At 61.9% G+C, this 55,851-nt stretch carries 59 protein-coding genes (2 of these 59 only partly in view); 27 read left to right on the top strand and 32 right to left on the bottom strand.

Annotated elements, in window-relative coordinates; genetic code table 11:
- Positions 1-555: the 5' portion of an alpha/beta fold hydrolase gene (locus ACN50D_RS09340; RefSeq protein WP_003942939.1), read on the bottom strand. The gene continues 252 nt to the left of window position 1, outside the view; the window shows 555 of its 807 coding nt (coding positions 1-555); its start codon is at positions 553-555; the stop codon falls past the left edge of the window.
- A gap of 75 nt (positions 556-630) precedes the next feature.
- On the opposite strand from ACN50D_RS09340, the gene ACN50D_RS09335 reads away from it, so the two are divergent.
- The gene (locus ACN50D_RS09335; RefSeq protein WP_003943067.1) at positions 631-1,392 is read left to right on the top strand and encodes a DUF2127 domain-containing protein; all 762 of its coding nucleotides are present in this window, start codon (positions 631-633) and stop codon (positions 1,390-1,392) included.
- Here ACN50D_RS09335 and ACN50D_RS09330 read toward each other — a convergent pair.
- Positions 1,376-2,515, bottom strand: coding sequence for a cation:proton antiporter (locus ACN50D_RS09330; RefSeq protein WP_030536077.1), 1,140 nt, complete (start codon positions 2,513-2,515; stop codon positions 1,376-1,378). The genes ACN50D_RS09335 and ACN50D_RS09330 overlap by 17 nt on opposite strands.
- 7 nt (positions 2,516-2,522) lie before the next feature.
- Complete coding sequence (locus ACN50D_RS09325) at positions 2,523-2,885, bottom strand: hypothetical protein (RefSeq protein WP_042446474.1); 363 nt, start codon at positions 2,883-2,885, stop codon at positions 2,523-2,525.
- A 272-nt stretch (positions 2,886-3,157) separates the two neighbouring features.
- Here ACN50D_RS09325 and ACN50D_RS09320 point away from each other — a divergent pair, with 272 nt between their 5' ends.
- The gene (locus ACN50D_RS09320) at positions 3,158-3,604 is read left to right on the top strand and encodes a cupredoxin domain-containing protein (RefSeq protein WP_003943263.1); all 447 of its coding nucleotides are present in this window, start codon (positions 3,158-3,160) and stop codon (positions 3,602-3,604) included.
- An 81-nt stretch (positions 3,605-3,685) separates the two neighbouring features.
- The gene (locus ACN50D_RS09315; protein ID WP_162114107.1) at positions 3,686-5,476 is read left to right on the top strand and encodes a CocE/NonD family hydrolase; all 1,791 of its coding nucleotides are present in this window, start codon (positions 3,686-3,688) and stop codon (positions 5,474-5,476) included.
- A gap of 18 nt (positions 5,477-5,494) precedes the next feature.
- Here ACN50D_RS09315 and paaI read toward each other — a convergent pair whose 3' ends face one another.
- The 4 genes from paaI to ACN50D_RS09295 all read right to left on the bottom strand — a co-directional run bounded on the left by paaI (position 5,495) and on the right by ACN50D_RS09295 (position 8,990).
- Positions 5,495-5,863, bottom strand: coding sequence for a hydroxyphenylacetyl-CoA thioesterase PaaI (gene paaI / locus ACN50D_RS09310; RefSeq protein ID WP_047269444.1), 369 nt, complete (start codon positions 5,861-5,863; stop codon positions 5,495-5,497).
- A gap of 66 nt (positions 5,864-5,929) precedes the next feature.
- On the bottom strand, positions 5,930-6,241 hold the full coding sequence (locus ACN50D_RS09305) for an EthD family reductase (RefSeq protein ID WP_007730606.1): 312 nt from the start codon (positions 6,239-6,241) through the stop codon (positions 5,930-5,932).
- 6 nt (positions 6,242-6,247) lie between these two features.
- Complete coding sequence (gene paaZ, locus ACN50D_RS09300; RefSeq protein WP_211921675.1) at positions 6,248-8,290, bottom strand: phenylacetic acid degradation bifunctional protein PaaZ; 2,043 nt, start codon at positions 8,288-8,290, stop codon at positions 6,248-6,250.
- An 88-nt stretch (positions 8,291-8,378) separates the two neighbouring features.
- Complete coding sequence (locus tag ACN50D_RS09295; protein ID WP_007730612.1) at positions 8,379-8,990, bottom strand: TetR/AcrR family transcriptional regulator; 612 nt, start codon at positions 8,988-8,990, stop codon at positions 8,379-8,381.
- 107 nt (positions 8,991-9,097) lie between these two features.
- On the opposite strand from ACN50D_RS09295, the gene ACN50D_RS09290 reads away from it, so the two are divergent.
- The 9 genes from ACN50D_RS09290 (at position 9,098) to paaK (ending at position 16,765) form a co-directional block, all read left to right on the top strand.
- Positions 9,098-9,826 carry an enoyl-CoA hydratase/isomerase family protein gene (locus ACN50D_RS09290; protein ID WP_007730615.1) on the top strand — a complete coding sequence of 243 codons (729 nt, stop codon included), beginning with the start codon at positions 9,098-9,100 and terminating at the stop codon, positions 9,824-9,826.
- Positions 9,823-10,680 carry a 3-hydroxyacyl-CoA dehydrogenase family protein gene (locus ACN50D_RS09285; RefSeq protein WP_007730617.1) on the top strand — a complete coding sequence of 286 codons (858 nt, stop codon included), beginning with the start codon at positions 9,823-9,825 and terminating at the stop codon, positions 10,678-10,680. The genes ACN50D_RS09290 and ACN50D_RS09285 overlap by 4 nt, the downstream gene beginning before the upstream one ends.
- A gap of 27 nt (positions 10,681-10,707) precedes the next feature.
- Positions 10,708-11,493: an enoyl-CoA hydratase-related protein gene (locus ACN50D_RS09280; protein WP_007730619.1), complete on the top strand. Its 786-nt coding sequence runs from the start codon at positions 10,708-10,710 to the stop codon at positions 11,491-11,493.
- A gap of 92 nt (positions 11,494-11,585) precedes the next feature.
- Complete coding sequence (gene paaA / locus ACN50D_RS09275; protein ID WP_007730621.1) at positions 11,586-12,554, top strand: 1,2-phenylacetyl-CoA epoxidase subunit PaaA; 969 nt, start codon at positions 11,586-11,588, stop codon at positions 12,552-12,554.
- Positions 12,551-12,868 carry a 1,2-phenylacetyl-CoA epoxidase subunit PaaB gene (paaB, locus tag ACN50D_RS09270; protein WP_007730622.1) on the top strand — a complete coding sequence of 106 codons (318 nt, stop codon included), beginning with the start codon at positions 12,551-12,553 and terminating at the stop codon, positions 12,866-12,868. Before paaA ends, paaB begins: the two co-directional genes overlap by 4 nt.
- A gap of 28 nt (positions 12,869-12,896) precedes the next feature.
- Positions 12,897-13,814: a 1,2-phenylacetyl-CoA epoxidase subunit PaaC gene (gene paaC, locus ACN50D_RS09265; RefSeq protein WP_007730623.1), complete on the top strand. Its 918-nt coding sequence runs from the start codon at positions 12,897-12,899 to the stop codon at positions 13,812-13,814.
- A 65-nt stretch (positions 13,815-13,879) separates the two neighbouring features.
- A complete protein-coding gene (gene paaD / locus ACN50D_RS09260; protein ID WP_047269445.1) occupies positions 13,880-14,338 on the top strand; it encodes a 1,2-phenylacetyl-CoA epoxidase subunit PaaD in 459 nt (152 codons plus the stop codon).
- Positions 14,339-14,342: 4 nt separating this feature from the next.
- Positions 14,343-15,422, top strand: a complete 1,080-nt coding sequence (paaE, locus tag ACN50D_RS09255) for a 1,2-phenylacetyl-CoA epoxidase subunit PaaE (protein WP_007730625.1) — start codon at positions 14,343-14,345, stop codon at positions 15,420-15,422.
- 41 nt (positions 15,423-15,463) lie between these two features.
- Entirely contained in the window at positions 15,464-16,765 is a 1,302-nt protein-coding gene (gene paaK / locus ACN50D_RS09250; RefSeq protein ID WP_007730627.1) for a phenylacetate--CoA ligase PaaK, read from the top strand.
- 2 nt (positions 16,766-16,767) lie between these two features.
- Here paaK and ACN50D_RS09245 read toward each other — a convergent pair whose 3' ends face one another.
- The 10 genes from ACN50D_RS09245 to lepB all read right to left on the bottom strand — a co-directional run bounded on the left by ACN50D_RS09245 (position 16,768) and on the right by lepB (position 25,042).
- Positions 16,768-17,391, bottom strand: coding sequence for a LysE family translocator (locus ACN50D_RS09245; RefSeq protein WP_007730629.1), 624 nt, complete (start codon positions 17,389-17,391; stop codon positions 16,768-16,770).
- A 92-nt stretch (positions 17,392-17,483) separates the two neighbouring features.
- On the bottom strand, positions 17,484-18,677 hold the full coding sequence (locus ACN50D_RS09240) for a globin domain-containing protein (protein ID WP_003942968.1): 1,194 nt from the start codon (positions 18,675-18,677) through the stop codon (positions 17,484-17,486).
- Positions 18,678-18,708: 31 nt separating this feature from the next.
- Complete coding sequence (locus ACN50D_RS09235; RefSeq protein ID WP_003943059.1) at positions 18,709-19,158, bottom strand: RrF2 family transcriptional regulator; 450 nt, start codon at positions 19,156-19,158, stop codon at positions 18,709-18,711.
- Between the two features lie 119 nt (positions 19,159-19,277).
- A complete protein-coding gene (gene galK / locus ACN50D_RS09230) occupies positions 19,278-20,408 on the bottom strand; it encodes a galactokinase (RefSeq protein WP_065455025.1) in 1,131 nt (376 codons plus the stop codon).
- Entirely contained in the window at positions 20,408-21,508 is a 1,101-nt protein-coding gene (galT, locus tag ACN50D_RS09225) for a galactose-1-phosphate uridylyltransferase (protein WP_007730748.1), read from the bottom strand. The genes galK and galT overlap by 1 nt, the downstream gene beginning before the upstream one ends.
- On the bottom strand, positions 21,505-22,131 hold the full coding sequence (locus ACN50D_RS09220) for an SMI1/KNR4 family protein (RefSeq protein WP_030536068.1): 627 nt from the start codon (positions 22,129-22,131) through the stop codon (positions 21,505-21,507). The genes galT and ACN50D_RS09220 overlap by 4 nt, the downstream gene beginning before the upstream one ends.
- Positions 22,132-22,152: 21 nt before the next feature.
- The gene (locus ACN50D_RS09215) at positions 22,153-22,737 is read right to left on the bottom strand and encodes a TetR/AcrR family transcriptional regulator (protein ID WP_007730752.1); all 585 of its coding nucleotides are present in this window, start codon (positions 22,735-22,737) and stop codon (positions 22,153-22,155) included.
- A complete protein-coding gene (locus tag ACN50D_RS09210) occupies positions 22,734-23,783 on the bottom strand; it encodes a saccharopine dehydrogenase family protein (RefSeq protein ID WP_007730754.1) in 1,050 nt (349 codons plus the stop codon). The genes ACN50D_RS09215 and ACN50D_RS09210 overlap by 4 nt, the downstream gene beginning before the upstream one ends.
- A gap of 55 nt (positions 23,784-23,838) precedes the next feature.
- Positions 23,839-24,192 (bottom strand): glyoxalase superfamily protein, encoded by a 354-nt coding sequence (locus tag ACN50D_RS09205; protein ID WP_007730761.1) that lies wholly within the window; start codon positions 24,190-24,192, stop codon positions 23,839-23,841.
- Between the two features lie 106 nt (positions 24,193-24,298).
- Positions 24,299-25,042: a signal peptidase I gene (lepB, locus tag ACN50D_RS09200; protein ID WP_003942848.1), complete on the bottom strand. Its 744-nt coding sequence runs from the start codon at positions 25,040-25,042 to the stop codon at positions 24,299-24,301.
- Positions 25,043-25,469: 427 nt separating this feature from the next.
- Here lepB and ACN50D_RS09195 point away from each other — a divergent pair, with 427 nt between their 5' ends.
- Complete coding sequence (locus ACN50D_RS09195) at positions 25,470-26,951, top strand: anion permease (protein WP_211921674.1); 1,482 nt, start codon at positions 25,470-25,472, stop codon at positions 26,949-26,951.
- Positions 26,952-26,954: 3 nt separating this feature from the next.
- Here the strand turns inward: ACN50D_RS09195 and ACN50D_RS09190 are convergent, their stop codons facing one another.
- Genes ACN50D_RS09190 through ACN50D_RS09180 form a run of 3 tightly spaced genes read right to left on the bottom strand, consistent with a single transcriptional unit; the run spans position 26,955 to position 30,403 of the window.
- A complete protein-coding gene (locus tag ACN50D_RS09190; protein WP_042921559.1) occupies positions 26,955-27,704 on the bottom strand; it encodes a succinate dehydrogenase/fumarate reductase iron-sulfur subunit in 750 nt (249 codons plus the stop codon).
- Positions 27,701-29,653 (bottom strand): fumarate reductase/succinate dehydrogenase flavoprotein subunit, encoded by a 1,953-nt coding sequence (locus tag ACN50D_RS09185; protein WP_007730764.1) that lies wholly within the window; start codon positions 29,651-29,653, stop codon positions 27,701-27,703. Before ACN50D_RS09185 ends, ACN50D_RS09190 begins: the two co-directional genes overlap by 4 nt.
- Positions 29,654-30,403 carry a succinate dehydrogenase cytochrome b subunit gene (locus ACN50D_RS09180; RefSeq protein ID WP_007730765.1) on the bottom strand — a complete coding sequence of 250 codons (750 nt, stop codon included), beginning with the start codon at positions 30,401-30,403 and terminating at the stop codon, positions 29,654-29,656.
- 156 nt (positions 30,404-30,559) lie between these two features.
- Between ACN50D_RS09180 and ACN50D_RS09175 the strand changes: the two genes are divergently transcribed.
- Both ACN50D_RS09175 and ACN50D_RS09170 read left to right on the top strand, forming a co-directional pair.
- Positions 30,560-31,888, top strand: coding sequence for a lipase family protein (locus tag ACN50D_RS09175; RefSeq protein ID WP_030536062.1), 1,329 nt, complete (start codon positions 30,560-30,562; stop codon positions 31,886-31,888).
- On the top strand, positions 31,885-33,141 hold the full coding sequence (locus ACN50D_RS09170) for a Tat pathway signal protein (protein ID WP_211921673.1): 1,257 nt from the start codon (positions 31,885-31,887) through the stop codon (positions 33,139-33,141). Before ACN50D_RS09175 ends, ACN50D_RS09170 begins: the two co-directional genes overlap by 4 nt.
- A 52-nt stretch (positions 33,142-33,193) precedes the next feature.
- Here the strand turns inward: ACN50D_RS09170 and ACN50D_RS09165 are convergent, their stop codons facing one another.
- A complete protein-coding gene (locus tag ACN50D_RS09165) occupies positions 33,194-34,570 on the bottom strand; it encodes a spinster family MFS transporter (RefSeq protein ID WP_003942962.1) in 1,377 nt (458 codons plus the stop codon).
- A gap of 52 nt (positions 34,571-34,622) precedes the next feature.
- The gene (locus ACN50D_RS09160; protein ID WP_210377801.1) at positions 34,623-35,498 is read right to left on the bottom strand and encodes an SGNH/GDSL hydrolase family protein; all 876 of its coding nucleotides are present in this window, start codon (positions 35,496-35,498) and stop codon (positions 34,623-34,625) included.
- Positions 35,499-35,634: 136 nt separating this feature from the next.
- Between ACN50D_RS09160 and ACN50D_RS09155 the strand changes: the two genes are divergently transcribed.
- The 3 genes from ACN50D_RS09155 to ACN50D_RS09145 all read left to right on the top strand — a co-directional run bounded on the left by ACN50D_RS09155 (position 35,635) and on the right by ACN50D_RS09145 (position 38,291).
- Positions 35,635-36,918 carry a PucR family transcriptional regulator gene (locus ACN50D_RS09155; protein WP_058038471.1) on the top strand — a complete coding sequence of 428 codons (1,284 nt, stop codon included), beginning with the start codon at positions 35,635-35,637 and terminating at the stop codon, positions 36,916-36,918.
- Between the two features lie 181 nt (positions 36,919-37,099).
- Positions 37,100-37,507, top strand: a complete 408-nt coding sequence (locus ACN50D_RS09150; protein ID WP_144245833.1) for a hypothetical protein — start codon at positions 37,100-37,102, stop codon at positions 37,505-37,507.
- Between the two features lie 55 nt (positions 37,508-37,562).
- Positions 37,563-38,291, top strand: a complete 729-nt coding sequence (locus ACN50D_RS09145; protein ID WP_030536059.1) for a YdcF family protein — start codon at positions 37,563-37,565, stop codon at positions 38,289-38,291.
- 2 nt (positions 38,292-38,293) lie between these two features.
- Here ACN50D_RS09145 and ACN50D_RS09140 read toward each other — a convergent pair whose 3' ends face one another.
- Complete coding sequence (locus ACN50D_RS09140) at positions 38,294-39,202, bottom strand: AraC family transcriptional regulator (RefSeq protein WP_007730783.1); 909 nt, start codon at positions 39,200-39,202, stop codon at positions 38,294-38,296.
- 174 nt (positions 39,203-39,376) lie between these two features.
- Here ACN50D_RS09140 and ACN50D_RS09135 point away from each other — a divergent pair, with 174 nt between their 5' ends.
- Complete coding sequence (locus ACN50D_RS09135) at positions 39,377-40,069, top strand: alpha/beta hydrolase (protein ID WP_211921672.1); 693 nt, start codon at positions 39,377-39,379, stop codon at positions 40,067-40,069.
- Between the two features lie 54 nt (positions 40,070-40,123).
- Here ACN50D_RS09135 and ACN50D_RS09130 read toward each other — a convergent pair whose 3' ends face one another.
- Both ACN50D_RS09130 and ACN50D_RS09125 read right to left on the bottom strand, forming a co-directional pair.
- Complete coding sequence (locus ACN50D_RS09130; RefSeq protein WP_003942924.1) at positions 40,124-40,555, bottom strand: MarR family winged helix-turn-helix transcriptional regulator; 432 nt, start codon at positions 40,553-40,555, stop codon at positions 40,124-40,126.
- Between the two features lie 146 nt (positions 40,556-40,701).
- Positions 40,702-41,370 carry a DsbA family protein gene (locus ACN50D_RS09125; protein ID WP_007730785.1) on the bottom strand — a complete coding sequence of 223 codons (669 nt, stop codon included), beginning with the start codon at positions 41,368-41,370 and terminating at the stop codon, positions 40,702-40,704.
- Positions 41,371-41,510: 140 nt separating this feature from the next.
- Between ACN50D_RS09125 and ACN50D_RS09120 the strand changes: the two genes are divergently transcribed.
- Complete coding sequence (locus ACN50D_RS09120) at positions 41,511-42,338, top strand: helix-turn-helix domain-containing protein (protein WP_030536057.1); 828 nt, start codon at positions 41,511-41,513, stop codon at positions 42,336-42,338.
- On the opposite strand, the gene ACN50D_RS09115 is transcribed toward ACN50D_RS09120, so the two are convergent.
- Positions 42,325-43,320 (bottom strand): ABC transporter substrate-binding protein, encoded by a 996-nt coding sequence (locus ACN50D_RS09115; protein WP_211921671.1) that lies wholly within the window; start codon positions 43,318-43,320, stop codon positions 42,325-42,327. The two genes, ACN50D_RS09120 and ACN50D_RS09115, sit on opposite strands and share 14 nt — an antisense overlap.
- A gap of 6 nt (positions 43,321-43,326) precedes the next feature.
- Complete coding sequence (locus tag ACN50D_RS09110) at positions 43,327-44,721, bottom strand: MFS transporter (RefSeq protein WP_076948618.1); 1,395 nt, start codon at positions 44,719-44,721, stop codon at positions 43,327-43,329.
- Positions 44,722-44,840: 119 nt separating this feature from the next.
- On the opposite strand from ACN50D_RS09110, the gene ACN50D_RS09105 reads away from it, so the two are divergent.
- Positions 44,841-45,503, top strand: a complete 663-nt coding sequence (locus ACN50D_RS09105; protein WP_003943078.1) for a TetR/AcrR family transcriptional regulator — start codon at positions 44,841-44,843, stop codon at positions 45,501-45,503.
- Between the two features lie 6 nt (positions 45,504-45,509).
- Here the strand turns inward: ACN50D_RS09105 and ACN50D_RS09100 are convergent, their stop codons facing one another.
- Positions 45,510-46,730 carry an SfnB family sulfur acquisition oxidoreductase gene (locus tag ACN50D_RS09100; RefSeq protein WP_211921670.1) on the bottom strand — a complete coding sequence of 407 codons (1,221 nt, stop codon included), beginning with the start codon at positions 46,728-46,730 and terminating at the stop codon, positions 45,510-45,512.
- Between the two features lie 98 nt (positions 46,731-46,828).
- Here ACN50D_RS09100 and sfnG point away from each other — a divergent pair, with 98 nt between their 5' ends.
- A complete protein-coding gene (sfnG, locus tag ACN50D_RS09095) occupies positions 46,829-47,953 on the top strand; it encodes a dimethylsulfone monooxygenase SfnG (protein WP_007730790.1) in 1,125 nt (374 codons plus the stop codon).
- A 12-nt stretch (positions 47,954-47,965) separates the two neighbouring features.
- Here the strand turns inward: sfnG and ACN50D_RS09090 are convergent, their stop codons facing one another.
- Positions 47,966-49,492 carry an aldehyde dehydrogenase family protein gene (locus tag ACN50D_RS09090; protein WP_211921669.1) on the bottom strand — a complete coding sequence of 509 codons (1,527 nt, stop codon included), beginning with the start codon at positions 49,490-49,492 and terminating at the stop codon, positions 47,966-47,968.
- A 127-nt stretch (positions 49,493-49,619) separates the two neighbouring features.
- On the opposite strand from ACN50D_RS09090, the gene ACN50D_RS09085 reads away from it, so the two are divergent.
- Both ACN50D_RS09085 and ACN50D_RS09080 read left to right on the top strand, forming a co-directional pair.
- Positions 49,620-50,762 (top strand): acyl-CoA dehydrogenase family protein, encoded by a 1,143-nt coding sequence (locus ACN50D_RS09085; RefSeq protein WP_007730792.1) that lies wholly within the window; start codon positions 49,620-49,622, stop codon positions 50,760-50,762.
- Between the two features lie 9 nt (positions 50,763-50,771).
- Positions 50,772-51,464 carry a GntR family transcriptional regulator gene (locus ACN50D_RS09080; RefSeq protein ID WP_003942905.1) on the top strand — a complete coding sequence of 231 codons (693 nt, stop codon included), beginning with the start codon at positions 50,772-50,774 and terminating at the stop codon, positions 51,462-51,464.
- Between the two features lie 10 nt (positions 51,465-51,474).
- Here ACN50D_RS09080 and ACN50D_RS09075 read toward each other — a convergent pair whose 3' ends face one another.
- Entirely contained in the window at positions 51,475-52,095 is a 621-nt protein-coding gene (locus ACN50D_RS09075) for a TetR/AcrR family transcriptional regulator (protein WP_052416921.1), read from the bottom strand.
- A gap of 116 nt (positions 52,096-52,211) precedes the next feature.
- Between ACN50D_RS09075 and ACN50D_RS09070 the strand changes: the two genes are divergently transcribed.
- The 3 genes from ACN50D_RS09070 to ACN50D_RS09060 all read left to right on the top strand — a co-directional run bounded on the left by ACN50D_RS09070 (position 52,212) and on the right by ACN50D_RS09060 (position 55,567).
- Entirely contained in the window at positions 52,212-53,081 is an 870-nt protein-coding gene (locus ACN50D_RS09070; RefSeq protein ID WP_211921823.1) for an oxygenase MpaB family protein, read from the top strand.
- A gap of 104 nt (positions 53,082-53,185) precedes the next feature.
- Positions 53,186-54,325, top strand: a complete 1,140-nt coding sequence (locus ACN50D_RS09065) for a serine hydrolase domain-containing protein (protein ID WP_211921667.1) — start codon at positions 53,186-53,188, stop codon at positions 54,323-54,325.
- A 147-nt stretch (positions 54,326-54,472) separates the two neighbouring features.
- Complete coding sequence (locus tag ACN50D_RS09060; RefSeq protein ID WP_042446343.1) at positions 54,473-55,567, top strand: GGDEF domain-containing protein; 1,095 nt, start codon at positions 54,473-54,475, stop codon at positions 55,565-55,567.
- Between the two features lie 9 nt (positions 55,568-55,576).
- On the opposite strand, the gene ACN50D_RS09055 is transcribed toward ACN50D_RS09060, so the two are convergent.
- Entirely contained in the window at positions 55,577-55,789 is a 213-nt protein-coding gene (locus ACN50D_RS09055; RefSeq protein ID WP_007730800.1) for a hypothetical protein, read from the bottom strand.
- Between the two features lie 32 nt (positions 55,790-55,821).
- Positions 55,822-55,851 carry the 3' portion of an MFS transporter gene (locus ACN50D_RS09050; protein WP_050656772.1) on the bottom strand. It continues 1,401 nt past the right edge of the window, so only the last 30 of its 1,431 coding nucleotides appear in the window; the start codon falls outside the window, past its right edge; it ends in the stop codon at positions 55,822-55,824.

The raw sequence follows: 55,851 nt of genomic DNA, 5'->3' as shown, positions 1-55,851 counted from the left end.
CATGATCTTGCGAGCGCGTCCGTCCGTGCGTATCGCGGCGTCGAGGGCAGCCTGCTCGAAGGGAACGGCGGTCATTCGTGCGTAGAGTTCGGCTTCTTGCGCGGTGATGACCTCGGTGCCGCCGATGGACAATCCGTCGCCGGCATTGAAGGCGTCGCCGAGCGTCTCGGGATTTGCCGGCGGCGTACCGGTGATGACGATTCCGGTGAGCCCGGGGAATTTCGCGATCAACTCGAGAGCGATGTGTCCGCCGAGCGACCAGCCGACGACAACGGCTCTTTCGACGCCGAGTTCGGTCAGAACATCGACGATGGCGTCGGCGTAACCGTTCTGCGTGTATGCGGCTTCGGGATCGCTCGCGTCCTCGGAGTCGCCGTGGCCGAGTAGGTCCAGAGTGATCATGCGGTAGTCGCCGGCCCAGTCGGCGTCGACCTGATGACGGAAGATGGAGCGGCTGGCCGAGTTCCCGTGGATGAAGACAACCGGAAAACCGTCGGTGGCACTGTCGTCGACTGCCATGACGCCATGCCGGGTTTCGATCTTGGTGGTTGTCATCGGAATCCTCATCGTTCGAAGTGCACGGTCAGCGGGTATCCACGCTACCGGGCATATGCGGCATAGAGTTCACCCGTGGACTTCGCATTGCGCTCGTGCAGTTGGCACGGTCACGAGACCTACGCTCCGGACGAACCTGAGCTGCGGGATCGACTACATGTGGATACTGCGGTGGGTCAGGCGTGGCGGTGCCTACGTTGCGGCAACTTCGTCCCGGGAGCGCCCCGAGCATCGGGACCGGCGGACGCCGCCCCCGAGGTTCCGCGGGGGAGGCTGCTTCGCGACCGGTTGATCATGCGACTTCTCGCCACCGAGAGAATGTTCCGCGCTCTGGGTTTGGTTCTTCTGGCGATCGGTGTGTTCGAACTGAGATCGTCGAAGGGTCGCGCCGAGGACGCCTTCGAGAACGAATTGCCGTTGATCAGGCCACTTGCCCGTCAATTGGGCTGGAACATCGACGATTCCAAACTGGTCCATCACATCGAGCAGGCGTTTTCGTTGTCCGCTACGACGCTCACCTGGATCGCAGTCGGGCTGTTGGTCTACGCCGGCCTTCAAGTGATCGAGGCAGTCGGCCTATGGATGGTCGAACGCTGGGGCGAGTACTTCGCGGTGGTGGCGACCAGCTTGTTCCTGCCCCTCGAAATCTACGAATTGACCGAGAAGATCACGTGGTTGAGGGCCGGGTTGCTGCTGGTGAACATCGCTGCCGTCGTATGGCTGATCTGGAGCAAGCGACTCTTCGGTGTCCGCGGCGGCGGCGCGGCGTATCACGCCGAACATTCGGAGGAGAGCTTGCTGACGGTGGAGAGGGCCGCGGTCAAGCAGGCTTCGTGAGACCAGCTTTCGACGCGGCAGCACCCGCCAGCGTTGCTGCACCGATTGTGATCATGGCGGCGAGGAGGATGGCTGCGGGTTCACCGTCGCCCATCACCCCCAATTGAGTGCCCACCGTAACTGCGGCAACCGGTACTCCCAGTTGTGCGGCGGACAGCACGCCGAGAGGGAGCGGGAGACCGAGGGCGCGTATCGCGGCGTGAACCACGAGAGTTGCTCCGCCCAAGACCAATCCGAGCCAGATGGCGGACGGATGGGTGACGAGGTCGCGCAGATTGATCGCCGCTCCCAACCAGACGAAGAAGAGGGGGGCGAAGAAGCCGTCGGTGATGGCGAAGAGCTGTTTGGCGAGGCGGCGGGGTTCACCGATCGCGGCAAGAACGAGCCCGAAGGCGAAGCCCGCGAGCATGATCGACACGTGAGTGCTCGACGCCAGCGCTGCCAGAGAAAAGAGGATCACCAGATTGATCCGGAGTTCGAGTGCAAACTTTCGTTTCTCCGAGAATTTGTGGAGCCTTCGCCAATGGCCGGACCGGTGGAAGGCTCGCAGTACGAAGAACAAGGCAACCGCACACGCCGCCACAGCCAGTGCGCCGACACCGGCACGAGGGGCATTGTCCGGATCGATCACCAAAGGCAGCGCAACAATGCAGACGGTGTCCGCGATCGCGACCTGGGCAGTCATCTGCAGAACCGAGGTTCCACCGAGCCCCAGCGAATCGACGATGGGGAGAATCAACGCCGCGGACGACGACGCGATCAGGACCGCGTACAGCGCGGCGTGACCGGTGCCGAATGCCGTCGCCGCACCGTAGCCGGCAACAACCGACAGAAGTCCGACGACAACCGAGCGAACGGCACCCTTGCCGATTGCCGCACGGACTGCCGGATCGCGAACCGGGACGTGTGAGCCGGCCACCATCATCGTGAGCGCGAATCCGATATCGGCCAGGAACGTGAAAGTCTGGTCCGAAGAGTCGAGCAGCCCGAAACCGGTGACACCGAAGACGACGCCCGCGGCAAGTTCGCCGACCACCACGGGGACATGCCAGCTGACGCGAGCGCCGAGCAGCGGGCCGAGAATGCCGGCCAGCGCGACGAGGGCAAGGATGCCGAAGGTCATCGACGACCTACGAGTTAACTGTCGAGGGTGCGATCTTCGCGGGGATGGCGGTGTTCTCGTCCACGTGGTAGCTCGCACAGACACGGTGGTAGCCGTCGGCGATCTGCGCCGGTACTCCGGCGCGGAAGTCTCCCTGCACCAGCAGGATCGGCGACAGCGCGATCCCCTTGCGGATCTTCAACAGGTCGGCAGCCACGTGTGGGTTGTCGACCGGAAGCAGAGGGAGCCCAGCAGCCCGCAGGATGTCTTTGGCCTTCTTCGAGACCAGCGTCGCCGTCTTGAGGGCGTACACGAGAGCTTGGACCTGAACCGGCGTCGCGCCCAACTGGAGGTAATCGCGGGCCGCCGGGTAGTCGTGCTCGTCCGGCAGGTCCTTCCAGAGAACGGCGGGAGCCTTCTCGGCTACCTTCGGCTCTGCTGTCTTGGGAGCCTTCGGCTGCGCTGCCTTCGACGCCTTCGGCTGGGCTGCCTTCGACGTTTTGCTCTTGGCCATCTGTGCTGTTTCCTTCAGCGTCGGTCCGCGAGTGGAGCTGGTGCAGAAATCGTGCACTATCAGCGCCGCAGGCACCACATCGGAGCTGTTTGGCCCCCTAGGCGGCGGGTAATCAGCAGACTGCGGGGGAACGAGCAGGAGGCGAAGCAATGAAGCGGATTCTCGCAGTGCTCGCAGCGCTGATCCTGGCGGTGTTCGCACTGACCGCGTGCAGTGACAACAACGATTCGTCGGACAACGATTCGGCCGATCACGACGGCATGGCGATGACCAGTATGCCGATGACCAGCATGCCGACCAGTATGTCGATGCCGAGCATGCCTCTGGGTATGTCGACGCCGGGAGCGTCGTCGATGGGAATCGTGATCAGCGGCTTCGAGTATTCGACGCCGGAGTCGGTGATGCCCGGACAGGTACTGACCATTCAGAACAACGACACCGTCGAGCACTCGGTCACGTCCGATACCGCGGGGTTGTTCAACGAGGACATCGAAGCGGGTGAGACGGAAACCATCACGGTGCCGAACGAGCCTGGAACGTACACGTTCCACTGCACCTACCACCCGAGCATGCACGGCACCTTGACGGTCAAGTAGAGGTCGGCCCGTCCGGCGTAGCTTTTGCTCCGGAAACTTCGGCGGCGCGCAGCCGATCAGGCTGGTGGAGAACAGATCCGGGTGTACGGTTTTCAGGTGCGCCGGAGAACAGCGATCAGTGTCGTCACGCTCGTGGTTTGCGCCCTCGGCTTTTCGCCGCCGGCGCTCGCGGATTCACCGAACGGCTCGTATTCGTCACAGCTGCTGTACTTCTCGGTCGATGTCGGGCCTGAACTCTCGACGCCGTGCACCGTCGTCGGTGAACTCTTTGTTCCCGATGGTGTCGACGCTGACAACCCAGCTCCCGCGATCCTGACCACCAACGGGTTCGGCGGTTCGTACAAGGACCAGATTCCGGCCCTGCAGAACTTCGCCGAGAACGGGTACGTCGGACTGACGTATTCGGGATTGGGTTTCGGCGGCTCGAGTTGCAAGATCACCCTCGACTCTCCCGCATACGACGGTGTCGCCGCTTCCCAGTTGGTCAGCTTCCTCGGCGGCCAAGAAGGGATTGCCTTCACGGATCAGGCTCTGACGCAGCCCTATCCGGCGCTCACCGCGGTGGTTCAGGACTCCGTCGATCACACCGGTGCACCGTCGACGAACGACCCGCGGGTCGGAATGACGGGTGGCTCTTACGGCGGCGGCATTCAATTCGCCGCCGCGAGTGTCGATCCCCGCATCGACACCATCATCCCCATGATCACCTGGAACGATCTCTCGTATTCTCTGGCGCCCAACAGCACCGGGACCATCTCCGGAGTGTCGACTGCGGAGCCGGGAGCAGCGAAGGTGCTCTTTGCATCGCTGCTCTTCGGCGCGGGCATCGCGAATCCCGGTGTGGACGGTTACATCGCAGATCCCGCACGGCTACCCGGCTGCCCGAACTACGTCCCTTACATGTGCAACGCGATCGCCGAGGCAGTGGTGACCGGCGATATCGGACCGCAAGTAGTGAGTGAGCTCCGAGCGTCGTCGGTCTCGTCGTTCGTCGACCGGATCAACATTCCGGTACTGCTTGCTCAGGGGCAACAGGACACCCTGTTCGATCTGAACGAGGCAACCGCGACTTACGACGCGCTGAAGGATCGTGGCGTCGATGCCAAGATGATCTGGCATTCGTGGGGGCACAGCCACTTGGCCGCTGCGCCGGGCGAGTTCAGCTTCTCCGCACCCGACGAGGATACCCAGTACGAGACCGGTCGCTTCATGGACTGGTTCGATCACTACCTCAAAGACGAGAACACCGAGACCGGCCCGGAATTCGCGTATTTCCGCAACTGGATCGACTACGAGGGAAACGCGGCACCGGCCTACGCGACGTCCGACACCGTCGATGTCGGGACCGCTCGCGCCTTCCATCTGTCCGCTGACGGGGGACTGCTACCGGACGGCACGCCGGTGATACCGGGTTCGAAGACGATCGTCACCGCACCGGCTGGGCTGCCGACGGGCGTAGAGCCACTCAATATCAATCCGGCCGGAAACATTCCGAATGCACAGATTCCGGGAACCGAGGCGCTCTGGACCACTGCGCCGATGACCGAGGCGATGGACGTGGTGGGAGCTCCCACTGTGACGCTGCGTGTTGCGGCGCCCGGACAGCCGGTGGTGTTCGCGAAACTCTACGACGTGGCTCCGGACGGAACTTCCTCGCTGATCAACGGACTCATTGCGCCCATACGCATCAGTGATCCGTCGCAGCCGGTGCCGGTGACGATGCCGGCGATAGTGCACCGATTCGAGCCAGGGCATTCCGTGCGTCTCGCGATCACCGGTGGCGACATCAGTTTCCGTGGGGGACTGCAAGGTATGCCGGTGACGATCTTTGCCGACGGTTCCGGCCCCCTCGAACTTCCCGTCGTGGGCTGATACACCGTGGGCTGAATTTCAGCGGGTGATGGTTCGACTGTCGCCGCGGAACTCGGCCACGACGGCGTCGCCATTGCGAACGGTCACGTCGTAGATCCCACTTCGGCCGCCTCGAGCCTTCTCGGTGGCGACCGCGGTCAAGGTGTCGCCCAGACGGGTCGGACGCAGAAATCTGATGTCCGCGCGCGCTGCAACGGCTGAATCCTCGTAGCCGTTGCAGGCGAGCGCAAACGCGGTGTCCGCGAGCAGGAAAACATAACCGCCGTGTGTGATTCCGTGACCGTTCACCATGGTTTCGCCCACGGTGACGGTCACGGTTGCGCTACCGGGCGCCAGCTCGGAAATCTCGATACCGAGTGCCTGCGATGCCTGGTCCGCGTCGAACATCTCTCTGGCGGTGATGCTTCCTGTACTCACGAGACAACTCCTGTGTGATCGGGAAATTGCAGGGGTCTAGAGGACCGAGACAACTTCCTGGACATACATGTCGACCGTGCCGGTGGCAAAGTTTGCGACATCTTTTCCAGCGGCGCCCATCTCCGGGGACTTCAGGCCGCTCTGCATAGTCTCGAGATCGGGAAACTCGAGGTTGGCGACGGCATAGAAGACTGGATCGGAGCCGTCCAGCGTCGAGCACTTGCTGAACGTGAAGTCCGAGAGCCCTGGCACTGCGCTGGCGAGCGGGACGTGGATCTCGTTGTAGTACTTGTCGAAAGCCTCCGGATCGGTGGGGCGTCCGTAACACACTGCTACTCGATAGGTCATGTGCTTTCAATTCCCTTCGGGGCGAGTCTTGGCTACCAGAGTCAGGACGTCGTATGTCGCGACCGGATCGTTGTTCTGGTTCGTCACCACGGCGTCCCAACGAACCTCACCGTAGTCGGCGCTGCTGCGAGGTGTGATGGTCTTGGCTGTGAGGGTGACCGTCAGGCTGTCTTCGGCTTTGACCGGAGTCAGGAACCTGAGGCTGTCCACGCCGAAGTTCGCGAGAACCGGGCCGGGAGCCGGGTCGACGAACAGGCCCGCAGCGAGTGAGACAACAAGATAGCCGTGCGCGACGATGCCGCCGAAGAGTGGATTCGCCGCAGCGGCCACCGGATCGGTGTGAGCGTAGAAGGTGTCACCGGTGAACTCTGCAAAATGATCGATGTCTGCGAGTGTGACCTGGCGCGGACCGCCGACAACAGTGTCACCGATCTTCAACTCGGCGAGACTCTTTCGGAATGGATGTTCGGATCCGGTCGTGCGCTGCGATCCGGTGAACCAGCGCCCGCCGACTGCGGTGAGGACGTCGGGTGTGCCCTGTACGGCGGTGCGCTGCATGTGGTGCAGAACTCCGCGGATGCCACCCAGCTCCTCACCGCCGCCGGCACGGCCGGGACCGCCGTGTACGAGGACTGGAAGGGGAGAGCCGTGGCCGGTGGATTCCTTGGCGTCGTCGCGGTTCAGCACGAGCACTCTGCCGTGAAAAGCTGCGAGGCCCAGCACCAGTCGACGTGCGATGTCGGTGTCGGCAGTGACCACCGAAGCGACGAGGCTTCCCTCGCCATGGGCCGCGAGTTCGATCGCATGATCGATGCCGTCGTATCCGATGACGGTGCTGACGGGTCCGAAGGCCTCCAGTTCGTGTACCTCGTGCGCATTCTCTTCCGCCCGGAGAAGGACTGGGGAAAGGAAGGCTCCTGACTGGCCGTCGGCACCGACCACGTCGACGTTGTCCGGGTCTCCGAATACGATAGTTGCCGACTTCGTCAGACCGCGAATGGATTTCAAGACCTCGTCACGCTGTTCGATGCTGGCGAGAGCTCCCATAGTGACGCCATCAGCATCGGGGTGTCCCACGACCACTTTGTTCAGTCGCTCGGATGCGGCATCGACAACGGCGTCGACCAGCGAGAGCGGGACCAGGGCGCGCCGGATCGCCGTGCACTTCTGGCCCGCCTTGACCGTCATCTCGGTGACGAGTTGTTTGACGTACAAATCGAATTCGGGCGTTCCTGGTACGGCGTCCTCGCCGAGGATCGACGCGTTGAGTGAATCGGCTTCGGCATTGAAATGGACACCCTTGCCGACGACGTTCGGGTGAGCACGCAGCGTTGCTGCGGTGTCGGCGGATCCGGTGAATGCCACTGAGTCCTGCCCGCCGAGGTGATCGAGGAGGCCGCGTGCACTACCGGAGAGCAGTTGGACGGAACCCTCTGGGAGCAAGCCTGACTCGATGATGCGCCGGAAGACGAGTTCGGTGAGATATGCCGTGGAACTGGCAGGTTTGACGATGGACGGCACCCCCGCGATGAATGCCGGTGCCAGCTTCTCCAGGAACCCCCACACCGGGAAATTGAAGGCGTTGATCTGCACGGCGACGCCGCGACGTGATGTATAGATGTGTTGCCCGAGGAAGGTTCCGCCCTTGCCGAGAGGCTCGACGTTTCCGTCCAGAAAGACTGTGCTGTCGGGCAATTCGCGCCGAGCCTTGCTCGCGTAGCTCAGCAGGGTCCCGAATCCGCCGTCGATGTCCACCCCGGAATCTCGCGTCGTCGCGCCGGTGGCAGTGGAGAGTGTGTAGAACTCGGCTTTTCCTGCCATCAACGTGAGGGCGAGAGCCTTGAGCGCGCCGGCACGTTCGTGGAAGGTCATCGCGGACAGTGCAGGCCCGCCGACCTCGCGGGCGTACGTAACCATCTCGGCGAGGTCGATGCCGGTTGCGGAGATCCGGGCCACCTCCGATCCGTCCACTGCGCTCGGCAACGGGGTACCTGCGTCCGGTGCGGCGTACCACTGACCGGCCACATAGCTTTCCAACAGTCTGCTCACGACAACTCCATCTCACCGTACGTTCGGTCGGTAATTACGATCGCCCGGTAACGCCGCGTTGTCAAGGATTCGGCAGAACTGCCTGGAGTCAGGCCTTGCGAAGTCCGTCGAAAGTGACGGCGACGACCGCGTCGGCGATGTCGGAGACGGACTCACCCGCTCGGGGTTTGTACCACTCGATCAGTGAGTTGACGGTGCCGAACATCAGCTTGCTGGCGAGGGCTGGTTCGATGTCCGGGCGCAAGTCTCCCTCCGCTGCGGCGGACGCGACGAGACCTCCGACGAAGTTGTCGAATTCGCGTCGACGAGCTAGCGCGGCGCGCTCGACCGTCGTGTTGCCGCGGACGCGCAGGAGCAGGGTGACGTATGGAAGCTCTGCGACCAGCACCTCTACGCTGCGCCGGACCAGGTATTCGAGCCGGTCGATGTACGGACCGGTGGTGGCGCCCTCTTCGGTCGTGACCGCAAACAGGGCGTTGAGGGCACGCGAAAGGGCGAGTTCGAGAAGTTCTGACTTTCCGGACACATGGTGGTAGATCGAGGACTTCGTGATGCCGAGTTTCTTGGCGAGCACCTCCATGCTGGCGCCGTCGTAGCCCTTGTCGTTGAACACCTTCACGGCCACGGCCAGGAGCGAATCGAGGTCGTAGCCGGGACGTCCGGGGAGGCCGGTGCGTCGAGTGGGGCGTGCCGTAGTCATGTCCCCATCTTCTCAGTTCGGGCAAAGCTGTGCACCATCCTCGTTCTCACCCTTGCCAAACGACCGAATGTTCGGTTACTAATGGAGAAGAGCGAGAAGGAGCGAATGTGAACACCCTGCACGTGGACGAGCGCGAGGATCGCGTCGTGGTCACCCTCGACAGGCCCGCGCAACGCAATGCGATCAACGCGGAAATGATCGACGAACTGCATCAGGTTTGTGGACGCCTCGAACGGGATCCGAAGCTGCTCCTGCTTGCGGGGCGCGGCGACCACTTCGCAGGCGGCGCTGACATCGCGGAGCTCCGAGAGCGCGGACGAGAGGAAGCGTTCGCGGGTATCAACCGCACGCTGTTCGACCGAATCGGAAAGCTCCCGCTTCCCACCGTGGCCGCCGTGAGCGGCTACGCGCTCGGCGGTGGGGCAGAGTTGACCTACGCCTGCGACATTCGCATCGCGACAACGACGGCGGTCTTCGGGAATCCGGAGCCCAATCTCGGCATAATGGCAGCCGCCGGCGCCAGCTATCGATTGCCGAAGCTCGTCGGCGTCTCGATCGCGAAGCAGGTGCTCCTCGGTGCCAGGAACCTCGACGCCGAGCAGGCGCTACGAGCGGGCCTGGTTGTCGAGGTAACCGAACCGAACTGCCACGTCGACGCAGCGCATCGGCTGCTCGACCGCATTTCCCGACTGTCCCCGCTGGCACTGCGATTGACCAAGATCATCGTCGATGCGCCGGGATCGCATCCGTTTGCCGACGACATCGCCCAGGCCGTCCTGTTCGAGAGTTCGGACAAGCGCGATCGCATGACGGCCTTCCTGGAGAAGAAATCATGACTGAAGCAGTTGCACCGAAGACCGTCGGAGTCATCGGCGGTGGACGCATGGGTGCGGGTATCGCCCAGGTGTTCGCCAGTCTCGGCGGGGCGGTCACCATCGCGGAGAGTGGCGACACCGCGGCCGCGTTGCAGCGTGTTTCCGCCGGCCTCGACAGAGCTCACGAGCGAGGGAAACTCGACGACCAGGACCCCGCGACGGTGCTGGCGCGCGTGAGCACCGTGGACGCAGTGACCTCGTTGCCGCCGTCGCTCGACCTGATCGTCGAGGCGGTCCCGGAAATTGCGGCCCTCAAGGTCGAGGTGCTCGCCGCTGCGGAAACCGTTGCCGGAGAAAGCACCGTGATCGCCAGCAACACCAGTTCCATGTCGATCGCCGAACTCGGCGCAGCGCTGACGGATCCGGGCCGGTTCATCGGTATGCACTTCTTCAATCCAGTCCCGGCGTCGCTGTTGGTCGAGATCGTCCGGGCGCCTCAGACCCGCCCCGAGGTTGTCGACTCGGTACGAGCATGGGTGTCGATGCTCGGCAAAGCCGAGGTGCTCGTCAACGACTCACCTGGTTTTGCAACCAGCCGGCTTGGTGTCGGTCTCGGGCTCGAAGCCATCCGCATGCTCGAAGAGGGTGTGGCGGACGCGGAATCGATCGACCGAGCAATGGAATTGGGGTATCGGCATCCGATGGGCCCGCTGCGTTCGACAGATCTGGTCGGGTTGGATGTGCGCCTGGCGATAGCCGAACACCTCGCGAGCACGCTCGGTGATCGATTTGCACCTCCAGCACTGCTGCGAGAGAAGGTGGCTCGCGGCGAGTTGGGGCGCAAGACGGGACAGGGTTTTCACACATGGAGCTGAACCGAACTGCCTGCGAAAGGAACATCGATGACTGACGTGATTCGCTTGGAGATCGAGCGAGGTTTGGCGACAATCACTCTCGACCGACCCAAGGCCGCCAATGCCGTCAACGGCGAAATGAAGTCTCAGCTGCTCGAAGCGTTGCTGCAGGTCCACACGGACGCAGAGGTTCGAGCGGTGTTGATTCTCGCCGAAGGCAAGAACTTCTGCGTCGGTCAGGATCTGGGCGAGCACGCTGCAGCGTTGGATGCTGATCCTGCGCACGCGATGGATACCGTCGAGGCGCACTACAACCCCATCGTCACGGCGCTGTCGACGCTCTCTGTCCCGGTCGTGGTGGGTATCGGCGGAGCCTGCGTCGGGGCCGGGTTGGGAATCGCGTTGGCCGGAGACATCCGTGTCGTGGGGGCTCGCGCGAGCTTTGCGACGGCATTCACCGGCATCGGTCTGGCCAGTGACTCCGGGCTCAGTCATGCGCTCGTGCACGCGCTCGGACCTAGCCGCGCCAGTGGCCTGATGTTGCTCGGCGACAAGTTCGACGCGCAGAGCGCGCTGGAGTGGGGCTTGGTTCATCGCGTGGTGGCCGACGAGGACGTCGCAGCTGAGGCTCGGGTACTCGCGCGTCAGCTTGCCGACGGACCCACCGCGGCCTTCGCCCACGTGAAATCGCTGATCCGTGCCGTTGCTCCTGGGCTTTCCCAGACGCTGGCGGCCGAGGCGAACGCACAGGTGGAGCTGGGTTCCACGGCAGATCATCGAGGCGCAGTCACGGCTTTCCTGTCGAAGCAGAAGCCGGTTTTCGAGGGCCGCTGATTTCTGGTGCGGCGAAAGATTCTCTTGTGTGCTGGGACACCTCGGTGCATACTAGTTACCAACCGATCATTCGGTAATAAAAGGTAGGTACGATGACCAACGTGGAAGCTCCACAAGACCTGCAGAACCTGTTCGACGAGACGATCGCGGCAGACCAGCGCATCGAGCCTCGCGACTGGATGCCGGACGGCTACCGCAAGACTCTGATCCGCCAGGTCGCCCAGCATGCGCATTCCGAGATCATCGGAATGCAGCCCGAGGGAAACTGGCTCACCCGTGCGCCTTCGTTGCGACGCAAGGCGATCTTGATGGCGAAGGTCCAGGACGAAGCCGGGCACGGTCTGTATCTCTACTCCGCGGCCGAGACGCTCGGTGCCGATCGTGGCGATCTGACCACCAAACTGATCGAGGGAAAGCAGAAGTACTCCTCGATTTTCAACTATCCGACGCTGACATACGCCGACGTGGGTGTGATCGGCTGGCTGGTCGACGGAGCTGCTATCTGCAATCAGGTTCCGCTGTGCCGCAGCTCCTTCGGGCCGTATGCGCGCGCGATGATCCGTGTGTGCAAGGAGGAATCGTTCCATCAGCGGCAAGGCTTCGAGCTGTTGGCGACGATGATGCGCGGCACGGAAGCTCAACGGGCAATGGTGCAGGAAGCCGTCGACCGATGGTGGTGGCCCGCTCTGATGATGTTCGGACCGCCGGACGACGAATCGCCGAACACCGAGCAGTCGATGAAGTGGCGCATCAAGCGGCACACGAACGACGAACTGCGGCAACGATTCGTGGACATGTCGATACCGCAGGCCGAGATACTCGGTGTGACCTTCCCTGATCCCGACCTGCGCTGGAACCCCGAGCGTGGCGCACACGATTTCGGCGAGCCGGACTGGAGCGAATTCATGGACGTGGTCCGCGGCAACGGAGCGGCGAGCGTCGAGCGGATCACCAATCGGAAAGCCGCACACGACAACGGGGCCTGGGTTCGCGACGCCGCGTACGCCTTTGCACAGCGCGAGAGACTCGCGCACGATCGCACGACTGGGGAAACATCATGAGCGAGAACGATCAGGTACAGCGCGATCAGGTGCGGGGCGAATGGCCTTTGTACGAGGTATTTCTGAGGGGAAAGCGCGGACTGAACCACGTGCATGTCGGATCCCTGCGCGCGGCAGACGATCAGATGGCCCTACGCCACGCGCGCGACGTCTACACCAGACGTAACGAAGGCGTGAGCATCTGGGTCGTGCCGTCAGCGAACATCGTGGCTTCGAGTCCGGCAGAAAAGGATCCGTTCTTCGCGCCGAGCGGCGACAAGGTCTACCGGCACCCGACTTTCTACGACATCCCGGACTCCGTTCCGCACATGTGAGAATCACTTCGACTTCGAGGACCAACAGATGAACGATCACGACAGTGCCTACGACGGCCTGGTCGACGGTGACGGCCACGGTCAGTGGGCGTTCGGAACGAGCTTCGACGACCCCCTCGCCGGCGTCGACACCACGGTGCCAGGCGATGTCGATCTCGGTGCGCTGGCGCGCTACTGCCTCATGCTCGGCGACGACGCGCTCGTCAGTTCGCAGCGACTCGCCGAATGGTCGACGCGGGCACCGGAACTCGAAGAAGAGGTAGCTCTCGCCAACGTCGGCCTGGACTTGATCGGGCAGGCCAGGCTGCTGCTGGCTCGCGCGGCAGCAGCCGATTCCACTGTGGTTCCGTTCATCTCCGATACGTCACCGGTGCCGGCTGAAGATGCGCTTGCCTTCTTTCGTGATCAGTTCGGTTTCCGCAACGTGAGACTGGTGGAACTCGCCAACGGCGACTTCGCACACACGGTCGTTCGGCTACTCGTGTTCTCGACCTGGCGGCTGGCGCTGTTCGATCGGCTGCGCATGTCGCGCGATCCGGTTCTCGCAGCTGTGGCGAACAAGGGCGTCAAGGAACTGACCTATCACCGCGACTACGCGGCAAGATGGGTCGTCACCTTGGGCGCCGGCACGGCAGAATCCAAGCGTCGGACGGCCGACGCCTTGCTCGAGATCTTCCCGTTCGTGGACGAACTCTTTGTTCCCACTCAGGACGAACTCGTCTTGGCAGAAGTTGGCGTCGGAGTGGACCCGCGTACTGTTCGGCCGGAGTTCGACGCTGTTCTTGCCCAGGTCCTCCATGCAGCCGAAATGGAAGAGCCCCCTTCGCGTTTCTCCGGTTTCGTCGGCGGCCGCGGCGGGCGTGCCGGACTGCACACCGGGGCACTGGGGCTACTTCTCGCCGAAATGCAGAGCGTCGCTCGGGAGCATCCGGAAGGGGTGTGGTGACCGTGACTGCCGCTACCGTCTCTTCCGCTACTGTCTCTTCGGCGCAGGAGATCGTCGCCTCGGTGATGGATCCGGAGATGCCACTGTTGACCTTGGCTGATCTCGGCGTCATCCGATCGGTCGACGTCGAAGCGAACTTGGTCTGTGTGACAATCACTCCCACCTATTCCGGGTGTCCGGCGATGGCGACGATGCGAGACGACATCGAGCACAAGCTGACCGACGCGGGGTACGGCAGCGTCCAGATCAAGACTCAACTGTCGCCGCCTTGGAGTTCGGATTGGATCAGCGAAGAGGGGCTCGCGAAACTTCGGACGGCCGGGTACTCGGTGCCGGGGGCCGCGCCGCGTCGCACCTCCGGCCCGATCGCCTTGACCTTGACGGCCAAGCCGCGCGACATCCTGTGCCCCCAGTGCGGTTCGGCAAACACCAGACTGAGTTCGGAATTCGGTGCGACCCTGTGCAAAGCGCTCTATCGCTGCCTCGACTGCCTCGAGCCGTTCGATCACGTGAAGGAGATCTGAACAGATGAGTACCGCAACGACGAACCGGAACAAACCATTTCACCCGTTGACGGTCGCCGGTGTCGAATCACTGTGCGACGACGCAGTTGCCGTCACCTTCGACGTGCCTGCCGATATCACCGATCAATTCGACTTCGGCGCCGGGCAGTCACTGACACTGCGGCGGATGATCAACGGCGTCGAACACCGTCGCTCCTACTCGATCTGTGCACCGGTAGGGGCGTCTCCACGGGTGGGGGTTCGCGAAGTGGCAGACGGACTCTTCTCCTCCTGGTTGGTGCGAGACGTCAAGGCCGGGGATCGAATCGACGTCCAGGGCCCATCTGGCAATTTTGTCGCCGATCCGGCATTGGGTGGACGGCACGTTCTGATCGCGGCGGGCTCCGGAATCACGCCCATGTTGTCCATCGCTGCAACACTGCTGGTGAACCCCGAGGCCGATGTCACCCTGCTGTACGGGAACAGGCGCACCCGTTCGGTCATGTTTGCCGAAGAAATCGCCGACCTGAAGGACCGGTACGGTGCACGCCTGGACGTTATTCATGTTCTCTCTCGCGAGCCGCGCGAGGTCGAGTTGTTCTCGGGCCGTCTCGACGCCGACCGGTTGCGCGAGATCTTCATCTCTCTCGTTCCGTGCGACCAGGTCGACGGCTTCTGGTTGTGTGGTCCGTTCGGGATGGTCAACGACGCCCAGGAAGTACTGGCCGGCTTGGGAATTGCCAAGGATCGCATCCATCACGAGCTGTTCTACGTCGACGACGTCGCGCCGCCGGTCGCGGTGCATCGTGAGCCCGGAATTGTGGGACCAGGCAGCGAGGTCACCATCACGCTCGACGGTCGATCGACCACCGCGACACTTCCGCGAGACCAGTCGATTCTCGATGCAGCGGAACAGTACCGATCGGATCTGCCCTTCGCGTGCAAGGGCGGGGTCTGTGGAACGTGTCGCGCCAAGGTCACCTGCGGTGACGTCGAGATGCGCAGGAACTACGCACTCGAAGACTACGAAGTCGACGCGGGTTTCGTACTGACCTGCCAGACCTTCCCTGTCGGTGAACAGATAACAGTCGATTTCGACGCCTGACCGCCCGCACAGCGCCCTCACTGAGCCCACCGGAGACAATCATGACCGAACTCGTCACTGCTACTTCGCAAGAAATCGAATTTGCCAGTCGGGACCGCATTTCGACGCTCCAACTCGAGCGGATGCAATGGTCCCTGATGCACGCGTACACCAATGTTCCGCACTACCGCAAAGCTTTCGACGACGCCGGCGTCCACCCGAGCGACTTGAAGGATCTGAGCGATCTCGCGAAGTTTCCCTTCACCACCAAAGCGGATCTACGTGAGAACTATCCGTTCAAGATGTTTGCGGTGCCACAGGACCGGGTCTCGCGAATTCACGCGTCTTCGGGGACCACCGGTCGCCCGACGGTGGTGGGGTACACGAGCAACGACCTGAACAACTGGGCCGATCTCATCGCGCGCAGTCTCTCGGCCGGCGGCGTGCGGTCTTCGGACAAGGTTCACGTGGCTTACGGGTACGGTCTGTTCACCGGTGGGTTGGGAGCACACTACGGTGCGGAGCGCTTGGGCTGCACGGTCATTCCCATGTCCGGTGGCATGACCGAGCGGCAGATTCAACTGATCGAGGACTTCGAGCCCGACGCCATCATGGTGACTCCGTCGTACATGTTGACCATCGTGGATGCGATGATCAAGAAAGGCATCGATCCCTCGAAGACCTCACTGAGGGTGGGAGTTTTCGGAGCGGAGCCGTGGACCGAACAGATGCGTACCGAGCTGGAACAGCAACTCGACATGCATGCGGTCGACATCTACGGACTCTCCGAGATCATGGGCCCGGGTGTGGCAATGGAATGTGTGGAAACCAAAGACGGGCTCCATATCTGGGAAGACCACTTCTACCCGGAGATCATCGATCCGGTCACGGGCGAAGTGCTGCCGGACGGTGAAGAAGGTGAGCTGGTTTTCACCTCTCTCACCAAGGAAGCGCTGCCCATCATTCGCTACCGAACCAGGGACCTGACCCGACTGTTGCCGGGTACGGCGCGCTCGATGCGTCGGATGCAGAAGGTCACCGGCCGGACCGACGACATGATCATCCTGCGTGGGGTCAATCTGTTCCCCACACAGATCGAAGAGCTGATCCTGACCGTCCCCGCCCTGGCACCCCAATTCCAGTGTGTGCTGGAGCGTCCGGGCCGGATGGATACTCTGACAGTGCGCGTCGAGGCTCGTCCTGACGCGGCAATTTCCGATCATGCGGCAGCGTCTTCGGCGTTGCAGAAGCTGGTGAAGAACAAGATCGGTGTCACGGTCGAGGTGAGCGTTCTCGAACCCGGCGGACTCGAACGCTCGATCGGCAAAGCGCGTCGTCTGATCGACCAACGTCCGAAGGACTGAAACTACTCCAGGGCCATGCGGGTGGCGAAGATTCCGAGAATGCCACCAGCTAGCCATTTCTGAGCCCGCATCCACACCGGACGCGCCATGAGGAAGGTCGACACGGCTGCCGCACAGCACACGATCAACGCGTTGACGGTGACTGCGACCAGGATCTGCACGCCGCCGAGTACGAGTGCCTGTTGCCAGACCGGACCCGCAGTGGGATCGACGAACTGGGGGATCAGGGCCGCGTACATCAGCGCAATCTTGGGATTGAGCAGATTGGTGGTCAACCCCATCCCGAACAGACGGCCGCTACCGTGGCGGTCGACCTCGCCCACCTCGAAAGCGGACTTCCCACCTGGTCGGAGTGTCGACCAGGCGAGATAGGCCAGGTACAGGGCACCACCGATTTTCACCGCGGTGAACACCGTTGGTACGGCGAAGAGAACCGCCGTCAGCCCTGCACACGTGGCGGTGAGGTAGACCAGGAAACCGGTTGCGACTCCGCCGAGCGAGATCAAACCCGCCCGGCGGCCCTGGCTGATGCTGCGGGACACCAGATAGATCATGTTGGGGCCCGGTGTCAGAACCATCGCCAGGGCGATCAGCGCGACTCCCGTCATCGACGCTGACGTGATCATGTCGGTCTCCCACTACTCGATGCGTATGTTTCGTCGAGTACACAAGGGTTTGCAGTCGCGCGCCAAGGTCCAGTTCGCAGGCAGTGGTCCGCTCAGGTGTTGGCCCAGCTGTCGGGCCCGAAGACCTCGTAGTGGATATTCTGTGCCGGGACGTCCCTTTCGAGCAACGATGCGCGCATCGCCAACATGAACGGCATCGGCCCGCAAAGGAAGGCTTGGGTATCGGGCTCCACTGCAATACCTTGCAAATCCGCCCGTCCTTCGTGAACCGATCCGAACGCAACGTGCGTGCCGAGATCCTCGTACCAACGGTGCAGGGTTGCGGCGGGAATCTGGTCGACGAGTGTGCTGAGTTCTGCGCGGTGCGCGTGATCCGCAATGGATCGATCCGCATGGATGACAGATACCGAACGGTCAGCGCCGGTGTCCACGAGATGATTGAGCATCCCGATCATTGGTGTGCAACCGATTCCGGCCGACGCGAGCAGGAGCGGTGAGTTGTCGTCCGGCATGGTGAGATCGCCGAAAGGTGTGGTAACGGAGAGTTCTTGACCTTCGAATACGTTGTTGTAGAGGAAGTTCGACACTTCGCCATCGGGAGTTCCGGAGATACGCTTGACGCTGATCCGCCAGTCTGCGCTGCTCGGTATCGAACACAGGCTGTATTGACGGATCTGGCGGGCGCCGTCGGGCAGCGTAACCCCGACCGAAAGGTACTGTCCGGGAGCGAAGGTGGGGAGTGCGCTACCGTCGAGCGACGTGAGTGTCAGTGAGACGGTGTCGGCGGACTGAAGAACTCGTTCGCTGATTCTGACCGTGCGCCAGACGTCACCGGCGTCGACGCCGGCGAGTTGGTAGAGGCCTCGCTCCATCGTGATGAGGGTTTCCGCCATCAGCCAGTAGACTTCGTCCCAGGCTGCTGCGACGTCGGGAGTGACTGCATCGCCAAGTATTTCGACGATCGCGGCAAAGAGGTGTTCGTGCACGATTGCGTACTGGTCGGGCGTGATTCCCAGCGACGCATGCTTGTGGGCGATACGTGAAAGTATGAGATCGACCTTGGCGCTGTCCGGCTCGAGCTGAAGCGTCGCGAATGCCGCGATGGCGCCGGCGAGAGCCTTCTGCTGTTCGCCCTGCTTCTGATTGCCGCGATTGAACAAATCGCGTTCGAGTTCAGGATGCGCGTCGAACATCCTGCGGTAGAACAGGGTTGTGATATCGCCGATGGCAGCGCCGACCACGGGAAGGGTGGCGCGAATGACCTCGGTTGACTGTGGGGAAAGCATGAGCTGCTCCGTTCGGTCGAAATTCGATTGATCAGCCTGCTTCGTCGCTCCGGGTGGTGAGGCGTAGCAGGACAGTTTTGGACGGCTGCCGGATGACGTCTTCGATCGTGACCGCGTCGAGTGAAACGAAGAACGCTTCCTGTGCTTCGCGCAAAGCGCTCCGAAGGAGGCAACCTCCGCGCAGTGGGCACGGTTTGTCGCCTTCGCAGTCGACGACTTCACCCGGGCCTTCGAGGCGTCTGGCCAGCCAGCCGATGGTGGCGGTGCGGCCGAGTTCGGTGATGGAAAGCCCACCGCCGCGGCCGCGCCTGGTTGTCACGATGCCGAGCTCACCGAGCCGTGTAACCACCTTGGTGGCATGGGAATACGACACGTTGAGCTGCTGCGCAACATCCCGAGTGCTGGGGGAGGCATCCGCGTCGAGTACGGCCAACCGCATGACGACGCGCAATCCCAGATCGGTGAACTGCGTCAGTTGCATGATCTGAACCTACATAATTCGCATATGAGATGACTATTTATGTGAGGGGGATCTCGAGGTACCCCAACCAGGGCGAACGGTACGTTCGGCGCCTCCAGTGCGCTGAACGTGCCGTTCGCTCAGAGACGGGCGGCCGAACCCCCGGCAACGACGCCGAGAAAGTGTGGTGCTCGCCAACCTCGCGCCGCAAAGTCGCGGCTCACCGATGCGATGACCTCCGCTCCGCTTCCTTCCGGAACCAGCGCGATGGCCGAGCCTCCGAATCCGCCGCCGGTCATCCGCGCACCGATCGCGCCGCCGCGTCGTGCTGCGGCAACGGCGACGTCGAGTTCTTCACACGAGACCTCGAAGTCGTCGCGCAACGAGGCGTGCGAGTTGTCGAACAGCTCGCCGACGTCACTGAATCTGCTGTTGCGCAGAAGTTCTGCGGTCTTCCGCGTCCTCTCGATCTCGGTCACGACGTGCCGTGCCCGCGCCCGGAGGATCGGGTCTCGCACTGTCTCGGCCTGGCCTGCTGTAGCCTCTCGCAAGCTGCCGACGCCGAGAGCTGCTGCTGCAGCGACGCATTGAGAGCGCCGCATTCCGTACTGTCCGTCTGCGAGTGAGTGTTTGACCCGGGTGTCGATGACGATCAGGTCGTAACCTGCACCGTGGAGTTCGAAAGGTATGGGTTCGGTGGATCCGTCCTGGCAGTCCAGCAGGAGCGCAGTCGAGGGCTGAGCAAAGAGGGCAATGGTTTGATCCATCCCTCCGGTCGGTGCGCCGACGCCGTCGTTCTCGGCCTGGATGCACACCTGTACCAGCTCATCGCGGGCGAAAGGTGAATCATGAAGTTCGTTGACGGCCAACGCAACCGAACAGGTGAGGGCAGCGGAGCTCGACAGCCCGGCCCCGACCGGTACCGACGAGTCGACGGCAAGATCGATTCCTTCGATCGGGAGGCCTCTGCGCGCAAGAGACCACAGAACGGCTGTGGGGTAGGCGGCCCACCCTGTGGCGATGTCGCCGAGGGGCCCGGTGTACGTCTCGGCGGATTGCCGACTGTGCACGCGGACGACCCCGTCGCTGCGCAGTGCGACGGCAACCAGTGTTCGCTGCTCGAGAGCGACCGGTAGGCACAATCCACCGTTGTAGTCCGTGTGTTCACCGATCAGGTTGACTCGACCGGGTGCCGCCCACACTCCGGTTGCCGGATAGCCGTAGGTGGCGTGAAACTGTTGGAGCACAGAATTGTTCGAGACCGTATCCACTATTTCAACTCCCGTAGGCGGGCCGCGACTGCCTCGGGAACGGTGTCGTTCACCCAGGCGCCCATGGCGGACTCGGACCCGGCGAGGTATTTGAGTTTGCCCGGTGCGCGCAAGATCGAGAACAGCTGAAGATGCAGTCGGCCCAGAGGTCGGTCGATGCGGACGGGAGCTTGGTGCCAGGCCGCGATGTACGGTACCCGGTCGACGCCCGGATAGAAGCGATCGATACGGCGTAGGACATCTTGGTAGACGACCGCAAGCTCTTCGCGCTCTTGGTCGTTCAGCGAGGGGAGGTCCGGGACGTCTCGGTGCGGTGCCAGGTGAATCTCGATGGGCCATCGTGCGGCGGTCGGGACGTAGGCGCTCCAGTGATCTCCGTCGTAGATCAACCGGGCCTTGTCCTCGCGCTCGAACGCCAGAACATCGCCGAGTAGTGAGCGACCGGTGCGCTCGAAGTGTTTGTGCGCCTGCGTCAGCATCGATCGGGTGCGTGGCGTGACATAGGGGTATGCGTAGATCTGTCCGTGTGGATGGGTGAGTGTCACCCCGATTTCTTCGCCGCGGTTCTCGAAGCAGAACACTTGTTCCACAAGCGGATCCGCCGACAACTCTTCGGTCCGAGAAATCCAGGCACCCACAATCGTGCGCATGCGTTCGAGTGGAAGCTCGGCGACGGACGCCGTGTGATCGCTCGAGAAGCACATCACTTCGCAGTGACCGGCCGCTGGGCGATCGCCCGCACCGTCTCCGGGACTGTCAATGTCTTCCTCGGGCGCCGCGGCAAAGCTCGGAAACCGATTCTCGAACACCGCGACGTCGTAGTCTCCGTCGGGTATCTCTGTGGGCGTGCGTGTTTCGTCGGTCGGGCACAATGGACATTCGGCGGCGGAGGGGAGATGTGTCCGTGTCATGCGATGCGAAGCCATGGTGATCCACTCCCCGGTGAGAACGTCGAATCTCATCCGAGACGAGTGGTCGAGAGCCGGCAATTCGCGGGAATCTCGCGCAGAGTGGGCGCGGGCACTGCCGGCATCGTCGAAGTAGAAGATCTGACGCCCGTCGGCGAGGGTGCGACGGGTCGGATCCTGCTTGGGTGTCATGCGTCGACTTCCCATTCCAGAACACCCTTGCTGACAACGGGTTTCCACACTCCGATCGTTGATCCTGTTTCCAGCGCTACGGCATGGGCGGCCAGCATTACCGAGATGGACGCCCAGATCGGACCGCCGTTGTCAGTGGCGTCCGACGCATACTCGGTCACACAATGGTGGAGTGCGCCGCTGCGGGTGTCCACGAAGTAGTGGTACTCGTCCAGTCCGGCAAAGGGAACGAACGAGGGGATGAACATGGTTGCGGCAGTGCCTGCGTCGCGTTGATCGTGTCGATCCATCTCGTCATCGGCGTAGAGGTCTGGATTCTCGTAGATCGTCTCATCCCACGTTTCGAGCAGAGTGAGACGAACTTCTGTTGCGACGTCGATGGGGTAGAAGAATTTGTCCGGGAGCACGCTGCCGAGAAAGAGGCCGGTCCGGTCGTCGTGGGTCAGGCTGCCGTTGTGGACCCGATACAGGTCGCGAAGTTCCTGGGGCCACGTGACGCCGGTCGAGGCTTCGAATTCCTCGATAACGGCGTCACCGAGTCCTGGTTGAAACGCTGCAGCCGTCACCGGTGCGTGTGTACGGCACCACGCTTCGATTCGGCTCCATTCGTTTGCAACGCTCATGGGCTTTACGATACGTCCGAGTCAGGACCCGTGAATCAGGTACTGCAGTGTGTCCACGAGCTTTCGGTCCGAAGCCTCGGACTTTCGGCCGGTGATTCCCGATCGGAGAATTGCGGAACCCTCGAGCAGGCTCACGATGGTCTGCGCTGTCGCGCCAAGTTCAGTCGCATCCAGCTCCGGTTGTGCACACGCGACTGCGCGCTCTACGTGTGCGATGTACTGGGCGTAGAAGTCTCGAAGCACGACCGCGACTTCTTGGTCCGCCGCTGCAATGGCCCATACTTCGACGTACAGACGCACCGTGGCCTGGTCGTCCTGTTCTCCGAGCAGGACTCCGATGAAGTGTTCGGATTCCTCGCGGGAAAGGCTCTGATCCGTATCGGGGACGACGGCAAGGCGATCCAGTGAGCGGGTCAATGCACGTGACATCACTGCGCGTATCAGATCTGCACGGGTGGGGTAGTAGTGCTGCAGATGTCCTACCCGCACTCCGGCCGCGGCTGCGAAATCGCGCATTGCCGAGTTGGCATTGCCCTGAGTAGTGAGGACCTGTTCTGCTGCGTCGAGAAGTGCTGCCGCACGGGCGGCGCCCTTGGAGAGGGTCATGGTCGCAATACTGCCACCCCGAAGCTCTCCAACTCGGAGACGGTGCGGCGAGGGTTCGGAAGCGATTCGGGGAAAGTGACTCCAGGCCGGGCATCGTCGGCCAAGGCTCGTCTGACGGCCAGCGCGCCGCCCACCGCGGTGAGGTGAGCCTGGCCCTGCCGGTCGACGATTGTCGCGCTTGTCGTGCCGCTCGGGCCGGTGACATCGATGCGTACTTGCGCGCTCCCGCCCTTGCCCGGCGAGTACAGGAGTCCGCGTCGTAGCGGTGTGAAGCGGTCGCCGCGACCCCAACGGAACAGACCCACCTTCTTGGCGGCGAGCAGCGCAGTTGTGGATGCATTCGAACTGAAACCTATTCGAGTGCTGGCAGTTTCGGCGCCCAAGGTCATGGGGAACGTGAATTGTTCCGGAGTGTCGATTCTTCCGACCTTGGTGCGCGATCCGGGGAAGTCGACCCAGCGTGTATCCGTCAACGGGCTGACGGTGATCGGGTTTCCTTGCTGCATCACCTCGAAATCCTGCCCGAGCCGATCGATGAAGTCGACGGAGTCCAGCCCGGCAATGTCGTTGACGTCGTAGCGAATCGAGACGTCGATCGTGCTCGTGCCACCCAGTTCCTCGGCCAGCGCTGCGGCGACGATATTGGTGACTCCGCCCATCCATCCGGACGACAGGTACACCGGTGCGCTCGGCGACTTCTGACCCGCCAGAGTGGCGGCGCGAGCGACGCGGGTTGTCCAGCGGGTGATGTCCACGTACGGAATGCCGGCCTCGACGGCGGCGGACAGGACACGATCGTGGGGATCGTTGACCGTCGACACGACCGCGCGTACGGACGCGTCGAAGGGTGTCGGGTCGAGGAGGTCCCAGCGGCGGACGGAAGCGCCGTGACGGCCGGCCAGTTCGTTGCCTCGCTCGGGGGTGCGTCCGGTGAGGAGTAGTGGGAAGTCGGGGGCGAGCAACGCTGTCAGGGCGCTGCCCACGGTTCCGTATCCGCCGGCCACGAGGATCGGGCCGTCGGCTGAATACTGCAATGAATCGGTCATGCACCTAACTCTAGGTCAAATGACCTAAAACGTCGAATGGGGTTCTTTCCGCTGCTCAGTCCCGGTGTCGCACGATGTTGACGACGTTGCCATCGGGTGCCCGGACGAGGAATCGGCGAACACCCCACTCTTCGGTCGTTATGGGGTGCACGATTTCGTAGCCGAGCCTGCGGGCCTCTTCGTAGGCGCCGTCGACGTCGTCCGTGTGGACTGAGATGACCGAGTCCTCGGCCGCAGTGGCGTCGTGCGTGACGAGCTGTACGTTCGCGCCGGTGTCGGGAGAGGTGTAGCGAGCGACCCACCCCATGTTGAACTCTTCGGTGCTCAGGCCGAGAAAGTCGGAGTAGAAGCTCTTGGCGGTTCCGATATCGGCGACTTTGAGATTGGCGGTGATGCGTCGAGCGCGCATGTGGTTCTCCTACCTTCGGCAACAGATGCGCTCGATGATCGTCCGAAAGCGGAGCCATGTCGACTGTGCCGTCCGAAGATGCAGGCCGCCTGGTTGATTCGATCTGTCACTGCGGATCGAACGAGCTCACAGTTCCCCACCGTGAGAAGGGAAGGACGATCAATTGAACCTTGCCGATGACATTGTCGATCGGCACCGTTCCACTGTGTTCGTCATCGAGATGGAAACGTGAATCCTTCGAATGGGCGCGGTTGTCGCCCATCACCCACAGGTTCCCGTCGGGAACCGTGACCGGCCCGAAATACCTTCCTTGGCAAGAGGTACCGTTGCCCGGAATGCGCTTGTCGATGTACGGCTCGGTCAGCGGCTTGCCGTTCACTCGAAGCCCCTCTTCCTCGGACAGGCACTGTACGGTTTGGCCACCGACCGCGACTACCCGCTTCACGAGGTCGTTTTCGTCCGGCGGGACCAAGCCGACGATGGACCCGAGTCCCTGAAACGCGCGAACAATCGAATTGTCGGATCGAATGGATTTGTACTCGTCGTTCCAGGACTCGGGTCCCTTGAACACGACCACATCCCCAGGTTGCGGATCCCCGAATCGATAGCTGATTCTGTCGACGAGGATCTTGTCTCCCGTGCAGCCGGTGCATCCGTGAAGTGTCGGTTCCATGGACTCCGACGGGATCAGAAAGATGCGTCCGACGAAGTTCTGAATGACAACACTCAGGACAAGTGCGACGACAACGAGGATCAGAATCTCACGCCACAGTGGACGTTTTCTCGGGTGATCGGCCACTGCCGATTCAGTGGAGTCGGTCGAGTCCTCGTGGGCGTCGGATTCCGTCACACTCCCGACAATAGATGGCGCAACCAGTCGTCGGCCCGATACGAATCTTCTCGGTTCGTGGGTCTGTCTGTCGGCTGACATGCTTCGGAATTGGATCACATCACGCGCGAAGATCCGGTCGAGATCGGCAATCCGCGCAGTCCTGACCCAAACATCGTGCCGACGAATACCTTTCGCAGAAGCAGGTTGAACAACTCTCCGAGATTCAAGCGTGCAGCACGCCGGCGCCTCTGTTGATCGATTGGCACAATCTTTTGCGAGAGATGGGCATTCTCCCACTGAAGCGTCGGTGCGAGACAGCGCCTCGTAAGGACGACTGTACTTCCGGGCAATTTCTCTCGAACTTGGATTGACCGCACGAAAACCTGATGTTTGGGGGACAATGATCTGGGGCGATCACCTGGGGCGACAAGTCGAGGAGATGCAAATGTCCGAGGCCAAATCCGAAAGCACTGAGTCTTTTTCTGAGACGACATCGCCGGCGGAGCCGTCGAAACAATCGGTGCTCAGGCGGTACTACCCGGCTGCGGTGCCCGTCATCCTCGGCTTGATCATCTATTTCATGCCTGTTCCGGACGGTGTGGATCCCAAGGGCATGCACATGCTCGGAATTTTCGTCGGCACCATCGTGGCGTTGATCTTGCAGCCTCTGCCGACGGGTTCTGTGGCGCTGGTAGGCCTGTCGATCGCCATGATCACCCAGACCGAGACGCCGACGGAAGCGTTGTCCGGCTTCAGTAACACCACGATCTGGCTGATTGTCGCATCGTTCTTCATTGCCGAGGGCTTTCTGGTCACCGGACTCGGCAAACGGGTTGCGCTCATGTTCGTGACCAAACTCGGCAAGTCGAGTCTCGGATTGTCCTACGGAATGGCGTTGACGGACTTGATACTTGCTCCGGCGACGCCGTCGAACACCGCCCGTGCGGGTGGCGTCGTCTATCCGATCATCGTCTCGCTGAGCAAGTTGGAGGACTCCAATCCCGAGCCCGAGGACTCTCGCAAGAAGCTCGGAGCATATCTGCTGCTCACGTCGCTGCAAGTCAACGTCGTGACCTCCGCGATGTTCATCACCGCCATGGCGGGTAACCCTGTGGCCGTCGATGCGGCTGCCAAGATCGGCATCGACATCTCGTGGGGCAAATGGGCGCTGGCAGCATCGGTTCCGGGAATTGCGAGTCTCATCGCGATCCCGTGGGTGATGTCGAAGATCTTCCCGCCCACGATGTTGAAGACTCCGAAAGCACCCGAGCAAGCCAGGGAGGAACTGCGCAAGGCAGGTCCGATCAGCCGCAACGAGAAGATCATGGCCGCCACCTTCGTTCTGCTGCTGGTGCTCTGGTGCCTGGGCTCGCAGCTCAATGTCAATGCCACTACAACAGCATTCGTCGGAATCGGCATCCTGTTGGTGACCAAGGTGCTGACGTGGAACAACCTGGTCCACGACACCGGGGCGTGGCAGACGCTCGTGTTCTTTGCCGTTCTGGTCGGTATGGCAAGCCATCTCGAAGAACTCGGCGTGATCTCGTGGATCGGAACCCAGGTCTCCTCGAGCGTCGACGGTTTGCCGTGGATCTGGGCTTTTGCGATCCTGACCTTGGTGTACTTCTACGCGCACTATCTGTTTGCGTCGAACACCGCGCAGATCGTCGCGATGTACGCGGTGTTTCTCGGCGCGGCGGTGGCAACCGGTGCGCCGCCGCTGTTCTCGGCCCTGGTGTTCGGCTTCATCGGCAGCCTGTTCGGCGGTATCTCGCACTACGCGTCCGGTCCGGCCGGAGTGATCTACGGTTCCGGATACATCAAGACCTCGGAGTGGTTCCGAATCGGTTTCGTGATGAGCGTCGTGATCATCCTGATCTGGACGATCATCGGCGGCGCGTGGATGAAGCTGATCGGCGCCTGGTGACGATCAGTTGTCCTTGCGCCGCAATCCGAATCGCATCGATTCCTTGTTGACAGCGGCAATCGCGGTCAGCGGTATCTCCGCGGGACACACCTGCGCACATTCACCGTAGGTCGAGCACGGCCCGAAATCGGCCTCCATCTGGTGCGACATCGCTCGGGCCCGCTTGCCACGTTCGTTGCGGCCCTGCGTGACGAGAGACAGGTGGGTCAGTTTGGACCCGGTGAAGAGGTGCGCGGCACCGTTCGGGCAGGCTGCCACGCAAGCGCCGCAGCCGATGCACGCGGCGAAGTCCAGTGCAGCTTCGGCACTTTGATGCGAGAGCGGCTGACTGTCTGCGTCCGGCGCGGTTCCTGCATTGACCGAAACGTATCCACCGGCTTCGAGCACCCGGTCGAGCGCAGAGCGATCGACGACGAGGTCTCGGACCACGGGAAAGGCTGCGGAGCGGAATGGCTCCAGTTTGATTCGGTCACCGTCGGAGAAGCTGCGCAGGTGCTGACGGCACGTGGGAGTGTTCGCAACCGGCCCATGGGGAACGTCATCGACGGTGATGCCACAGGACCCGCAGATCCCTTCTCGGCAGTCGGAATCGAAGGCGATGGGTTCGTTGCCGCTCTCCACGAGTTGGTCGTTGAGTCGGTCGAGGAGCTCCAGCAGCGACATCTCCACCGTCGCGTCGTCTATTTGGTAGGTGTCGAATGCGCCGGACGACTCAGGTCCGGATTGGCGCCACACGTCCACGGTGATTTTCATACGTAGTTCCTCGTCTGCAGTGGAACAGCGGTGAAGGACAACGGCTCGTCGTGTCGAACGTGTCTGCCGTCCTGGGCGGTTTCCCACGCGGAGACGAAGCACCAGTCCTGATCGTTTCGCTGCGCTTCGCCGTCGGGAGTCTGATGTTCGGCACGAAAGTGCGCTCCACAGGACTCGTCACGATCGAGAGCATCGACGCACATCAGTTCGGCGAGCTCGAGGAAATCGGCTACCCTGCCGGCCCTTTCCAACTCCTGGTTGAACTGGTTTCCGCTGCCGGCAACTCGCAGGTTCGACCAGAAATCGGTTCGCAGTGCGCGGATTTCGGCGATCGCCTTGGTCAAGCCCTCGGCCGTTCGGGTGACACCGCAACCCGCATAGAGGATCTCGCCCAGTTGTCGATGGAACCTGTCGGGGCCGTGTGTTCCGCCGACCGAGAGCAGCAGGTCCACCCGACCCCTCACGTCAGTGAGCGTCGACGTCACAGCGGGATCGGACAGTTCGAGTGGAGTGGATCCGAGTAGCGGTGCAAGATAATTCGGAATCGCGTACGGGAGGGTGAACCAGCCGTCGACGCATGCCGAGAGCAACGAATTGGCGCCGAGGCGGTTGGCCCCGTGGTATCCCCAGCCTGCCTCACCACCGACGAACAAGCCGGGGATGGAGGTCATCTGGTCGTAGTCGTTCCACAGTCCTCCCATGGTGAAGTGGGCTCCGGGGGCGATGCGCATCGGCACCGTATAGGGGTCTTCGCTGGTGGCGTCGCGATACATCGAGAACAGATTTCCGTATCGCTCCTCGATGGTCTTGCGGCCGAGCCGTGCCAACGCATCGCGGAAATCCAGGTACACACTGTTTTTCAGAGGGCCGACGCCGTGACCGGAGTCGATTTGCTCGCGGGCGGCCCGTGAAGAGACGTCGCGGGGAGAGAGGTTCCCGAACGCCGGATATTTGCGCTCGAGGTAGTAGTCGCGTTCGTTTTCGGGAATGTCGCCGGGCTCACGATCGTCTCCGGGCTTGGCCGGTACCCAGATCCGGCCGTCGTTGCGCAGGGATTCGCTCATCAGAATGGTTTTCGACTGCCACTCGGAGTTGACGGGAAGTGCCGTCGGATGGAATTGGATGAACGAGGGTGAAGCCATCAACGCACCGCGTCGGTGCGCTCGCCAGGCGGCCGTGGCGTTGGAATTCTTCGCAAGTGTGGACTTGTGGAATACGGTTCCGTAGCCGCCGGATGCCAGTACGACGGCATGGCCTGTGGTGGCGCCGATCTCACCGGTCACGAGATCGCGTGTGACTATCCCTTGTGCTCGCCCGTCCGAAACGATGAGATCGAGCATCTCGGTTCGGGTGTGTAGGTTGACCGTTCCGGCTGCGATCTGACGTTGCAGTGCCTGCGACGACGCTATCTGCAACTGCTGGCCTGTCTGCCCGCGCGTGTAGTACGTGCGCGACACCTGAACGCCGCCGAAGGATCGGGTGGCCAGAGTGCCGCCGTACTCGCGAGCAAACGGTGCCCCGATGGCATTCATGTGATCGATGACGCGTACGGATTCTTCGGCGAGACGGAAACAGTCGGCCTCACGGCCCCGGAAATCACCGCCCTTGACGGTGTCCTTCACGAAGCGGGCGAGACTGTCGTTGTCCACTTTTCGAGCGCGAGCAGCGTTGATGCCTCCTTGCGCGGCGACACTGTGTGCACGGCGGGGTGCATCGTGGAAGGTGAAGGACTCGACGTGGTAGCCCAGTTCACCGAGGGAGGCGGCGCAGGCCGCGCCGGCGAGGCCGGTACCGACGACGATGACCGTGAACTTGCGCCGGTTGAGTGGGCTGACGAGCTTGTAGTCGAGTTTGCGAGTGGGCCAGGCCGTCGCCGGATCGCCGGCCGGGACCTTACCGTCCACCGGTGTCCCGATGCTGCGCAGATCGTCGAGTTCGAAGCTGTTCACTTATGACGCTCCTGTCTTCGAGATGGCGCCGGTCATGACCGCGATGGGGATCGACATGTTTCCGACCATCACGACGAGCGCAAAGATTCCGGAGAGTGCAACGCCAATCTGGCGCAGTCGTTGGCCGGTCACGCCGAGATCGTTGACCGCGCTCCAGAGTCCGTGCGCGAGGTGCATTGCCAGCAGAGCCATCGCGACGATGTAGAACGCTGCCACCAGCGGACGCTCGAAGCTGGCAATCAGATTGTCGTATGCGTAACTCTGTGTGCGCGTGGCCGCTTCGTACTCGCTGCTGCCGATGGGTCGGGTTCCGGTCGTGAGGTCGAGTATGTGGAAAATGACGAATAGCAGCAGCACAGCTCCGGTGACGGGCATCGTGCGCGCTGTAAAGGACTTGATTCCCAGACCTTTACGTCGAAATTTTCCTCGAGCTCGGCGTCCGCGGACGGTGAGCAGCCAGGCACACCAGACGTGTGCGACCAATGACGCGAGCAAGACGATGCGAAGAATCCACAGAAGTCCCTCGTAGGGCAGGAAGGGTTCGAACACCGTTCGTAGCCAGTGTGCGTAGTCGTCGAAGTGATCGGCACCGGTGTAGACCTTCAGGTTTCCGATCATGTGGACGAGAACGAAAGCGGCGAAGATCAGTCCTGTCACGGCCATCAGAATCTTGCACGTGATGTTGGACGGCCGCGCTCGAGCTTGGAGTGAATCGCCGGTAGCTCGCGATACACGGGTCGGAGCACTCACAGACAAACCTCCCACGCCAGACTTGCCGGACAGGTGCCGTCAGCCTAAGCCCGATCGAGGTTTTCGGCCAACGGATGGGTGCCCGACTTGTCTGTTAATGCAGGTGAATGGGAGTGTAGGGGTGCTCATTACCCGAAAGTAAGGAACTCGTGAACGATGTTTGACTCGACGTGGCGACGGTGGTCATGGCGCGCCGGAACGGCATCGGCCCTGGCAGTGGCCTTGTTTGCGGTGGGGTCGCCGGCTGGCGCGCAGGAGACCGTCGACCTGGCCGACGTGTTCAACCCGTTGGTCGTGAAGGCACTCCAAGGCGCTGACATTTCCACCGAATTGACTCCACTCGGGCTCTCGTCCGATGATCCGTGGTTCGACGAACCTGAAATCGAGCCGGGTACCGCCCCCGGCACACTTCTCAAAGCGCGTCCGGTCAGCGTGCAGGTCTACCAGGTCCGTCCCGACGTGGTCTCGGCTCACCAACTCATGTACACCACCACTGATCACTTCGGTCGGCAGGTGATCAGCACCGGAATTCTGATGATTCCCGAGGACGGAACTGCGCCAGGTGATCGCAAGATCATCGGATACGCCGAGGCGAACGACAGCCTCGGCGCGAACTGCGCACCAAGTCACCAGTGGACCGGCGGCAATCAGAGCGACCCGGCGATGTTCTCGGCGCTCGGCCCGGTGGCTCAGATGTTCGGCCACGGCTGGGCAGTGATGATGAGCGACGTCGGCAACGACGGCGACACTGCTCCCCATCCGTTCTCGATCGGACAGTTCTCAGGGAAGGCAACGCTCGACGGCGTTCGGGCAGCACTCGCGCTTCCGGAAGGTGGCCTCGAATCAGACACCCCTGTCGGCATCTACGGTGTCGCCGGAGGCGGTGTCGCAGCGGGCTTTGCCGCGGAACAGGCCCATGAATATGCGCCGGAACTGAACGTCCAGGCCAGTGCCATTCAGGCGATGATGATCGACCCGGCAACGTTCGAGGAAACAGCGGCCGGTGGGATCGGTTCCGGATTCGTCTTCTCGAGCATTCTCGGATTCGACGCGGGCTACCCCGACGTTCGGCTCGACGATCATCTGACTCCGATCGGTCACAACGTCGCCGCAGCCTTCCGCGCGTCCTGCCAGGCGCTCTACCTCGGACTCCCATTCGTTCCGTTCGACGTCCTACTCACCAACCCTTCGCCCCGAACGATCCCTGCGCTGGCCGCGGCGTACGCGGACAACACGTTGGGAAAGCAGGCGCCGGCTTCCAAGCTTCTGATTTCTTCCTGTGAGGACGACTTTCTCGTTCCCTTCAGTGAGGCAGAGCAATTGGCGCAGACATATCGAGCAGACGGCGGCAACGTGGACCTGCTCCCGTCGCAGTGCGGGCCGCTCGATTACGTTACCAACCTGTACAAGACGGTGACCGATCAGCTGGGTATGCAGGACATCGCCTGGCTGGCAAAGACGTTCGACGAAGCCGAGGGACGATGAGCTTGCGGAAGTCTCTGACGCGCAGGGATTTTGCGCGCACGGTTCTCGTTGCTTCGGCAGGTATCGGCGGTGCCGTCGTACTGGGAGGCAGGGCGTCCGCGGGTACTGGTGAGCTCGACAGGTACCTCGACCTCGAAGCAGTGAACGCAAACGCCGAAGCCACGGGCGGTCTGCATCCTTCTCTGCCATCGGATTCCGCGACGCTGCGGTCTTTGATGGATACCGCCCGAGCCTCGGGAGTGGATCCGCATCGCTATCAGACACTGCTCAAGCAGTACTGGCTCGCGGTCGGGACGGAGTCGGCAGGTATCGATCTCGCTTCGTGGACTCCGTTCGACGGTGTGCACGCGAATCTCGGAAACCTCACCAACACTTTCCAATTCTACGAGCGACTCCAGCTCGAGCATCGAGAGCTGCAGTGGGCAGGTATGGGAGGGATGGTCGGGCCCGCTTTCGCCGGTGGACTCCTCGACTTGGACTACGGGCGGGTTGTGCTGGAAGTCCAAGCGATCAGCGAGGCGATGGCACTGGTGTGGCGAGAGATCGACCGCATCGGGGCGCCGGTTGCATCGTCGATGGGAGCGCCCGAGGACATTGCGGCACTTCTCCAGGTCGGCCACGAGATTCGCCCCGAGGACGTGATGTGGTTCCAGGGGAAAGTGATTGCAATGAGCAAACACATCTTCTCGGACCTGATTCCCATGCACATGGCGTGGGTTCACGACGGTGTCGACGGCATCGCCGAACTCGATCGCGCAGGGCTGCTCGACGAGAACGCCCGTATCGCGTGGAACAACATTGCCTCGGGGACACCGGAATCGGTCTTCGACGGCAATGTGCGTCTGCTGCGAAGGGAGCAGTACCAGTCGGTGGGTGATCAGTGGGACGAGGCGAAGGCCTACCGCGGTAGCGTTGGTCGCTCGTTGACTTACCTGACCACCTTCGCCGCATCACCGTCGATGCCTGGCGTCGTGCCGCCACGCGAGTCGAACCCGCTCTCGTTCGAGGTGGGCAATGCTGTTGTGCAAACGCCGCTTCCGGACTTCAACTGGGCGGACCGGGATGGTCGTTGGACCTACATCAACGATCAGTTGCTCCCGGTCTACAACAACCTGATGAAGAATCAACCGGAACTGTGGCGAGCGACGCTGGCCGCGCCCGTCTCCGTTCGGATAACCGAGCAGCGAATGATCGCTCGCTTGCCGGACATGTTGCGGTCCATGTTGTCGACTCTGGCGATTACGGTCAACTGAACTCGGCGGTGGCGGGGCCTCAGGGTCCCGCCACCGCCCGTGAACTTGTCGGTCAGGCCTGGCTCAGCTCCGCTTGCATGCGCGCGGAGTCCTTGCCGACAGTGCGGGTAGCCAGGTAGATGAATACCGCGGTGAGTGCCAACATGATCGGCACGAGATACATGGCCGAGTTCAACCCGTCGCCGGCGTACTGAGCCAACTTCCCGGTACCTGCATCTGCAAGTGCACGCTTGGCGAACCAGTCCGAGATCGCTCCAACGGCAACCGGTCCGGAGAATCCGCCGAGAAGGTACATGGCAGCGAAGAACAGCGCCGTCGCAGTGCCGCGGAGCCTGGGAACCACGACGTCGTGAATGGCGGGGTAGACGCTGATGTAGAAGCCGTAGGCCAGAAGCCACCCGGCCGAGAACAAGAGCGTGAACATCACGACGTTCCCGCCGTGTTGCAACAGTGCCAGCGCCGTCAAAGGTGCCGCCAATGCCGAGGTTCCGACACCGATCATCAACCGTGCGCGCGGTGAGCGTGCGCTGGCCTTGTCAGCGTAGCGAGCGCCGAGAAGCAATCCGATCAGGCCCGTGATTCCGACGATGATGCCGGTGACCGATGCCGCAGCAGTCAGTTTCAGGTGGTACTGGCGCATCAGAAGCGGGACGACAAACGAATTCACTGCGTAGGCGGCGAAGTTGAACGTCAGTCCGGCAAGGATGAGCCAACGAAGCGTGGGAATTGCGAGCAGACGACGGATCGGACGGGTGATCGGTGCCTGTGAAACAGCGGCTGCGCGGGCCTCCGGACTTTCGGAACCACCACGAACCGGATCTGCCATGCGGTAGAGCACGACTGCCAGCAGGACACCGGGAATCGCCGCGAGGAAGAACGGTGCACGCCAGCTGTCGAATGCCTCGGCGATCTTGCCGACGGTGAAGTAGGCGAGCATGAGGCCAATCGGCAAACCGAGCATGAAGACACCAAGTGCGCGTGAGCGTCGTTCTGCCGGGTAGATATCGCCGATCATCGAGTTGGCTGCAGGTGTGAAGGTCGCTTCGCCCACACCGACGCCTAGACGCGCGAGGATGAACAGCACATAGCTGCCGGCGGCACCGGTTGCTGCCGTCAGTCCGCTCCACACCAGGAGTCCGATCCCGATGATCTTGGGACGGTTCTTCGTGTCGGCCAACCGGCCCAGAGGCAGTCCTGCGACTGCGTAGACGAGGGTGAATGCAGAGGTGATCAATCCCAATTGCAAGTCGCTGAGCGAAAACTCGTTCTTGATCGGCTCGGCAACGACCGAGGGGATCGCCCGGTCGAAGAAGTTGAGCATGTTTGCGAGAAATAGTGCGACGAGTGTGCCGCCGAGAAGTTTGTCGCGTGTTCCGACAGGGGCGCCGTCGACGGACGGCAGCGGCGGAGCGTCTCGTTGAATTGACATGATTGTTCCACCCTTTTCGCGAGTGCTGAATGAATTGTGTTGGGGGAGAAGCTCAGGACAGAGCGTCGGCGACGGTTTTGCCGATCGCCTGCATCCCGGCCGCAGTGGGATGCAGTGGAACCGCCGGCTGGCTAGGGACGATTCCCGTGTAGTAAGCAGTGGCAGAGTCCGTGCAGATGTCATGTCCGGCAGTGGTTTCGGTGATGTCGATGTACTCGACGCCGTGACGGGCCGCAGTTGCTGCCATGACCGTGTTGCCGTAGTCGATCACACTCTGGAGATAGTCGGCGTCGCGCGGCCAGAACGGCTGAGTGCCGGGGCAGCCGCCACCACGGATGTATGTTCCGTATCCGACCACGACGATGCGCGCCGACGGTGCTCGATCCTGCGCGACTTCGATCATGGAACTCCAACCTGTGGACGCATTTTCGATCATTTGTCGCTGTTGATCGACGCCACCGGAGGTGAACTTGTCACGGCAGGACGTTCCGGTGGGTTCGGGGAGTGGATTGACGCAGCTCAGAACTGTCGGGAACAACGAGATGTCGTTGGCACCGATGGTGATGGTGACGAGGTCGGTATCAGGCCCCAATGCTGTTGCCTGCGGTGATACTTGACCGGAGAACGTCGATTGTGCGGTGTCCGTGATGTTGGCGGATCGCGCCGACGAGCAGGTCATATCCGTCAGTTGAGCGCCGAGTTCTCGCGCCACCACGGACGGGTAGTTGTCGAGTGATCGTAGACAGCCCGGTGACGACGAGTCCTGCGCGGTGACCAGTGGGCCGGCCGCCGCGGAATCGCCGAGCGCGACGTACTGGATAGTGCTGACCGGTGTCTCGGCACTCGACACACCGGTCCCGAGAGCCGCGATCGAACCGGCAGCCACGACGCCTGCCAGAATGGCTGCGCTGCGCGTTTTCCACGTCACTCGAGGCTCCTCTTGGTCGAAGGTGGGACTTCCAGTTACGCCGCTGATTGTGAATTCGTGAGTGGCGTGGGTTACATAGTGATAGGAAAAAGGCAGGTCGGCCTTGTGGTGACAATTCAATTCTGTGGAGGGTTTTGTGTCAGGAAACAAAGATCTGCCGTTCGAGCCGATCCTGGTTGGTGGCAGATCTCTGGCCGACCGACTGGCGCAACGCACCCATCCACTGGTCATTGAGACAGTCGATCTGGTCCACCGCGACGTCACCTTCTACCGGTTGCTCCCTGACGAGGCATTACGTAACGACGTAACCACCATCGTGAGGCGCAATCTGGAACTGTTCATTTCGATGCTGCGGACCGGCGCCGATCTGGCGCCCGAGTTGCTCGCCGACATCAGCGAATCGGCTCGCCAACGGGCTCAGGAATTGGTTCCGCTCGGTGAGGTGCTGCGGGCATATCACCTGGCTGCCGGGCTGTGGTGGGAGACCATCAGCGAATGGGCGGTCCCGGAAGACGGTGTCGCACTTGCCCGCACCGGACGACTCTTGAATGCATACACCGCGGCCTCCGCGTCGGCGGTTCTTGCCGGCTACGGTTCCGACCACGCCACCCAGACGGACGAGGATTCTGCGCGAAGGTCATTGTTCGTAGCACTTTCGACGGGTGTCGATGTTGATCGGGTCTCCGACGATGTGGGAATCAGGTTGGCGCGCCTGTACTGGGTGGTGGCGCTGCACGTCGAACGGAATGACGACGAGTCCTCGACCGAGGTGGACACTGCCGTCGCCGAGCGGAGAAAGGTGCGCCACCTGCAACGAGAGCTCGATCAGGTGGGGCGTGACAAAGCGCTCGGGGTGCTCGGGAGCAGTGGCGGAGCCGTACTGATTCCTATTGTGGAATCGGAACCCGCTGAGGGGAACTGGGCGTCGAGTCCGCAGTATTTGTCATTGTGTCGACGATTGGGTGATCTCGAGAAGGTCATCGGTGCATCGACGGTTGCCGCCGTACATGTCGCGGCACCGCCGGCAATTCCCGCAGCGGTGTCGCAGGCGCGCGAGGTGCTGAACGTTGCCCGAAAGTACGGCCGTACAAGTGGGGTCGTGCGTCTCGAGGATCTTGCAGTCGAGTATCAACTGACCCGCCCGAGCGCTGCGCTTCCGATCCTCGCAGATGTGTTGTCGCCGTTGGAGTCCGATCCTGCCGTGCTCGAGACGCTCGAATCTTTCATCGACTCCGGATTCGATCGAGCTACCACCGCTCGGCAGTTGCACGTACACCCGAACACGGTCGTGTACCGCCTGCGTAAAGCGAGTTCCCTGACGGGACTCGACCTGTCGTCACCGAAAGACCTTGTACAGGTCACCATGGCGCTGGGAGCGCGTCGCGCAATCGGCATGGAGGCGGACTCTTCCCAAACGTGATGCGTCTGTGGTTCTCTGTGAACGTGTCTGATTCTCGGATTGGCAATCCGGCCGGGAGACATGGCCAGACTGGGTCAGCTGATGGTGCAACGAGGCGCGTGGCGTGATCAGACGTTGATCGGCTCCGCCTACCTCGACGAGTTGTCCGCGCCCTCTCCGTCCAATGGGGGGGTACGGCTTCTTGACCTGGGTGAACGCGGGCGAGGACTTCTACTCCGTGAATGCGCCGGTGAGCAAGTATGTTTCGCATCCGGTGTGGCAGAACGCGCCTCGGGATCTCTATCTCCAGGAGTTCTTGCGGCTTGTCGTCGCTTCGATCGTGGACGTTCCACCGCCGCCGTACGTCGGGCCTCCCGTGCATGGGTCGGGTGGTCCGCTCATCGACGATCCGTCACAGCTCGTCGGCTTCGCGAACCCCGAATTGATCTTCGACACGATGGTCGGGACGGGGCGAGCAGGAACACCCGGATGCAACATCGTGATCTGCAACAACGAATTGTTGCCGTTCAGTGTCGCCGACCTGCTCGGGGATGCTGCAGCTCAGATCGGTAACGCGGCAGGCGCGTCGATTCGAGATGCTGGTAGATGACGGTTTCGAACCCGAATTGTTGCCCAATATTTATGTTTAATCTGTGTGACGGTCAGTGAACAGTAAATTTGAGTCAAATGATGCAATCGCGACGAAATGTTCGTTACCGTGGGCTGGACAATCGACAATCTGGGGGTTCGGCTACATGGCAAATGTTCGTAGGTCTCTGACGAAGGGATTGATTGCTGCTTCGGTAATCGCCGCAGCCGGAGTGGGATTGTCGCCGGCGACAGCGAGTGCCGACATCACTCCGACGACGGTCGTCAACGGCATCCTGTCGACGGTGGGCGGCTGCCAAACACCGGTGCGGTCTCTCATTCTTGCGTGCACGAGTGCTGAGACGCTGACACGCCAGTCGCCCGTGCTGCTCGACCTCAACCCCGTGGGCACGAACATCGTCGTCTTGGGTGCCGGCCTCTTCGACGACGGCACGATGCGTCCGATGTTGGTCGACCGGCTTCAGGCGGCGCTCCAGCTGGCCCGTCAGTACCCGCAGTCTCCGATCATCACAAGCGGTGGGGCTCCGAAGGCCGGAGTAACGGAAGCCAGGGCAATGCGCGAATGGCTCGTTGCCAACGGCGTCAACCCGGGCCGGATCACCGAAGAGGGAACTTCGTGGTCGACAGTCGAGAATGCGATCAACTCTGCGCGGATTCTCGCCGATCGAGGCGCGACCGGCGTGGTTGTGGTCTCGAGCGCCAATCACGTGGAGCGCGCGATGGTGGACTTCCGCGTTGCAGTTCTCGGCCGGATCCCGGTCGCAGGCGTAATCGCTGCAACCTGACGTCAGTGATTGTGGGAGTTGGACTTTCGCCAGTTCAACGGCGAGGCGTCGAATCGTCGACGGAAGGCGCGGCTGAACGCTGCATCGGATTCGTAGCCGACAGTTATCGCAATGGTTCCGACCGGCTCGGTGGTTTGCACGAGTAGTTCGGCGGCACGGTCGAGTCGGCGCTCGGTGATGTAAGCGCCGGGCGTCTGGCCGACCAGTCGCGAGAAGCGCTCCGCAAAAGACGATCTCGACAGGGTGGACAGCGTCGCCAGTTCGTCGATGGTCCAGTTGCGTGACGGGTCGTTGTGGACGGCCTCGAGGGCCTGCCCGATTCGTGGATCCATTGCTGCGGTCAACCATCCGCCGTTCGATCCGTCCGCTCGAGCCCACGCTCTGAGGATCTGGACGAAGAGAAGGTCGAGAATCCGGGAAACCATCACGGAGGAACCAGGTTTCGGATCGTCCACCTCGGCGCCCAACAGTCGGCTGCTCACCTCGAGCCACTCGACCGGGGTTCCTTGTGTCGCGCGCAGTTCGACGAAGTCCGGCAGAACGGACAGCAGTCGCTGCGCTGCGACGTCGTCGAGTGTGAAAGTACCGAAAAGCCAACATGTTTCGTTTTTCGTGTGCATCGGCATCGCATTCTCGATCGTATGAGCAAGCCCATGGGGTAACAGTACGAGTTCCCCGGGGCCGAGTTCGATCGGGGCTTTGCCCTGCGTTCTGATCACGATGTCACCGTGCTCGGCAATGTGAAGTGCTCGCACCCCCGTGGGTACCTCCACGGTGAAGTTCTCGCCGTGGACGCAGCGATGAATCTGATCACCGCGAAGGTGGACGACTTCGAGAACGTGCGAGAGGGTGTCCCGGGTTCGAGTCTCGTCGGTGGTGGGTACGTACCGCTGTGATGATGTTGTCCTCATGGATCGATCACTCCGATGTCTCGAGCATTCGGCGTTTCTGCACAAAAACTTGGCAATCTGGTCATGGTTATTGATCCAGGATCCCCTTAACGTGGGTAACAGGCAAGGTCTGGGTTTCGAAGGCTTGCCGATCGTCGGAGTATTCGTCGCACTGCGTATCTGGAGGAGTTGGTCATGACAGAGAAGGTAAACATCGTTCTGGTGCATGGAGCCTGGGGAGACGGTTCTCATTGGCGTCACGTCATACCCACCCTGCACAACGCCGGGCATCGAGTGGTTGCGGTCCAGAATCCGCTTACTTCGCTCGCCGACGACGTGGACCGGACCAGGAAGTTGGCCGAATCGATGGACGGCCCGACCCTGCTGGTCGGACACTCGTACGGCGGCGCGGTGATCACAGGCGCGGGTCACGCGGAAAACGTTGTGGGACTGATATATATCGCTGCCTTCGCGCCGGACGAGGGTGACAGCCTGGGAAGTATCTTCGCCCGCACGGATCAGCCGGCGGGCGCGGCGAACATCGCGCCGGACGCCGAGGGCTTCTTGTGGATCGCCCCGGACAAGTTTCAGGAGAGTTTCAGTCAGGATCTCGACGACACGGAAGCATTGGTCATGGCGCTGACGCAGAAACCCATTGCGGGTCAGTGCTTCTCGGACCCGTCAGGGCCGCCGGCATGGCGTGGGAAGCCCAGTTGGTATCAGGTTTCAGGGCAGGACCGAATGATTCCGCCGGAAACCGAGCGATGGATGGCAGAGCGTATCGGTGCCCGCGAGATCGAGGAACTCGACGCAGGCCATGCATCCTTGGCGTCCCACCCGCACGAGGTCACCCAGTTGATCCTGCGTGCTGCTGCAGAATTGTCGTGACGGCGTAAATCGTCCGGCTGTTCGAGTGGGCTGCCCATCACGACTAATTTGTCGTCAGTCCTCGGAACTGCCCAGTCGGTGAAGCAGCGCTGTCAGCGTGGTGATGTCGTCCGTATCCCATTTCGCGAGTCGGGCGCGCCAGCGATCTATCTGGTGATTGCGGATGGTCGTGAGCTTCGTTCGCGCCTCAGGGGTCAGAGCTACCAACTTGGCGCGAGCGTCGTCGGGATCGGGGATTCGTTCCACCAGGCCGAGTCGAGCTGCGGCGTCGATTTGCCTGGTCAAGGTGGACTTCTCGATATCGAGGGTGCAGATCAGGTCGGACATCCGCACCGCATCCGAACGGTTCAGGATGACCAGAACCGGGTAGAGCGCCGGATCGAGTTTGGGATGAATTGCGCGCGCATAGGTGCGCGCCTGGGCGCGTCCTCGTTGCCACATGTCGGCAAGTTCCATCTCCAGGCCCGTGATCGGATCTGAAACCACTGTCGTTTCCCCTTTGGTGCGATTCGTTCGGTGTTCATCAAACCAGAAGGGGGGCCGAAGTGATTTGGGTGAAGTCACGCTGAGCGAAAGGTACGTTCGGCGTACTGAAGGCGCCGGGCGTACCTTTCGCTCGCAAGGTGGGTGGGTCAAGCCACCGCATACGCCCGCACACACGTGTTCAGGTCGCGGGTGAGATCGGCCGCGGTACTGGTCGGAGAACCGAATTTCACGACGGACCCGTCGCTCCCGTGGAACAACAGCGTCGGAAACGAAGTGGCGCCGAGCCTGCGTGCTCGGACGAAATCAGCGCGGGCGGCATCCTTCGAGGCGGCGGTGAACAGGGAAGACACCGCGGCAGATGGGTCGAGTTGGAGGGATTCCGCGATGGATCGGTACGTCTCGGGATCGGAAAGGCTGCGACCGTCTCGGTAGAACGCGATCTGCATGGCCTCCGCGATGTCGAGGGCGCGTGTCGGATCTTGCGCGCGCAGTGCGGCGAGTCCGATCGCTGCATCCGTCGAATCCATGACGAACCGCCCATCAGTCACCAGTTGTGAATATCCGTCACCGAAGACAGCGCCGGTCTGGGCGGCGATGGTCGCGTTGGCTGATTTCAGGTACGGAGCCGAAGACATGGGCGCGACGCGCTCACCGGTGAACAGTCCGCCGCTGACCACGGACAAGTCGATGGAATCGGCATTTTGACGGACGAACTCCGTCAAAGCAGGGCCGAAGCCGAAACACCACCCGCAATAGGCGTCGAAGACGTAGGTGAGTTGCGTCTTGCCTGCTGTTTCCGAGCGTGATGTCTGCACTGGAAGATTCCTATCCGAGCGTGAACTGATTGATACCCTGACGATATGTCGCATTCGGGTATTCGGTCACGGTGAAGATGAGTCCCGAACTAGTGAAAAACAGACAAGTACCCGTCCGGGACGTCGGGTACGCATCGTCGGTGGCTGACGCGACCGAGATCGAAGTACTCAGCCTGGACACCATTCGCATCAACGGGGGAAGCGCAGAGTTCGTCGGCCCCCAACGTCCGCAATTTCACTTGCTCGCGCTGGTGACCGAGGGCTCGGCGCTACACACCATCGACTTCGTGAACTACGCGGTGAGCCCGGGGACCGTGTTCTGGGTCAGACCGGGGCAGGTGCAACAGTGGGGGCGAATCCAGGACTTCGAGGCGACGGTTGTTCTGTTCACGCCCTCGTCGCTCGATGCCGTCAGCCAGCAGTTGTTGGACGGGAACGCCCGCAGTCGGCAGGCAGCGTGGCAGTTGTCCGGCGAGAACCTCGAGACCATCAGCACGGGTATGAAACACCTGAACCTGAACTACGGCTGCCCGGATACTTCCGCGCCGGTCGTTCGCGCGGCCATTCTGCGGCACACGCTGACAGCAATTCTGTTGAAACTGACCCATCTCGGTGGACAGGAACAGAGTTCCGTGCTGGCGCACAATGACGTGTTCGAAAGGTTTCATGCCGTTGTCGAACGTGACTTCGCCACGGTCCGTTCGGTTTCGGAGTACGCCAACAAGATCGGGTACTCCGAGAAGACTGTGCTGCGGGCCACCCGAGCCGCTGCCGGGATGACGGCAAAGCAGTACATCGATCAGCGTGTGGTTCTCGAAGCGAAACGTCTGCTGTCTTTCGGCACGGACACGGTCACCCAGGTGGCGTCGAAGTTGGGGTTCGACGATTCTGCGAACTTCACGAAGTTCTTCGCCACCCGGGTGGGTGTTTCTCCGCTGACCTTTCGTCAGGACGTCAGAGCGCGCTGAATGCCGCCCATCGCGCGTCGGCGCTGTCGAGGGTTCCGATACTGTTCTGCCCCTTGCCATGTGCGATGCCGTCCAGATCCTGGATGATCCAGTAGATGGCAAAAGGATGGCTGCCGAACCAGAGATCACCGCTGACGTCCAGAGCGTGCGCCGGATCGGGTGTCAGGTTGTCGAACAGTGGAGTGTTTCGCACGATGGATGCGTCGTACTGCTGCCCGGAAAGTACGGCGACGGTCTGCGCCGCATGCTCGGGTAGGAGTTCAGGTGAGACGGGCGAAATCGTGCCGGTGTCTTGATTGTTGGCCGCGTTGATTTCCGATGCCGGCCTGGTGAATCCGGCCTCGGTGACCAGTGTGGAGATGGGAGTGGTCGGTGGCACGGTGAACAGGTTTCCGCTGTAGCCGAGAAGGATCGCAAGGCTCTGGCCGGCAGCCGCGGACTTGACGTCTTCGAGACCGGATTCCAGCTTTCCGATCATGGCGGTTGCTTCACTGCCTCGATCGAGCTGTGCCCCAGCTTGTTCGAGCACGTCACGCCACGGCGCCGAGTACGGGAGGACCAAGGTTGGCGCCACGGCGTTGATCTGAGCGAACAGGCTCGGTAATGGACCGGCATTGCTCATCAAGATTTCATCGGGTTCGACGGACGCGATCTCCTCGACGGCGGGGTTGGCGAAGAAGGTTGGCTTGTCGAGAACTTCGACGCCCTGCTCGCGCAGGATCGACTTGGCGACGTCCGATCGCAGGGTGCTGTAGACGACGGTGGGCTTCACGCCGAGTGCGAGTGCACTCAACCCCGCGTACTCGTCGAGCGCGAGAATGCGCTGCGGTGAGGCCGGAACTTCGACGGTGCCGAGTTCGTGGGTGACGGAGCGAGTTGCAGAGGCGGTGTCGGACTCGGCGGAGCTGCTGCACGCGCTTGCGCCGGCGACGGTCAGGAGAAGCGCCGAGACGATGCCGAATGCGGTTCGGGTGGTGAACATCTGAGGTCAACGATCCATTCGTGGGAAGAAGAAGGACAGGAGGGTACCGGCCAGCAGTAGGCCGGAGCAGACGAAGAGGGCTTGGGAGTATCCGGAAACCAGTGCTTCGGTCGGCGCGCTGTCCGAACGTGCCGTCGAGGAAGCGGCGACGCTCACGAGAACGGCTAGTCCGAGTGAACCGCCGATCTGACGCGATGTACTCAGTAGCCCGGATGCCATGCCGACTTCTTCGGGGGGAGCGTCGGCGGTGGCGACGTTACTGAGCGGCATGAACGACAGACCGATGCCGATGCTCGCCAGAAGCGAAGGCACCAGGATGACGGCCCAGAAGGGACTGTCGAGGTTCATGGTCGAAAACATGAAAGTTCCGATTGCGGCGACTGCTGTCCCGACTACGAGCAGCGGTCGAACTCCGTAGCGCGGAAGGAGTTTGGTGGACGCGAGGATGCCGATCACCAGGCCGAAGCAGAAGGGCAGGAAAGCCAGACCGGTGGTGGTCGGTGAATAGCCCAGCCCGCGTTGCAGGAAGAGTGAGACGAAGAAGAACGCGCTGAACTGTGCCGCGCACACCAGGCACATGATGGCGTTGGCCAGTCCGATTCGGGGTCGAAGCAGGGTGGACAGTCGTACCAGTGGTGTGGCGCAGTGGCTTTCGACCACAACGAAAGCAGTGAGCAGCGCGATCGTGAGCGCGAATCCACCCAGCACGTAACCTGAAGTCCAGGAATGTGATTCCGTGGCGATCACTGTGCCGACAAGGGCGGTGATTCCGGCCGTCGCCAAGATGGCTCCGGGGAGATCGAGAGAGCCGCCTCTGGCGGCTTGGCCGGCCGGCAGGCCGCGGGCACCGGCAACTGCGGCGATCAGGGCCACTGGTGCGCCGGCGAACATCACCCATCGCCAACTGAGCCCTTCGGTCAAAATGCCGCTCAGGACGACACCGAGTGCGCCGCCCAGTGCTGACGACATTGCGCCGATGCCGAATGCCTTGGCCCTGGCGCGTCCGGTGGGAAAGGCCTGACTGAGGGCGGCGAGCCCGGCCGGCGCGATCAGTGCAGCGCCGACGCCTTGAAGCGCCCGAGCTCCGACAAGCATTTCGGCGGACACGGAGAAGGTGCCGACGATGCTGACGAGGGCGAACAGCAGAAGCCCGGAAACCAGAACTCGACGAGTGCCCATCACGTCGCACAGACGACCGCCGAGAAGCAGCAGTCCGCCGAAGGCGAGGGCGTACGCGTTGACGACCCAGGACAACCCGGCGTCGGAAAAGTTCAGCGATTCCTGGATGTCGGGCAGCGCGACGTTGATGACCGACATGTCGAAGGCCACCAGGAACTGCGCTGCCGCGGCGGCTGTGAGGACCAGAGCCGGTGCGGCTACCGCTCGAGTTGTTGTTGTCATTGCAGGTACCTAATTTGTATACGCGTTCTCATAAGTAGTTAGGTTTACCTTGCTGGCGACTGAGATGCAAGGGGTTCCCCGGGCGAGAGCGTCGTAGCAGGGGCGCGCACAATCGACGGATGGCCGAAAAGATGGAACCGAGATCACCGCGGCTCGGACGTCCCCCGACGATCACGTCGGAGCAGATAGTCGACGAGGCGAAACGGCAGCTACAGACCGGCGGCGCCGACGCGTTGAGCATGCGAGCGTTGGCGAAGTCGCTCGGCACCACGCCGATGGCGCTGTACCGGCACGTGGGCGACAAGGAACAGCTGATCAGCGCGGTGCTCGATGTGTACTCACAAGATCTCGGCGCGCTGGTCCTGCCGCAGGATCAGGTCGAACGGCTTCGCACGATCTTCACCGCGATCTTCGAAAAGCTGGCGTCGGAGCGCTGGATCATCGAGTTGCTTCAGCGCGGTGGCCGTGGTGGGAGCGGCGCTGTGGTCTTGGTCGATCGGGCGATGGCTGCGTGTGTCGAACTCGGTATGTCACCTCGTCGCGCACTGTTGGTCTATCGAGCGCTGTGGAACTACACACTCGGCGCATTGCTCAACATCTACGACACCACTACGCGACCGGAAGGCAGCGTGTCACCTCTCGCGGTCAAGATCCGAGAAATCGGGCCCGAGAAACTGCCGGTGCTCAGTGAGGTGCTCGAGGACTGGCCTGGAGGGACGACGACTGAGAGCTACTTGGAAGGACTGGAAGTCTTGATCAGCGGATATATGAACTCCGACTGAGTGTGTTCACAGCAGTCCGTGCCGCGGTGGGATTGTCCCGGACAGTGTCCACCGGCCGATGTGCTGGACCTTCCACCTCGTCGGATCGTGCAGGGTGTGCGTGCGCGCGTCACGCCAGAATCGGGAGAGGTTCGCCGATTCGCCCGCGCTTCTGGTGCCACCGATCTCGAACAAAGTGCTCGTGGCCGCCAATGACGCCCTGGCGCCGACCACTTTGGCAGTTGCAGCGTCGATGGATGCTCGGGCCGTGGAGTCCTCGGTGGGATCACGACGCGCCACGTCGATCGATCGCGCTGCTTCCGCCAAGAGGGATCTGGCAGCGCGAACCTCGATTGCCGCTTCGCCGGCGAGTTGAACGAGCAGTGGATCCTCCACCGCTGTATCGACTTTCGCTTCGAAGAAGGGACGCGCCTTTGCCGCGAGTTTCACGGATTCACGCAGTGCAGCCGACGCGATGCCGGTGTCGATCGCGGCGTGCAGGATCTGGGCCTGTGCTCCGTAGGTGGTCGGGTGAGTGAAGAGCGACGTGAAGGGCACGACATTGAACCGCGGCACCGAAACGGATTCCAGGGTCACGGTTCCGCTTGCAGTTGTCTTCTGTCCCATGCCGTCCCAGTCGTCGACGATCGACAGTCCGGGAGTATTCCGGGGTAGGTAGACCGCGGATTTCACCTGTGCGCCGGTCTCGGTGAATTGATCCGCATTGGCGGCACGCACCACGATCCAATCTGCGAAAAGCGCTCCGGTGCAATAGAATTTTCGACCTTCGAGCACAAAGTCTTCCCCGTCGGGGGTGAGAGTGGTGCCGTCGATGTCGATGGTCTTGTTGCCGCGCTCGCTCTGGGCGTTGGCGAACTGCTTGCCCGACAATGCTTCGGCGTAGAAGAACTGCTTCTGCTCGTTAGACCCCTGGTACCGGAGCGCTTCCAGGAAAGTGAAGTGGCTGTGCGGAATCTGCGCGATGCTGGGATCGCCCTCGGCGAGTAGGCGGAAGACCTCGGCCAACGTCTCGGTGCTTGCGTCGATGCCACCGAACTCCTTCGACACCGAGAGTCCGAGCAAGCCGGACCGCGCCAGGGTGCGAACCTCGTCGTGGGGAAGGAGGCGCTGCGCATCGCGGACTCCGGCACCTGCCGCGAACTCGTCGGACAGCTGTGACGCCACCGAGAGCGCCTCGTCCTCGCTGGTGATGCGGTGCGCGATCTCCTGAATGTCCACAGCAGTCATGCTGCCACCGTTTCACAGTCGCAGCACCCACCCAACACTTACAACCTGTGTGATCGCTACCCTGGAAACCACTGGGAACTGCATGTTTGCTGGGTTTCATGTCTACTGAACGTATCGCCGACGAGATCAAGTTCGCCTACTGGGTGCCCAATGTCAGTGGTGGTCTGGTCACCTCCGACATCGAGCAGCGGACCAGCTGGGACTACGAGTACAACAAGAAGCTGGCACAGACCGCCGAGAACAACGGCTTCGAGTACGCCCTGAGCCAGGTACGTTACGAGGCGAGCTACGGGGCCGAATTCCAGCACGAATCCACGAGCTTCAGCCTTGCGCTTCTCCTGGCCACCGAGAAGCTCAAGGTGATCGCCGCGGTGCATCCGGGACTCTGGCAGCCGGCCGTGTTGGCGAAACTGGGCGCTACCGCCGATCACTTGTCGAACGGTCGTTTTGCCGTCAACGTCGTCAGTGGTTGGTTCAAGGACGAGTTCACACATCTAGGCGAGCCGTGGCTCGAGCACGACGAGCGTTATCGGCGTAGCGCCGAGTTCCTTCAGGTTCTTCGGAAGATCTGGACGGAGGACGACGTCGATTTCCGCGGCGACTTCTACCGCATCCACGACTTCACGTTGAAGCCGAAGCCTCTCAACACTCCGGAGCGCCCCAATCCCGAACTGTTCCAAGGTGGTAACTCGGCGGCAGCCCGTGAGAACGCGGGCCGGTATTCGGATTGGTACTTCAGTAACGGCAAGGACTACGACGGCGTCACCGAACAGTTGGTCGACGTTCGCCGTGTTGCTCGTGAGAACGATCGGGAGGTCAAGTTCGGGCTCAACGGATTCATCATCGCCCGCGACACCGAGGCGGAAGCAAAGGACACACTGCGCGAGATCATCGCCAAGGCCAACCGCCCTGCGGTCGAGGGATTCAAGAATGCAGTCCAACAGGCCGGCGCATCGACCGCGTCCAAGGACGGGATGTGGGCGGATTCGACGTTCGAGGACTTGGTTCAGTACAACGACGGTTTCCGCTCGCAACTGATCGGCACGCCGGAACAAATCGCGCATCGGATCGTCGAATATCGCCGTCGCGGTGTCGATCTGATTCTCGGCGGATTCCTGCATTTCCAGGAGGAGATCGAATACTTCGGGGCCAAGGTGCTTCCGCTGGTTCGTGAACTCGAAGCAGCCGACAGCGACGAGCAGGTGCTCGTCACCGCCGGCTGATCGCCTGATCTCTCAGGACTTCGCGTGGCGTTTCGCCAGCATCCAACGTGAGATCTTCATGTCCCTGGCTTTTCGCTCGATGGTCAGCAGGTCCAGTGGAGCGCTGAACTTCTGAACGGCCAGTGATTTCACACTGCTGAACTCACGCAGCCCATCGGCTCCGTGGATACGGCCGAATCCGGAATCGCCGACCCCGCCGAACGGCAGGGCGGCGATTCCGGCGAAACCGAGAACCGAATTAACCGTGACGACACCGCATTCGAGCTTTTCGGCAATCGCTCGGCCCTTCGACGAACTCTTGGTGAACACCGAGGCGCCCAAGCCGTACTTCGACGCATTGGCGCGTTCGATCCCCTCGTTCATGTCGGAGACCTTGTTCACCACGACGCTCGGCCCGAACGTCTCCTCGGTGATCGCCGTGGAATCCTCCGGAACATCCGTCAGGATGATCGGATCGATGAACGGACCGTTGAACGAATCAAGTCCGCCGAGTACAGCTTTCGCGCCGCGACTGAGAGCGTCTTCGATCTGGCCCCGGACTATCCCAGTCTGCTTTCCCAGCGTCATCGGCCCGTAGGTCGAGCTGTCGGTGGCGCCGGCGTGGGCGTCTCGTAGCGCGGCGGTGAGCTTGGACAGGAAGGCGTCGTACACGGGCGCTGCGACGTAGATTCGTTCGACGCCGGCACAGGTTTGTCCGCCGTTGCCCACTGCCCCGAATGCCGCGAAGCTCACGGCCGCATCGAGGTTGGCATCGGAGTCCACCAGCATGGCGTCCTTGCCACCGCATTCGGCGACCAGGGGAGTGAGGGTGTCCGCGCAGGCGGCCATTACGCGCTTTGCGGTAGCGGTCGAACCGGTGAATGCGATCTTGTCGACGCCGGACGAACACAGAAGTGCTCCGGTTTTGCCGTCGCCGGTAATGGTCTGCAGGACAGGGTGTCCGGGTGCCGCGATGTCCCACAGCCGGGCCAATTCGACGCCGACGCCTGGTGAGAGTTCGCTCGGTTTGAACACGACGGCGTTACCGGCGGCCAGTGCGTAGCCGATCGACCCCATCGGTGTGTACAGCGGATAGTTCCAGGGGCCGATCACGCCGACGACGCCCATCGGCCGGTAGCCGACGGATGCAGACTGGTTGGCGCTGATCAGTCCTGCACCGACGCGTCTGCGGCGCAACACTTTCTGTGCGTTGCGTGCCGCCCAGTCGAGATGTTCGACGGCCAGCATGACTTCGAGTAGTGCGTCGTCGCTGGGTTTTCCGGTCTCGGCGGAAATGATCGCCGCCATCGATTCGGCGTGAGTGGCGATCGCGGCGCGGAAATTGCCGAGCACCTTCCGGCGGCCTTGGAACCCGAGTTGATCCCACCACTTCGACGCCGTGCGTGCTGCGGCGACCGCTTTCTCGATCTCTCGCTGGTCTGCAATGGGGTGCTGCGCGACCACGGAATCGTTGCGAGGGTCGAGGCTCGCGAAGGTGTGATCGTCCGATCTCGGATCTGTCGACGTGGACGTGCTCTGGCGGCCGAGCTGTTCTGTCATGTTCTTCAGATCCTCCACATGTCGGTGCATCACATATATGTGATGTGATTTACTGTGCTGGTAGTCACAGTATGCGTCGGACCGAGCTCCGACAAGCCTCCAGCCTCATCTCACTCGGGAGTTTTCGATGTACATGGATTTCACGCAGGAGCAGTCTGATTTCGCCAAGTCGGTAGCGTCGTTCTGCAAGAAGGAAAGTGGTACCCGTGAGCAGCGAGACCTGCTGACCGATCATGGCGCCCATAACCACAACCAGGCGTTCTACGAGAAGATGGCGGAATTGGGTTGGCTCGGGCTGACTGTCCCGGAGGAGTACGGCGGATCTGCCGGAAGCACGGTCGACCTGTGCATCTTTCTGGAGGAAGCCGCCAAGGGCATGGCGCCGATCGGTGGACTCGGCCCGACCGTCATCACCGGGGCTGCATACGAGAAGTTCGGCAGTCCGGCCCAGAAGGAGGCAGTGCTCGGCGGGATCGTCCGTGGCGCGTCTCAGTCGATCTCGATGTCCGAACCCGAAGCGGGCTCCGACGTGGGAAATCTGAGTTGCCGCGCCGAGAAGGTCGACGGTGGGTGGCTGATCAACGGCCAGAAGACGTGGTGTTCCAACGCGCACTTCGCCGAGAACATCCTTCTGGTGGCTCGCACATCCCGAGGTGAAGGCAAGCATGAGGGCCTGACGATGTTCCATGTCCCGGCCGACATCTCCGGATTGAAGATCAGTGGAATCGACACCATGGGCGGCAAGGAGGTCAACGATCTCTACTTCACCGACACATTCCTGCCCGAGGACGCGGTGGTTGGCGAAGTCGGCAACGGCTGGCGTCAACTCATGGCCGGACTCAACATCGAACGCCTCATCCTCGCGGCGATGATGCTCGGGACCGCGCAGCGCGCTTTCGACGACACCCTCGAATTCGTCACCACGCGTAAGCAGTTCGGCCGTCCGGTCGGATCGTTTCAGGCGCTTCGCCACCGGATCGCGGATCTCGCCACGGAGATCGAATGCGGCCGTCTGCTGGTCTACAGCGTGGCCCGAATGGTCGACGCCAACCCGACCAAGATGTTCCCGCGGGAAGCGTCGATGGCCAAGCTCAAGCTGACCGAGACCGCCAAGAAGGTCGCGCTCGAGGGGATGCAGATGATGGGTGGGTACGGTTACGCGACTGAGTTCGACATGGAGCACCATGTGCGAAAGACTCTTGTGTCCTCCATTTATGGTGGTACCAACGAGATTCAGCGAGACATCATCGGCAAAACGTACGGACTGTGAGGATCGGTTGTGGCAACGTCTGCACGCACTCGGAGAGCGACATCTGAGCTGAGGAGACGGCCACAGTTGTCGGAGGACGTGGCCAACCACGTTCGCAACCTGATCATGTCCGGCTCGGTCCGTCCGGGCGAGTTCGTCAGGCTGGACGAAACCGCGGCCGACCTCGGGGTCAGCGTCACGCCGGTGCGAGAAGCCCTCGTCGCATTACGCGGCGAGGGGATGGTCGAGTTGGTTCCGCATCGCGGCTATCTCGTCTCGCCCCTCAGTCGCCAGGACATCGAAGACATCTTCTGGTTGCAGGGGCAGATCGCGGTCAAGCTGGCGTTGCGGGCGATGGACAGCATCACCGCTGATCAACTCGCGGAACTCACGGAACTCAATGCCGATTTGCGAGCGGCGGTCGACGCTTCGGATGCAGCTGCGATCGAGCAGTGCGAATTCGAGTTCCATCGCCTGATCAATCGCGCTGCGGGTGGTGCGAAGTTGGCATGGTTCCTGTTCGGCGCGATTCGGTACACCCCTGCTCGTCTCTATGCGACGGATCCAGGCTGGGGTGAGCTTGCGGTATCGAGCCACGATGCTTTGATCGCGGCGTTCGAGAAGCACGATCGAGAACAGGTGGACGCGCAGATGAGTCTGCAGTTCTCCGACGGCGCTGCTCGACTTCTCGCTCACCTCGACAACATCGGGATCTGGGACTGAATGCAGGAGCTCAAGACGGCGGCAGGGCGGGTGCGAGCAGGATCGCCGCACATTCGGCGACCAGTTCTTCTTCCGTCACGTCGATGTACCCGTCGAGCCATGCACTGAGGGTCTGCGCCAGGCCGCCGACCAGGAACGTGGCCGTCAGGGTCAGATGACCGCTGTCGTTCAATCGGTAGAAGGTCTTCGCGTTGGCGGCCAGGAGACCGATGAATATCGTCGTCGACGCTTGGCGTTTCTCGGCCAGGACAGGGCTCGTCAGGGCGCTGGAGAACAGTAGACGTCCGCGACGGGGATCGTTCGCGATAGTGCGGACGATGTTCGCGATTCCAGCGAGCGCCTTGCCGCGTTCGGTCTCGGCGGCGTCCACTGCAGCCTGGGTTGAAACGGCGATGTCCGTGATGACGGTGTCGTAGACGGCCGACATCAGAGCATCACGATCGGTGAAGCTCTCGTAGAAGTACCGCGCCGCGACACCGGCCTTCTTGCACACTCCGCGGACCGTCAGTTCGGGCTCGGCGGAGCCCATGAGTTCCAGACCGGCCTCGATCAGCGCCTCCCGTCGTTGGGCTATGCGGAGCGCGCCGTCGACGCCACCGTACGAACGCGGTTGGTCATTCATGAAGACCATCTTTGCATCCAGAGATTGCTTGACATCTCGGCATTTCGGCGTTTCACTCATCTGAGAACATGCGTTCGCAGATATCGACTCGAAGGGGTTCTGCCATGACGGTGAGTAGGGATTCGATGGACGGGCGCGAGGAAGCGGTGGTAGGCGGCATCGGAGCGGTCGGCGTCCAGGCGGTCGACATCGACGCCGAGGTTGAAAAGGCGATGTCCGGGCTCGGACTGTTGGCCGCAGGCGCCAACGTCATCATGCAGTTGGCGCGCCCGGCGGTGGGGTACGGCGTGTATGAGAGCAAGGTCGAGACGGGTCGGTTGGATCGGCATCCGGTGAAGCGAACCCGGACGACGCTGACGTATCTCGCGGTGGCGGGCCTGGCGACGTACGAAGAAAAGAAGCTGTACCGACGCGCAGTCAACGGCTCTCACAAGCACGTTCGCTCCGATGAGAACAGCGCGGTCGAATACAACGCGTTCGATCCCGAACTGCAGTTGTGGGTAGCCGCCTGCCTGTACCGAGGCTTCGAGGACGTCTACAAAATCTTGTACGGGGATCTCGATCCGGTAACCCGGGATGCGTTCTATCAGCGCAGCGCCACGTTCGGTACAACCCTTCAGATGCGACGCGACATGTGGCCGGCGGACCGGGATGCGTTCGAGGTCTACTGGAACGAGAACCTCGACAAGGTGGCGATCGACGAGACGATTCGTGAGCATCTCTACGGGATCGCGTCGGCGACCTTCACTCCGAAGCTGTTGCATCCCGTGGTCGGTCCGCTCAACCGATTTGTCACCACCGGGTTCCTGCCCCAAGCCTTTCGTGACGAAATGCGGCTCCCGTGGTCAGTGCGTCAGCAGCGTAACTTCGACCGATCCATGCGCGTCGCCGCGCTGGTCAATCGGTTCAGTCCGAAGATTCTGCGGATGTTTCCCTACAACTTCTATCTCTGGGATCTGCGTCGGCGCATCGCCAAGGGAATCCCGTTGGTCTGAGCCGACTCTGGCACTTGAAGTGATTGGCACCACAGGTGAATCGGACACATACTCAACGTAGTTGAAGTTGACGTCAAGTTTCATCATTCCTGTGGAGGCTGTCAGTGGCGAACATCGAAGGCGTATGTGACCAGCGATTCTCTGGCTTGAAGGAGGCGCTGGCACGCAATCTCGATTCCGGCGAGGACGTCGGGGCAGCGATCGCACTGACGATCGACGGCGAATCCGTCGTCGACATGTGGGGCGGTTGGGTCGACGTCGAGCACACTGCTCCTTGGTCTCGCGACACCGTTACCAATGTCTGGTCCTGCAGCAAGACCGTGACCGCACTGGCCGCGCTCATGCTCGTCGACCGCGGGTTGCTTGATCTCGACGCCCCGGTCGCGCAGTACTGGCCGGAATTCGCAGCAGCGGGCAAGGACCGAATTCGGGTCCGGCAACTGTTGTCGCACACCTCGGGTGTGTCGGGGTGGGATCAACCGTTCACGCTCGAGAACATTTGCGACGACGAATATGCCACCGCCCGGTTGGCGACGCAGGCTCCGTGGTGGGAACCGGGTACGGGATCCGGATACCACGCCCTCAACTACGGCCACCTGATCGGCGAGGTCGTCAGGCGCATCGACGGACGAACCCTCGGTAGCTTCATCGACGAGGAAATCGCCGGCCCACTCGATGCTGATTTCCGCCTGGGCTTGCCGAAGTCGGAATACGGGCGAGTCTCGAATGTGATTGCGCCACCGCCGTTGCCGATCGACATCGCGGCACTCGGGATGGACAACATCATGGTGAAGACATTCACCGCGCCGCCCGCTGACGCTACAGGTTCGTGGACCGACGGGTGGCGCGCCGCCGAGATCGGTGCGGCCAACGGTCATTCGAATGCGAGGGCACTCGCAAGGATCCAATCGGTGATCGCGTGCGGTGGCAAGGTCGGTGACGTTCGCTTGCTGTCGGAGGAAACGATCGACAAGATCTTCGAGGAGCAGTCGTACGGGGTCGACCTCGTCCTCGGCGTGCCGGTCCGCTTCGGCGTCGGATTCGGATTGCCGACGCCCGAGTCCGTCCCGTTCATTCCGGAGGGGCGAATCTGCTTCTGGGGAGGTTGGGGTGGCTCGCAGATCATCATCGACACCGAGAAGCGCATGACGTTCTCGTACGTGATGAACAAGATGGGGCCGGGTCTGCTCGGTTCCGAGAGATCGGCGCAGTACGTATCGGCGGCCTACGACGCTTTGAGTTGATCGACCGATTCAAATCCGGCAGAACGGTTTTTGTCTGTCGCCGCTGACTATGCTGCCGGATATGCCAGTGTGCTCCGGGGGGAAATCAGCGAGTCCGTTTCGTCGAAGTACGCCCAAAAGTTGCGGAGCTGCATCGGCTGATCGGCGATGAACGGTTTGGTCGACGTCGTCATGCGCTGGTGGCAGTTGCCGGACCAGTTCCACAGTTTCAGCAGGTACCTCCAGGACCGCGGGTTCTTGACTTCCTGCCGGGCGCTGGTCGGCGGAACAGCATTCTGGATGGGGCTGGTGTTGCTGTCGGCGCGATTCAGTGACGTCGGTCCGCAAGGTACGTTCTGGCGAGCGGTCAATCTGGCGGTCATCGCGCTGTGCCTCGGCGCGGCCCTGATCTGGTGGCTGTTTCCGCCTACGCCGCTGTGGTCGTACACCTTTGTCGTGGGTTCCGACGTCGCGATTGCGGCGGCGGCCGCAACCGACTCGGAACCGCTGGGACGACTCATCGCGTGCGTCGTTTTCGCGTCGATCGGCGGCTACATCGCGTTCTTCCACAATCCGAAACTCCAAGTCGGTCACTTGGTCTTCGCCTCGACCGTCACGGTGCTTTCGGGGTGGACTTTGTTGTTCGGGCCAGCAGCGGACGTCGGCTTGGGACTGGCGAAGATCTCGGTTGTGCTGGCTACGATCATCGTGATTCCTGTTGTGTCACAGATTGTTCTGGCGGTCCTGGGTTCGGATGCCACTACCTCCGACATTGACCCGTTGACCGGACTGCTCAACCGTCGCGGATTGGCGCGTCGGGTGAATGACTTGATGGGCGCTCCGGTCACCGAAGCGGATGCACTGCTCGTAGTGGTGATCGACCTCGATCGCTTCAAGACGATCAACGACGTTCACGGCCATGACGTAGGAGACAGCACGATCATGCGAACTGCACTGCGCATCCGTTTGTGGACAACCCAGTCCGCCTTGACTGCTCGTATGGGCGGTGACGAGTTCGTCGTGGTCGAACGGGTACCGGTCAGCGTGATCTCCAGGCTGGAAGGACAGATCCGCTCCGCGATGGACGGAGCGAACGATGACCCTCCGACGAGCGCGAGCATCGGAATGGCGGTCCGCACCGCGCCCCGGAATCCGGGTGAGTCAGTCGACGCTGCTTTTGCCGAACTCTTCCGCGTCGCGGACTCGGTGATGTACGAAGCGAAGCGCGAAGGTGGCAACCAGGTGCGGGCGAGCCTGGTCTGATGTGAGAGCTCAGTCGGCGAAGCTCAGACCACGTTCGGCGAGTGCTTCGCGCAGAATCCTCAAGGCCTTCGGTCCCATCCCGTGCAAAGCGCCGAGTTCCTTCTCGGACACGGACGTCAGCTGCGCGAGATGGGTGTAACCCGCTGCGATCAGCGCGCGCTGTGCGGGAGCTCCCGTCTTCGGGAAGTCGGTTTCCACTGTGCCCGGATCCGGTTCTGTCACTGGCCAACTCCTCCGTGTGGGTTTCTCACAGTTTAGCGAGCGTCGTGAACGATTTCGGGGCT

The sequence above is a fragment of the Rhodococcus sp. SB1D genome, assembly GCF_048573875.1.
GTDB classification, from domain to species: Bacteria; Actinomycetota; Actinomycetes; order Mycobacteriales; family Mycobacteriaceae; genus Rhodococcus_F; species Rhodococcus_F qingshengii.
The sequence above is the reverse complement of the archived record's forward strand: the minus strand, read 5'-3'. Positions and strand labels throughout refer to the sequence as shown.

Coding starts and splice junctions, on each gene's coding strand:
- ACN50D_RS09295 (WP_007730612.1), bottom strand. CDS start 8,990: ATGACTACGGCACGCCCCACTCGACGCACCGGCCTCCCCGGACGTCCC.
- ACN50D_RS09100 (WP_211921670.1), bottom strand. CDS start 46,730: ATGACTGCTGTGGACATTCAGGAGATCGCGCACCGCATCACCAGCGAG.
- paaE (WP_007730625.1), top strand. CDS start 14,343: ATGAGTACCGCAACGACGAACCGGAACAAACCATTTCACCCGTTGACG.
- ACN50D_RS09110 (WP_076948618.1), bottom strand. CDS start 44,721: ATGACAACAACAACTCGAGCGGTAGCCGCACCGGCTCTGGTCCTCACA.
- paaA (WP_007730621.1), top strand. CDS start 11,586: ATGACCAACGTGGAAGCTCCACAAGACCTGCAGAACCTGTTCGACGAG.
- paaK (WP_007730627.1), top strand. CDS start 15,464: ATGACCGAACTCGTCACTGCTACTTCGCAAGAAATCGAATTTGCCAGT.
- ACN50D_RS09245 (WP_007730629.1), bottom strand. CDS start 17,391: ATGATCACGTCAGCGTCGATGACGGGAGTCGCGCTGATCGCCCTGGCG.
- ACN50D_RS09165 (WP_003942962.1), bottom strand. CDS start 34,570: ATGTCAATTCAACGAGACGCTCCGCCGCTGCCGTCCGTCGACGGCGCC.
- ACN50D_RS09085 (WP_007730792.1), top strand. CDS start 49,620: ATGTACATGGATTTCACGCAGGAGCAGTCTGATTTCGCCAAGTCGGTA.
- ACN50D_RS09175 (WP_030536062.1), top strand. CDS start 30,560: ATGTTTGACTCGACGTGGCGACGGTGGTCATGGCGCGCCGGAACGGCA.
- ACN50D_RS09285 (WP_007730617.1), top strand. CDS start 9,823: ATGACTGAAGCAGTTGCACCGAAGACCGTCGGAGTCATCGGCGGTGGA.
- ACN50D_RS09190 (WP_042921559.1), bottom strand. CDS start 27,704: ATGAAAATCACCGTGGACGTGTGGCGCCAATCCGGACCTGAGTCGTCC.
- paaC (WP_007730623.1), top strand. CDS start 12,897: ATGAACGATCACGACAGTGCCTACGACGGCCTGGTCGACGGTGACGGC.
- ACN50D_RS09060 (WP_042446343.1), top strand. CDS start 54,473: ATGAACGGTTTGGTCGACGTCGTCATGCGCTGGTGGCAGTTGCCGGAC.
- ACN50D_RS09075 (WP_052416921.1), bottom strand. CDS start 52,095: ATGGTCTTCATGAATGACCAACCGCGTTCGTACGGTGGCGTCGACGGC.
- ACN50D_RS09170 (WP_211921673.1), top strand. CDS start 31,885: ATGAGCTTGCGGAAGTCTCTGACGCGCAGGGATTTTGCGCGCACGGTT.
- ACN50D_RS09320 (WP_003943263.1), top strand. CDS start 3,158: ATGAAGCGGATTCTCGCAGTGCTCGCAGCGCTGATCCTGGCGGTGTTC.
- paaD (WP_047269445.1), top strand. CDS start 13,880: ATGGATCCGGAGATGCCACTGTTGACCTTGGCTGATCTCGGCGTCATC.
- ACN50D_RS09115 (WP_211921671.1), bottom strand. CDS start 43,320: ATGTTCACCACCCGAACCGCATTCGGCATCGTCTCGGCGCTTCTCCTG.
- ACN50D_RS09215 (WP_007730752.1), bottom strand. CDS start 22,737: ATGACCCTCTCCAAGGGCGCCGCCCGTGCGGCAGCACTTCTCGACGCA.
- paaB (WP_007730622.1), top strand. CDS start 12,551: ATGAGCGAGAACGATCAGGTACAGCGCGATCAGGTGCGGGGCGAATGG.
- ACN50D_RS09205 (WP_007730761.1), bottom strand. CDS start 24,192: ATGCGCGCTCGACGCATCACCGCCAATCTCAAAGTCGCCGATATCGGA.
- ACN50D_RS09240 (WP_003942968.1), bottom strand. CDS start 18,677: ATGCTTTCCCCACAGTCAACCGAGGTCATTCGCGCCACCCTTCCCGTG.
- ACN50D_RS09305 (WP_007730606.1), bottom strand. CDS start 6,241: ATGACCTATCGAGTAGCAGTGTGTTACGGACGCCCCACCGATCCGGAG.
- ACN50D_RS09280 (WP_007730619.1), top strand. CDS start 10,708: ATGACTGACGTGATTCGCTTGGAGATCGAGCGAGGTTTGGCGACAATC.
- ACN50D_RS09220 (WP_030536068.1), bottom strand. CDS start 22,131: ATGAGCGTTGCAAACGAATGGAGCCGAATCGAAGCGTGGTGCCGTACA.
- galT (WP_007730748.1), bottom strand. CDS start 21,508: ATGACACCCAAGCAGGATCCGACCCGTCGCACCCTCGCCGACGGGCGT.
- ACN50D_RS09105 (WP_003943078.1), top strand. CDS start 44,841: ATGGCCGAAAAGATGGAACCGAGATCACCGCGGCTCGGACGTCCCCCG.
- ACN50D_RS09070 (WP_211921823.1), top strand. CDS start 52,212: ATGGACGGGCGCGAGGAAGCGGTGGTAGGCGGCATCGGAGCGGTCGGC.
- ACN50D_RS09235 (WP_003943059.1), bottom strand. CDS start 19,158: ATGCAACTGACGCAGTTCACCGATCTGGGATTGCGCGTCGTCATGCGG.
- ACN50D_RS09210 (WP_007730754.1), bottom strand. CDS start 23,783: ATGACCGATTCATTGCAGTATTCAGCCGACGGCCCGATCCTCGTGGCC.
- ACN50D_RS09135 (WP_211921672.1), top strand. CDS start 39,377: ATGACAGAGAAGGTAAACATCGTTCTGGTGCATGGAGCCTGGGGAGAC.
- ACN50D_RS09090 (WP_211921669.1), bottom strand. CDS start 49,492: ATGACAGAACAGCTCGGCCGCCAGAGCACGTCCACGTCGACAGATCCG.
- paaI (WP_047269444.1), bottom strand. CDS start 5,863: ATGTTCGACGCGGACCAGGCATCGCAGGCACTCGGTATCGAGATTTCC.
- ACN50D_RS09330 (WP_030536077.1), bottom strand. CDS start 2,515: ATGACCTTCGGCATCCTTGCCCTCGTCGCGCTGGCCGGCATTCTCGGC.
- sfnG (WP_007730790.1), top strand. CDS start 46,829: ATGTCTACTGAACGTATCGCCGACGAGATCAAGTTCGCCTACTGGGTG.
- ACN50D_RS09140 (WP_007730783.1), bottom strand. CDS start 39,202: ATGAGGACAACATCATCACAGCGGTACGTACCCACCACCGACGAGACT.
- ACN50D_RS09195 (WP_211921674.1), top strand. CDS start 25,470: ATGTCCGAGGCCAAATCCGAAAGCACTGAGTCTTTTTCTGAGACGACA.